The organism is Maridesulfovibrio sp. (assembly GCF_965230075.1).
In the GTDB taxonomy this organism is placed as follows: domain Bacteria; phylum Desulfobacterota; class Desulfovibrionia; order Desulfovibrionales; family Desulfovibrionaceae; genus Maridesulfovibrio.
The window spans coordinates 2986373-3027500 of sequence record NZ_OZ245945.1; the positions used below are offsets into that span (position 1 = coordinate 2986373).

General features: G+C 48.3%; 31 protein-coding genes and 2 rRNA genes (2 of these 33 cut by a window edge). 15 read left to right on the top strand and 18 right to left on the bottom strand.

Annotation, left to right across the window (positions count from 1 at the left end; genetic code table 11):
* From ACO05Z_RS13700 to ACO05Z_RS13735, 8 genes are all read left to right on the top strand, one after another.
* A protein-coding gene (locus ACO05Z_RS13700) for an ABC transporter permease (protein ID WP_421902734.1) crosses the window boundary here: on the top strand, positions 1-298 show its final stretch. 539 nt of this gene lie to the left of the window's left edge; the window shows 298 of its 837 coding nt (coding positions 540-837); its start codon lies off the left edge, out of view; the stop codon is at positions 296-298.
* The gene (locus ACO05Z_RS13705) at positions 299-1060 is read left to right on the top strand and encodes an ABC transporter ATP-binding protein (protein ID WP_421902735.1); all 762 of its coding nucleotides are present in this window, start codon (positions 299-301) and stop codon (positions 1058-1060) included.
* Between the two features lie 81 nt (positions 1061-1141).
* Complete coding sequence (locus ACO05Z_RS13710) at positions 1142-1597, top strand: YaiI/YqxD family protein (RefSeq protein WP_421902736.1); 456 nt, start codon at positions 1142-1144, stop codon at positions 1595-1597.
* A 105-nt stretch (positions 1598-1702) separates the two neighbouring features.
* Positions 1703-2980: a phenylacetate--CoA ligase family protein gene (locus ACO05Z_RS13715; RefSeq protein ID WP_421902737.1), complete on the top strand. Its 1278-nt coding sequence runs from the start codon at positions 1703-1705 to the stop codon at positions 2978-2980.
* A gap of 159 nt (positions 2981-3139) precedes the next feature.
* Entirely contained in the window at positions 3140-3922 is a 783-nt protein-coding gene (locus tag ACO05Z_RS13720) for a 4Fe-4S binding protein (RefSeq protein ID WP_421902738.1), read from the top strand.
* Positions 3923-3976: 54 nt separating this feature from the next.
* Complete coding sequence (locus ACO05Z_RS13725) at positions 3977-4657, top strand: response regulator transcription factor (RefSeq protein WP_421902739.1); 681 nt, start codon at positions 3977-3979, stop codon at positions 4655-4657.
* 88 nt (positions 4658-4745) lie between these two features.
* The gene (locus ACO05Z_RS13730) at positions 4746-6023 is read left to right on the top strand and encodes a sensor histidine kinase (protein WP_421902740.1); all 1278 of its coding nucleotides are present in this window, start codon (positions 4746-4748) and stop codon (positions 6021-6023) included.
* Between the two features lie 84 nt (positions 6024-6107).
* A complete protein-coding gene (locus ACO05Z_RS13735; protein ID WP_421902741.1) occupies positions 6108-6707 on the top strand; it encodes a PepSY domain-containing protein in 600 nt (199 codons plus the stop codon).
* 44 nt (positions 6708-6751) lie between these two features.
* Here ACO05Z_RS13735 and ACO05Z_RS13740 read toward each other — a convergent pair whose 3' ends face one another.
* Both ACO05Z_RS13740 and ACO05Z_RS13745 read right to left on the bottom strand, forming a co-directional pair.
* Positions 6752-7831 carry a protein-tyrosine phosphatase family protein gene (locus tag ACO05Z_RS13740; RefSeq protein ID WP_421902742.1) on the bottom strand — a complete coding sequence of 360 codons (1080 nt, stop codon included), beginning with the start codon at positions 7829-7831 and terminating at the stop codon, positions 6752-6754.
* Complete coding sequence (locus tag ACO05Z_RS13745) at positions 7824-10271, bottom strand: PEP/pyruvate-binding domain-containing protein (RefSeq protein ID WP_421902743.1); 2448 nt, start codon at positions 10269-10271, stop codon at positions 7824-7826. Before ACO05Z_RS13745 ends, ACO05Z_RS13740 begins: the two co-directional genes overlap by 8 nt.
* 263 nt (positions 10272-10534) lie before the next feature.
* On the opposite strand from ACO05Z_RS13745, the gene ACO05Z_RS13750 reads away from it, so the two are divergent.
* A complete protein-coding gene (locus tag ACO05Z_RS13750; RefSeq protein WP_421902744.1) occupies positions 10535-12802 on the top strand; it encodes an ATP-binding protein in 2268 nt (755 codons plus the stop codon).
* A gap of 95 nt (positions 12803-12897) precedes the next feature.
* Positions 12898-14277, top strand: coding sequence for an MBL fold metallo-hydrolase (locus tag ACO05Z_RS13755; RefSeq protein WP_421902745.1), 1380 nt, complete (start codon positions 12898-12900; stop codon positions 14275-14277).
* A 43-nt stretch (positions 14278-14320) separates the two neighbouring features.
* Here the strand turns inward: ACO05Z_RS13755 and ACO05Z_RS13760 are convergent, their stop codons facing one another.
* The 12 genes from ACO05Z_RS13760 to ACO05Z_RS13815 form a co-directional block, all read right to left on the bottom strand.
* Positions 14321-15316, bottom strand: a complete 996-nt coding sequence (locus ACO05Z_RS13760; protein ID WP_421902746.1) for an HDOD domain-containing protein — start codon at positions 15314-15316, stop codon at positions 14321-14323.
* An 86-nt stretch (positions 15317-15402) separates the two neighbouring features.
* Positions 15403-16467 carry an HDOD domain-containing protein gene (locus tag ACO05Z_RS13765; RefSeq protein WP_421902747.1) on the bottom strand — a complete coding sequence of 355 codons (1065 nt, stop codon included), beginning with the start codon at positions 16465-16467 and terminating at the stop codon, positions 15403-15405.
* A gap of 19 nt (positions 16468-16486) precedes the next feature.
* On the bottom strand, positions 16487-17443 hold the full coding sequence (locus ACO05Z_RS13770) for an NAD-dependent epimerase/dehydratase family protein (protein WP_421902748.1): 957 nt from the start codon (positions 17441-17443) through the stop codon (positions 16487-16489).
* Positions 17444-17462: 19 nt separating this feature from the next.
* Positions 17463-18833, bottom strand: a complete 1371-nt coding sequence (gene pelG / locus ACO05Z_RS13775; RefSeq protein WP_421902749.1) for an exopolysaccharide Pel transporter PelG — start codon at positions 18831-18833, stop codon at positions 17463-17465.
* A 3-nt stretch (positions 18834-18836) separates the two neighbouring features.
* Positions 18837-20342, bottom strand: a complete 1506-nt coding sequence (gene pelF, locus ACO05Z_RS13780; RefSeq protein ID WP_421902750.1) for a GT4 family glycosyltransferase PelF — start codon at positions 20340-20342, stop codon at positions 18837-18839.
* Complete coding sequence (locus ACO05Z_RS13785; RefSeq protein ID WP_421902751.1) at positions 20329-21438, bottom strand: HEAT repeat domain-containing protein; 1110 nt, start codon at positions 21436-21438, stop codon at positions 20329-20331. Before ACO05Z_RS13785 ends, pelF begins: the two co-directional genes overlap by 14 nt.
* A complete protein-coding gene (locus ACO05Z_RS13790) occupies positions 21419-22828 on the bottom strand; it encodes a sensor domain-containing diguanylate cyclase (protein ID WP_421902752.1) in 1410 nt (469 codons plus the stop codon). Before ACO05Z_RS13790 ends, ACO05Z_RS13785 begins: the two co-directional genes overlap by 20 nt.
* Before the next feature lie 29 nt (positions 22829-22857).
* The gene (locus ACO05Z_RS13795; protein WP_421902753.1) at positions 22858-24732 is read right to left on the bottom strand and encodes a tetratricopeptide repeat protein; all 1875 of its coding nucleotides are present in this window, start codon (positions 24730-24732) and stop codon (positions 22858-22860) included.
* Between the two features lie 4 nt (positions 24733-24736).
* Positions 24737-27565 (bottom strand): tetratricopeptide repeat protein, encoded by a 2829-nt coding sequence (locus ACO05Z_RS13800; RefSeq protein WP_421902754.1) that lies wholly within the window; start codon positions 27563-27565, stop codon positions 24737-24739.
* Positions 27562-29646, bottom strand: a complete 2085-nt coding sequence (locus ACO05Z_RS13805; RefSeq protein ID WP_421902755.1) for a polysaccharide deacetylase — start codon at positions 29644-29646, stop codon at positions 27562-27564. The genes ACO05Z_RS13800 and ACO05Z_RS13805 overlap by 4 nt, the downstream gene beginning before the upstream one ends.
* A complete protein-coding gene (locus tag ACO05Z_RS13810) occupies positions 29630-30544 on the bottom strand; it encodes an endo alpha-1,4 polygalactosaminidase (protein ID WP_421902756.1) in 915 nt (304 codons plus the stop codon). Before ACO05Z_RS13810 ends, ACO05Z_RS13805 begins: the two co-directional genes overlap by 17 nt.
* The gene (locus ACO05Z_RS13815) at positions 30463-31023 is read right to left on the bottom strand and encodes a GNA1162 family protein (protein ID WP_421902757.1); all 561 of its coding nucleotides are present in this window, start codon (positions 31021-31023) and stop codon (positions 30463-30465) included. Before ACO05Z_RS13815 ends, ACO05Z_RS13810 begins: the two co-directional genes overlap by 82 nt.
* A 292-nt stretch (positions 31024-31315) precedes the next feature.
* On the opposite strand from ACO05Z_RS13815, the gene ACO05Z_RS13820 reads away from it, so the two are divergent.
* Positions 31316-32275, top strand: coding sequence for an MJ1477/TM1410 family putative glycoside hydrolase (locus tag ACO05Z_RS13820; protein WP_421902758.1), 960 nt, complete (start codon positions 31316-31318; stop codon positions 32273-32275).
* Here ACO05Z_RS13820 and ACO05Z_RS13825 read toward each other — a convergent pair.
* A complete protein-coding gene (locus ACO05Z_RS13825; RefSeq protein WP_421902759.1) occupies positions 32265-33569 on the bottom strand; it encodes a nickel/cobalt transporter in 1305 nt (434 codons plus the stop codon). The genes ACO05Z_RS13820 and ACO05Z_RS13825 overlap by 11 nt on opposite strands.
* Positions 33570-33808: 239 nt before the next feature.
* Between ACO05Z_RS13825 and ACO05Z_RS13830 the strand changes: the two genes are divergently transcribed.
* The 4 genes from ACO05Z_RS13830 to ACO05Z_RS13845 all read left to right on the top strand — a co-directional run bounded on the left by ACO05Z_RS13830 (position 33809) and on the right by ACO05Z_RS13845 (position 37396).
* On the top strand, positions 33809-34438 hold the full coding sequence (locus tag ACO05Z_RS13830) for a TetR/AcrR family transcriptional regulator (protein WP_421902760.1): 630 nt from the start codon (positions 33809-33811) through the stop codon (positions 34436-34438).
* Between the two features lie 30 nt (positions 34439-34468).
* The gene (locus ACO05Z_RS13835; RefSeq protein ID WP_421902761.1) at positions 34469-35479 is read left to right on the top strand and encodes a TRAP transporter substrate-binding protein; all 1011 of its coding nucleotides are present in this window, start codon (positions 34469-34471) and stop codon (positions 35477-35479) included.
* Between the two features lie 117 nt (positions 35480-35596).
* Positions 35597-36082 carry a TRAP transporter small permease gene (locus tag ACO05Z_RS13840; RefSeq protein WP_421902762.1) on the top strand — a complete coding sequence of 162 codons (486 nt, stop codon included), beginning with the start codon at positions 35597-35599 and terminating at the stop codon, positions 36080-36082.
* Entirely contained in the window at positions 36083-37396 is a 1314-nt protein-coding gene (locus tag ACO05Z_RS13845) for a TRAP transporter large permease (RefSeq protein ID WP_421902763.1), read from the top strand.
* 85 nt (positions 37397-37481) lie between these two features.
* Here ACO05Z_RS13845 and ACO05Z_RS13850 read toward each other — a convergent pair whose 3' ends face one another.
* From ACO05Z_RS13850 to ACO05Z_RS13860, 3 genes are all read right to left on the bottom strand, one after another.
* Positions 37482-39287, bottom strand: coding sequence for an SLC13 family permease (locus tag ACO05Z_RS13850; RefSeq protein WP_421902764.1), 1806 nt, complete (start codon positions 39285-39287; stop codon positions 37482-37484).
* A 165-nt stretch (positions 39288-39452) separates the two neighbouring features.
* Positions 39453-39567: ribosomal RNA gene (gene rrf / locus ACO05Z_RS13855) — 5S ribosomal RNA — on the bottom strand.
* Positions 39568-39664: 97 nt separating this feature from the next.
* Positions 39665-41128: ribosomal RNA gene (locus ACO05Z_RS13860) — 23S ribosomal RNA — on the bottom strand (it continues 1470 nt past the right edge of the window).

Below are 41128 nucleotides of genomic sequence, written 5' to 3' on the forward strand. Positions count from 1 at the left end.
GCTCGGCGCAAACGAACGGCAGATTTTCCGCAAAGTGCTGCTTCCGGCGGCAATGCCTTCCATCATCACCGGCATGCGTATCGGACTGGGCATTGCTTGGATGTGCCTTGTTTCCGCTGAAATGCTCCCCGGCTCCCTTTCCGGTATCGGCTATATGATCACCCACGCTTTTACACTGGCCTCAACGGATATTGTCATAGCCGGTATGATCTCCATTGGCGCGGTAGGGGCAGCAATGGACGCGGTATTCCGCCACATTGAACATAAACATTTCTCATGGCGCAGGCAGGCGGGCTAGATGAACCAAGAATTAAAACAAGTCATAGAAATCAACAGACTGAGCAAAGAATACACCACTGGAACAGGAAATACTGTTCTTGCTGTTGACGGCATCAGCCTGCAAATTCCCCGCAATTCCTTTACCTGCATTGTCGGGCCTTCGGGGTGTGGTAAATCCACCATTCTGCGTATTGCTGCAGGGCTGGAAGAAAGTTCTGCAGGTACTGTCCATTACAATGGAAATCCGGTCAGCAAACCTTGCGCGGAGATCGGCCTTGTTTTTCAGGAATACTCACTGTTCCCGTGGTTGAGCGTACTCGACAATGTTGCAGCCGGACCTGAATTTGCCAGGGTGACTAAAGAAAAGCGTTATAAAGACGCAAAACATTACATCCGCATGGTCAACATGATTGATTTCAAGGATGCCTATCCCCACGAACTTTCGGGAGGCATGCGCCAAAGGGTTGCCATTGCCCGCGCTCTTGCCAATGAACCGGATGTACTGCTTATGGATGAGCCCTTCGGAGCACTGGATGCCCACACCCGCATCCTGCTGCAAAAGGAACTGCTTAAAGTCTGGGAGATGACCCGCAAAACCATCGTATTGGTGACCCACTCCGTTGATGAAGCTGTTTACCTTGCTGACCGCATAGTGATCATGTCCAGCCGACCGGGCCGTATCCACAAAGTGCTTGATGTGGAGATGGAACGGCCCCGCAGCAGGGCCATGCCCGAATTCGGGGAGCTGACAGATTATATTTTGAAAGAGCTGGAGCATTAAACTTTAATATTGATTTTTATCCCCTGCCCCCATAGTAAGGCCGGAAAGCGAACCAAACTTCTGATCATAGGGATAAACAACATGCAAATCTGGGTTGATGCCGATGCCTGCCCCAAGGCCGTAAAAGAAATTCTGTTCAAGACCGCCATGCGCCGGGAAGTGAAGCTTACCCTCGTGGCCAATCAATACATGAATATTCCCACATCCCCTTTCATTGACATGCTCAAGGTCGGTGCCGGATTCGATGTGGCGGACAATGAAATCGTAAAGCAGTGCAGCCCCGGAGATCTGGTCATCACCGCAGATATTCCGCTGGCGGACAAGGTTGTCGAAAAAGGCGCAACAGGCCTTAACCCGCGCGGAGAGCTGTACACAGAAGACAACATCAAGGGGATTTTAAGCATGCGCAACCTTATAGAAGAACTGCGTAGCGCGGGCACGGTTTCCGGCGGTCCGGCCGCTTTCAGCCCCAAGGACAAACAGAATTTCACCAACCAGCTGGATAAATTCCTGACCCGCAACCTGAACCGTATTTAACAAAGCATAAAAATCTTCCCGTAAATATATACATCTCCTCCCTAAATCTGCTAAGCTTAGTCTGAAAACCATGCTCTGACGATCAAATAAGCACGGGAGGCCAGCATGACAGATCTCCATTTCTCAGACCCGAAGACTGCTGAAAGACACCAACTGGAAAAGCTGAACCAGATTCTGGGCATTGCCGTTCAGGCCCCTTTTTATAAAAGACTATACCAAGGCATTGAACTGCCCCTGAAGAGTCTGGATGAACTCAAGCAAATTCCGATTATCGACAAGCAGACCCTCTGTACTGAAGGGGAAACATGCAAGAAGTCCCTCTATACTCGCACCACAGGTGGGTTCTACAAGTTTTCCACCGGAGGCACTTCCGGCAGGATGAGTTTTGCCCGCTATGGACTGGATGAATTTCAGGAAGTATGCAACGGCGCGGCCTATGGCCTCACAGCCTGCGGGATCACCCCTGAAGACCTTGTAGCCAACTGCATCCGGGCCGGGGCTTTCTGGACCGGTTTTCTAATCAGCTACCGCGCACTTGAAATGATCGGCTGTAACATCTTGCCCATCACTGATAACCAGCCCGTGGAACGGACCCTTGATTATCTGGAAATGATGGGCCCCAACACCCTTTTCGGTATCTCACCCACGCTGGTCCAGATTGCGCAGGCAGCTACACGGCGTGGCCTTAAGCTTGATATAGAAAAAGTGGCCTTTGCCTCGACTCCCCTGACCACGGAACAGGAAAGTTATCTTGCGTCAATCTGGCCCAACGCCACCTTCCACTCTGCCGGATACGGTGCAGCAGAAGTCGGTCCCATCGGCTTCCAATGTGAACACTGTACCGGAACAGAACACCACATCCTGCAACCGCACTGCATTGTGGAACAGGATGATGACGGCGGAATCATCGCCACTTCACTGATCCGTTCCCTGCAACCAGCCATCCGCATGAAGGTGGGCGACAACATTGAATGGATGGACGGCGAATGCCCCTGCGGCAGGACCAGCCCGCGCTTCAGGTTGCTGCAACGATCCGATGAAATCATCGAATTCCAATATGACACTATGTCACTGGAACAGATCAGTTCCTGCCTCGGCAATTTCCGGGAACTGGCCCCGGTATTTCAGATTCGGCTGGACCTCAACGGCGAGGAAACAGACATCATCATCCGGGTGGAAGCAGCGGATGCGGATGCTGTGGACGACTACCAGCTGAGTTCAAAAGTCTATGAATGCCTGACTGACGACATCCCAGCAGTCGGCGTCAACCGCAAGAAAAACAGCATCCGCGCCTTTAAGATTCTGGTTGTCCCCTCCGGCGGCATACAGAGGGTGGAAACCACGGGTAAGATCAGGCGGGTCATTGATAAGCGGTTCATGTAAATTAAAACATAAACCCAAAGCTCCTCTTTGCCGGAAAGGTAAGGAGGGGCTTTGTTTTTGGGAAAATTACACCCGTGTAATTTTCAGGTAATCAGCAGGCAAGAGTACTCACCCACTATTCCCCTCAGATGAACATTTATTTCAAAACAAGGGGAAAACATGAAACTTTATAAAAAAGACACACCATTTACCTTTTCAAGGGACGCCATACGCTTTTTCTTTGCTGCAAACTTTTACTTTCTGGGAAAGCTCATGGGCATCGATTTTGAGCTGGAAAGCGAATACCTCGTACTTGGTTCCATAATTCTTTTCGGACCGTTTTTCTGTAGCTGGGCCTGCCCGTTCGGAAGTGCTTCCTATTTTGTAACCCGCATCGGCAACAAGCTCTTCCCGAAGCTGCAATTCAACATCCCCCAGCCCTATGATAAGTGGCTGCGCATGCTGCGTTACCCGCTGCTGGGATTCTTCCTTTACCTGTTCTTCATCAAAGGGGTCAGCTATTTCGGTGACCATATCGAGATGTACAAATCCACCGCATTTTCGTGGAACTTCATTAAGGTGAAACATTTTGCGGTCCTGCTTATTCCCTTGTTTATTCCTCAGTTTTTCTGCAAATACATGTGCTTTCAGAAAGCTGGTTACAACCTGATCAATAAGGCGATTAAAATCTGCAAAATTAAACGAGACACAGAGACCTGCATCGACTGCAAAAAATGTGACCGGGTCTGCCCCATGCAGGTCAATCCTTCATCCAAAAAGGAAATCTGCGGAGACGACTGCCTGAGCTGCTACAATTGTCTGGATAATGCCTGCCCGCCCAAAGCAAACGCCCTTTCACTGGAATTCCTCGGCCTCAAAGTCAATCCGGGAGTATTCTCAGTTACGATCATGACTGTTTATCTGGCCGCGACCTATCTGGTCTTGTTTGTATATCAATGGTAATAATAGAGCTGTGCGGTCAAACAAGGCCGCACAGCCTTTCAAAGGAGACAGACTTTGCGGATACTGATTGTTGAAGATGATACGACTATTGCCGAATACATTGCAAAAGGACTGCGCGAATCCGGCTTTACCGTAGATCATGCTGCGGACGGAAATGATGGACTGAACTTTGCCCTGAACACTGAATATGACGCAGCCATAATAGATCTCATGCTTCCGGGACGCGACGGATTGAGCATCATTGCCGAGATGCGGAGCCGCACAATCGAAACCCCGGTGCTCATTCTCAGTGCCCGCCAAAGTGTTGATGACAAGGTCTCCGGACTTCAAGCCGGGGGCGATGATTACCTGACCAAACCATTTTCCTTTGCCGAATTGCAAGCCCGTTTGCAGGCCCTTATCCGCAGGTCATCCCGCACCCCGTCAGAATCAAAACTACAGGTCGGCAATCTGGTTCTAGACCGTTTTACCCGTGAAGTGACCCGTGAGGGCACACCAATTATCCTTCACGCAAGGGAGTACGGGCTGCTGGAATACATGATGAACAATGCCGGACGGGTCATCACCAAAACAATGATCCTTGAACATATCTGGGATTACAGCTTCAATCCGCAAACGAATGTGGTGGAAGTGCTCATGCACCGTCTGCGTTCCAAGGTGGACAAGCCTTTTGCGGACAACCTGATTTCCACAATCCGCGGAGTCGGCTATGTGCTCACTGACCAGAAAAATTAAAAAAAATTTTAATTCCTACCGGATTATATCAGCTTACTTCCTACTCTTTGTCACCAGCGCGCTCTGCTTATTCGCGCTGAGCACTTTTATGCTTGATTTCTATCTTACGCAGATGGAACGGGAGCGCATAACCGAAAGGGTGCAAACATATAAAAACATCCATGATGAAAAGGGCTTTGAGTCACTACTGAAAACAATACGAACCCAGCATCAAGCCAACAGATTCAGCAATATTTTTATTTATATTACTGATGCAAACGGAAAAACAGTCTGGCTGACCATACCGCAGGAACTCGATGAGCTGGAATGGACTCCGCTCCAACTGAAAGCCATACCGAAACAGTCAGGGTGGCACCCGCTGGACCTGCCCATACTAAATGATCTGGATATTCTGGTAACCCCGCTTGAGAATGGATACGCCCTGCATACCGGACGCACCACCGAACGACAGGAGTTCATGGTTGAAGGCCTACAAAGCATATTTATGATCGTCCTTGGCGGGATGATCATCCTAGGACTCATCGGCGGGATAATGTTTTCCCGCCATGTTTTGCGCCCGGTTCGGAAACTGGCCGCAACAGCAAAAAAAGTATCTTCCGGCGATATGAAAAGCAGAGTTCCGGTCTTTGAAAAAAGCGGGGAACTGCGCGAACTGGCTGAATTGTTCAACCACATGCTGGAACGGATAGAAATCCTGATCACAGCCATGCGCGACACCCTGGGCAATGTCAGCCACGACCTGAAAACCCCGCTAGCGCGCATGAAAGCCCGTATTGAGCAAACACTGCTATCAGAAGCTTGCGTGGAGGAACAGCGGGAAATACTCATGGATTGCGCAGAGGATGTGGAACGCATCGACAAGCTTATCAATATGCTCATGGATATTACCGAGGCGGAAACCGGACAGGTGCACCTTTCTCCCGAGCCTCTCTCTTGCTCAGAACTGGTCTCTGAAACAATTGACCTCTATGAAATAATTGCTGAAGAACGCAGCATCACCATAGATGACCAAGCCAATAACTTCATGATTTCAGCGGACCGACAACGCACCCTGCAGGTCCTCGGCAACCTGACCGACAACGGGCTGAAATACACCCCTGAAGGTGGTAGGATTGTTTTCAAAACCAAACTTGAAGACAAATTCACGGTGATTTCCATACAGGACACCGGACCGGGAATACCGGAAGAAGAACGGGAACGCATTTTTGAAAAACTATACCGTGAAGATAAAAGCCGCTCTACCAAAGGCGTAGGATTGGGATTAAGCCTTGTACGCGCAGTAATGCAAGCCCATGGCGGAACAGTTACTGTCCGAGAAGCCCCGCAAGGCGGCAGTATTTTTGAAATCCGTTTTCCAAGAAATTAAAATTACGTGGCTGTAATTTTCGAGTAAGCAACGGGCAATCACCATTTTCCATGATGGTCTCAACAAACAAAAAGGAGATCCACCATGGATAAAGCAATCATTAAAGAACTGTTCATAGTTTTCTGTGCCGCCATTACCGTAACCTTCGGGGCAATCTCAGCCATTGCCGATGATTTTTACAGCGATGACTATATCAAAAGCGCTGACTACATCATGAAATCTGCTCAGCACAGCAATTGCACCCTTGCCGCTCTGGTTGGAAAAGCTGAAAAAGCAGCTCAGGGAATTGCTATTGAAGTAGAGATCGAAGATGAAGACGGCCAACAATATGTTGAAGTAGACATCCTCCGTCAAAAGGACATTGTACAGGTTAAATGTTCACTCATGACCGGAAAAATCCTGAACATCAGTGAACCGGAGTTCCTGTCCAGCCTGATTGAAAAATTGTGCAGCCAATACCAATCAACACAGGACAAAAAGTTAAGTATGGAAGAAGCCATCCGTCAGGCTGAAATCAACACCTGCAGCACTGCCTACAGGGCGGAAATAGAAAATATTGACGGCCTGCTCTGCTATCAAATCCACCTTTTCACCCCGCAGAGAACCATCATGGTTATGCTTGACCCTGAAAGCGGAAGAGTCCTCAGCCACCGGGATATTGAACGCCGGGATGACGATCACTAAAAGAAAAAGGGCGGAATGTTTATGACATTCCGCCCTGAAACGATCTATGTTTCATCAAGCCCCTGCGCCATCATCAACTTGAACAGAAGCTCAATAAACTTGCCGGAAACCACGTCCGGCAGAGCAAAAAGCGGCAGCGTCTCATCCTGCATGGTTCCAGTGCAGGCAAACCATATTTCTTTGGAAATTTTATCCAGACCGGGAATAAGCTCCTCGCGCCACAACTGCCCGTTTTCTGACGTATCCAATCCGAAAGCACGGCATTGCAAGGGGCGAAAATCGAAAAGCCGACACTTGCCATCCTCCAGCAATGGACAAATGGAATCAACACCGGAAAGGCAGAACCCGGCTTCGTTATCACTGGATATTTCGCGCATGGCCAGCCGTTCAGCACGAGCTGTAACAACGGCTTTTTCAATAACCGCCAAGCGATCCTCATGGGTCAATTCAAGGTTGATGCAATGACTCAGATGAAGGGCCTCGGCAAGAGTCATCCTTAGCGGAGTCCGGCAACAACGGTCATGGTCCAGACCACATTGTTTGAGATCTTTAAACCTCACGGCCCGCTGTTCAACCTTGCCTGCCAACTCCAGATAGTCATTAAAAAACGGAGATAAATCTACTTTCCGTTTAAATTCCACACAGGGAGTACGCGCGGTTAATTTACCACTTCTGCGACCATACTTGCGAATAGTCCACCACTGGGAGAAATTAGCAGGTTTGGAACGCAAGGACTTCATTTTCCGTCCGGCCAGCTTATGCCCCAGCCCACGCCGCAAAAGATAGGCATTGAGCACAGTCCCGGTCCTGCCGATGCCGTGACGGCAGTGAATAAGAACTTTCTTGCCCAGATAAATGGACTCATCCAGCCACTCAAGCGCATTCTCCAGTTCCACCAGTCCCGGGGCTTCTTCGTCTTCAAGTGGCAGGTAATAGACTTCAAATCCGGCATCCTGCTCAATCTCATGCAGATCGCAGAATTCACCGCAAAGATTGATGATTCCATCAACACCTTGTGCTTTGAGGGAATCCAGCTGAGCATGACTCATGGGAGCGCATCCGACAGCAAGTTGATCGGTCACCCAACTAGGTCTATAGGCATGTCCGCTATTCTGCTCAGACATCAATTCCCTCCGCTGCGGATATAAATTTCGCCAGTTCCGCTTTAACCTGCCCGGAACTTTCCAACCGCATATCCATCATCCGGGTTGCAGCCATTAGATATCCCAGAACAGCAAGCTGATTTGCTGTATCCTTTGAATCAAGACGGGAACTGAAGGCTAGAAGCATATCCCCGCGTATTTCAGTTTCAAATCCATAATGTTCAAGGGCCTTGCCGATAAATTCCAGCCTTAAAACCCGGTTATCAAATCCGGCCCCGCCACCCTTGAAACGGAACTTGATATAATTATGACCGGGCACAGGTCCGCACAGGGAATCAACTTCGGAAAAATGGTAACCAAAGCGGACCAGCAAATGCATATAATCTTCTGCAAGCAACCCGTAACTGGCAAGCAATTTGGAGTCCTTGTTAAAAATTCCCGCAGACATCCGGTCAAACTCTTCCCAATCCACATGGGTCATCTTTTCAGGCCAAGCCACCCGCTTATCGGACAAGCCCTTCCAGAAAACCTGCATGGGAAAGCTCTTGATATCATCAGACTGAACCTCTTTCTTCTGTTCAGCTCCCGACACAAGCCCCCGCTCCAAGTCCATCAGATACACAACCAGCGGCAGGGAGGTTGCCAGCCGCTTTGAACTGCCCATGCCCAGCCCGCGCTTATCTACCAGTGAGAACATTTCTTGTACTGCCATTTCATGACAATAACGAACTAAATCATGCATGGATTCACACCCGGACGGGCTGAAATTTTCAGCGTGCGGATCAACTAAATTCAGATGAACCATCGATGGGACCATACCCTTATATAAGTCAAGTATACGTTGCGAAACCTGAGAATCACTGCAACTACGGGTCAGCACACCTTCTACGCAACCGTCATAAACAGCTCCGGCAGTTCCATCCACAGTAATCAGTTGACCGGGTTCAAATCGATCCAACACATCACCAACCAGCACAGGAATTCCCATCTCCCTTGCAACCGAACCGAAATGACTGGCCCTGCTTCCGGCAGCAGAAAGGACACCATTCATCTTTGCGGAAAAAGTCAGCAGGGAAGGTTTCAAAGCCGGAGTAACAACAATAGCTCCTTCAGGAATACGGGCTATTTCCTCCCCACTGCGTGCAAAATAGACTTTTCCGCACCCAGCTCCCCCGGCAGCCCGCTCCAAACCTTCAATAAGTGGCATGGCTGCTATGGGAGCAATCTCGCCCACCTGACCTGCGACTTCCTGCTGCAAAGGCCGAGTCTGCAAAATATGGTATTGCCCATCATGGTCAACAGCCCACTCCATATCCTGCGGACAACCAAACTGTTCTTCCAGCTTCAAGGCACATTTAGCCAGTTGAATAAGCATTTGTTCATCAGGTAGTGCTGCGCGATCAAAAGCGCACTCGCTGACCAACCGTGGTTCCTTGCCGCGGTATAGCGAACCTTTGACAGGAACAACACTTCCATCCACAAGGGAAGCGCCCAATCCGGAAACGCCATAAACCCCTACACTATCCCGACTGAGGCAATCCGGGTCCAAGGAATAAACAACCCCGGAACTGCACGCATCAATCATAGGAACAATGAGTACAGCCATGGCAGTATCATTATCAGTCAATCCATTGGTAATACGGTAGGAAACAGCACGCGGACAATACTTCCCGGCCAAAACACGCTTGTAAGCCTCAAGGACATCATCGGGATGCACATCAAGCTCGCTGGCATATTGTCCGGCAAATGAAATTTCACTGTCCTCGGCCATGGCACTGGAACGCACCGCGAGCCTGCCGGTACCGTCGAGATAGGTAACAAGACCACGCTCCACCTCCGCAATAACTCCAGGCGGCACCTCTCCAGCCAAAAACAGTTCCTGAAGCTCAAGAGTTAGAGACGAAAGCAAGCGCACATTACCCACTTCCATTCGGCAAAGCCTCTTATTCACAGCTTCACGAAGATTGTTATGGTCCAGATAGGCTTGAAAAGCATTGGCTGTGACCACAAAACCGGGAAGCGCTTCAACATGCCCAAGACTATGCACCCGTCCAAGATTAGCTCCCTTTCCTCCGGCCAAATCAGGACATTCACCCGCAGCAGCCAAAGGAACCGTATACGGCGGCCCGGAATCAACAACAGGCAGGGCAACGGCGTTACGGACTTTTAAATCAATCCGCTTAAATTCTGTCAATAAATCGGTAAACTTGCGAGGGTGCATTTCCTGCAGTTCACCGATCATTCCATAAACAGTCTGCGACATCTGGATTTGCAAACAATTGGCCTGCATGCGGTCTGAAAGATTCCTGCCGTAAAACAATTCTTCAAGGTCAGCCACAAGATCAAGAGCCTGCGAATCGTATTCCAGCAGGATTTTAAATGCTTCATACTTCCGTTGCAGCAAAGCTCGCGGGGCCAGCATAGTCTCAGCCCAATATTTTAAACTTTTTAATGGAAGCATTAACTCTCCGGGACGTAGTGGGGGTACAATAAATTTCTGCCTTACAGACAGGTTATCTTATTACAATGAAAAATCACAGTCCGGAAATTACCTATTAATAACAGACGTTATTCCTTGCTCCGCACATCGGCAACACATCTTTTTTCCACCACATATTGATTTTATCTCCCCGGCAAGCTAAATATGAAACAGTGCCCTTTGCGCATTAGTAATTAAATTCAGGGATAACCACCCGGTAAAGTATTGGGAGAGATTTTCAGACAATGAGCTATTTAAAAAAATGGTGGCTGGCTATCTGCTTCATTTCGCTGACAGTCATCCTGACTGCGATAATTATCATCCCCCACTCCACCACCTCCCGCGAGGCTCTGACCGGACTGGCCCATGATATTATGCTGAACATATCCTCATACACGCTGGATAAATCAGAAAGCTACTTACGTCCGGCGGAAAATGCCGCTGAACTGACCCGTTTTCTCGCAGACAGCAACATTGTAAGCAGTGCTAATCACGAAAAAATGATCCGCTACTTCAGCGAACAGCTTTCTCTCTACAGGCAGCTTTCCGGTATCTATTACGGAACCACCAAGGGAGAATTCTTCATGGTTGCCCGCTCCGATAACAAAATAAAAAATGGTTTACTCTCTAAAACGATCCTCTTTGAAAACGGGGAACGCAAAACAACGATGACCTGGACCACTGCTGAAAATAAGGTGCTGCAAAGTGATCTGGTGCCGCTGGACAAATATGATCCCCGGAAACGCCCATGGTTTATCGATGCACTGATGGCTAACGATGTGATCTGGACCGAACCTTACATCTTTTTTACCAGCCAAAAACCGGGGATAACCACTGCCAGCCCAGTCTACGATGATAGCGGTAAGCTGCAAGGAGTTGTCGGCGTAGACATAACAATCGCTGAACTTTCCACCTTTTTGAGCACACTGACCATTGGTCAAAACGGTAAAGCCTTTATCGTGGACACAAATGGAAATGTTGTTGCATTCCCGGATCTTGAAGCTCTTAAACAAACCTCGCAGAACAACAAAGTACGCTTAAGCAAAATCAACGAATTGTCAGATGCAGTCTGTCGAAAGGCCTATAAATCCTTAAGTGTTCACCCCGAACAGCTCCCCCAAGAACCTGTATTTACGACATTTGAACATCATGGCGCACGCTATAATGCAGTATTTACACCTTTTAAAAACACTCACTGGCCTTGGATTATCGGGCTCTATATCCCCGAGAACGATTATCTGGGCGAAATCAAAGAAGACTACAAATTCAGTCTTATCACGGCCGCTCTGGCTGTCCTTCTCTCCGGCCTGATCGGTTGGGCTGTGGCCCGGAAACTCAATGCAGTCAAAGAAGATGCAATTGCGGCAAACCACGCCAAGAGCCAGTTTCTGGCGGTCATGAGCCATGAAATCAGGACCCCCATGAATGTAATTCTCGGCACAACCGACCTGCTTAAGGATTCCAAACCGCGTGATGACCAGAAAAAATATATTAAACTACTTGATAATGCCGGTGAAGGTCTGCTTTCCCTGATAAACGACATACTCGACATGTCCAAAGTAGAAGCAGGCTTATTGGACCTTGAAAGCATAGATTTCAATCCCTCGAAGATTATGCGCCAGAGTTGCAATGTCTTTGAGCACTCTGCCGCCCAGAAGGGAATTGAGTTGGCCTGCCGCATTGACGGTAAACTGCCCGATCTTGTCAAAGGCGATCCGGTCCGGGTCAAGCAGATTCTGCTAAATCTCATCGGTAACGCGGTAAAATTTACTGACACAGGCGGAGTTTATGTTCAGGCCGGATACAAACCGCTTAGTAGTGGCAACGTTGAATTGAAATTTGAAATTCAGGACACAGGGCCGGGTATCCCTAAAAACAGGCAACATGCTATTTTTGAACACTTTACTCAGGCCGACAGTTCCATCACACGCGAATATCAGGGAACAGGACTGGGGCTTTCGATCAGCAAAAAACTGTGTGAAATGATGAATGGAAAAATATCAGTATCCAGTTCACCGGGTAGCGGGAGCACATTTACCTTCACCATCACCATGAAAGAAGTGAAAGATTCCAGTGCTGAAGGAGACAGTCACAAAAATCTGCCTGAGAACCGCACCCTTCCCCGCAAGGTGCTGCTCATCGAAGACAATAAAAGCAACCGTCTTCTTTTCAAACACTTCATTTCCGATTCACCGCACGTAATGAAATGTGCCTCAAACGGTGAAGAAGGGATCGAAATATACAAAGAATTCCAGCCTGATATTATTTTCATGGATATCGAAATGCCGGTCATGGACGGTTACAAGGCAACAGAAGAAATCCGCGACTGGGAAAGAATCATAGGCCTGTCCCCAGTTCCGATCATTGCCCTATCCGCACATGCCATTAAGGGAACCGCCGAGTCAGCACGGGAAGCAGGATGTTCAAGTTACATGACCAAGCCTATAACCAAACTGCAATTCCTTGAACGCATTGAGCGGGACAGTCAAACAAATAACAGGAACCATTATTGACTATAAGAATATATAGGCATAGATTACTTAAAGCCAACAGCGAGCTCTATCTCTCATGCTCTGAAACTGAATCCAGTAAAAAGGAGAACGCATAAATGTATTTCAAACAACTTACCACTGAAGGACTGGGCTGCTATTCTTATGTTATCGGCTGTCCGGCCGCCGGTGAAATGGTTATTGTGGACCCGCGCAGGGATGTTCAGGAATATCTGGATATTTCCCGCGAGGAAGGCATGAAAATCACTAAAGTCATCAACACCCATGTACATGCCGACCATGTGGGTGGCGAACAGGAGCTTAAATCCATCGTCGGTGCAGAACTGTTTATCCACGAAAATGCTGAAGTAGGCTACGAACACACTCCCATCAAGGAAGGAGACACCTTCACTGTGGGAGCGGCAAAACTCGATTTTCTATTCACTCCCGGACACACCCCCAACGCCATATCCATTCTGGTTACCGATATCATGCGCGGTAATGAGCCGTGGATGATCCTTACCGGGGACCTGTTGTTTGTAGGAGACATCGGACGCCCGGATCTTCCCGGTGATGAAATCCTCGATGAGCAGGTGACCAACCTCTATGACAGCCTGTATATAAAGCTTGGCAAGCTCCCGGACTATCTGGAAGTCTACCCGGCCCACGGTCAGGGTTCCCTCTGCGGCAAGGGCATGAGCGCCAAACCTAGCAGTACCCTTGGCTATGAAAGGCGCTACAACCCCATGCTTCAGTTTGAAACATTTGAAGACTTCAAGGCAAAGGTTCTTGAATCTTTCCCCAGCCGCCCGAAATCTTTCACCCACATCATCAATACCAACTTTGATGGCGCTCCACTGCTTGAACGCTGCCCCCTTGACCGGGCTATGAACCCGGAAAAATTCAAACAGATGATCGATCAAGGCTGTACGGTGATTGATGCTCGCGATGCAGCCGGATTCGGTGGTTTCCATATTCCGGGAAGCATCAACATCGGCCTTGAAAAACAACTCGCCAACTGGGTGGGTATGGCTATTGAGCCGGACTCCGATCTGCTGCTGGTTGTCAATTCCAAGGAAGATTATGACCGTATGTGCACTGAACTGCACCGCATCGGTTACGACAGGATTTTCGGCTACCTGCACGGCGGAATTGCCGCTTGGCTCATGGCTGGATATCCGGTTGAAAATCTGGCCCAGAAATCAACTAAGCAACTGCATGATGCCATGGCTGAAGGCAAAGAGTTCACCCTCCTCGACGTACGCACCCCTGCGGAGCTTGCCGGGGGCCGTATTAAAGGTTCTATCCACAAACCCTTTGCCAAGGTTCTTGATGAGGGAGTCGACGTGGACAAGGACAGTCCGGTCATCGTTATGTGCGGATCGGGGTATCGGTCAAATATTGTCGGCAGCTACCTGCAAAGCAACGGCTTCACACAGGTCTGCTCACTTGCAGGCGGCGCAATAGCCTGGACACGTTCAGGATATGAACTGGAATAAACAATAATAAAAACCCCGGAGTGCCACATTCCGGGGTTTTTAATTACTTTTCTAAAATCAAAAAAACATCATCAATTAATCTTCTTATATCAGGCAGTAATTCTATAACCTGTTCAGCCGTGATACCAATCTTTTCCCACGCAGTACGGTCAATAAATCCGATCACCGGAGAAATTCCAAGCTCATATCCAAGAGCCTGAGCAATAAAATCCGCCACATGAATGACCATTGCATCAGGATCAGTTTTGACCTTCCGCGGGTTATGGTGTCCCCATGCCGCAGCAATCAACTGCCGGGGGAATTTCCATTCCTTAAGGAGAAAACCACCAAGGGATGCATGGTTAAAACCAAGCATTTCCTGCTCTGCTTTATAAAGACTGTATCCATCACTGCGGGCCAACTTATAAAGCTCTACAGCCATGCTGTAATCACTTTCAAATATTACGTGCAGACCGACATCATGTATCAATCCACCGGCAAAAAAACGCTCCGGATCACCAAGCCCGGCTGTTACAGCGATTTCCTGCGCCACAACCCCGCAGGCAATTGAATGTTTCCAAAATTTTTCCAGATCAAGAACAGCCTCATCACTGCGTTTAAATAAACTCAAAGACGCAGTGCCTAGGGCAAGTCCCCCGGCCTTCTCAAAACCGAGCAGTTCCACAGCCTTAGAAGGTGTTTCAATTTTTCCTTTAACTTTGTAGAGGCCGCTATTTGCAAGCCTCAGTACGGCAGTCGCCAGTTTAGGTTCCCTGCTGATTATCTCTGCAAGATCATTGATGGTGCTTTCAGGATTATCTATGATTTCCTGCAACTGGGTCTGCACCTGCGGCAAAGAAGGCAGCACAAGCGACTCGGCAAGGAAATCTCCGGGACCTTTAGGCTTCTCACCGCTCCACGGCTCAATATCCGAAGGAAATGTCAGGGGCAAAAAAGAATCTGGAGCAGCAAGCATCTCTTTATAAACACGCTTGAATGACTCTTTTTTGAGCAACTTGACCAGATCAGAATTCCCGGCTTGCGCAAAAAGGTTATGCACATAGCGAGCCGCCGCCTCCTTGAGGTCAGGCCTTAACTTATATGCCTTCCCGGTTTTAACCACTATTTATCCCTACTGAAACAATCTTATGCAGGATTTAATATCTCGAAAATTTCTTCAATCAACACCTGAACTTCAGGAATCATATCAACAAACATTTCTCCACTGACTCCGAAGCTTTCGTAAATCTCCTGATCCAGCACACCAAGCACAGGAGACAAGCCAAGGTGGTAGCCCAAGGCTCTGGAAATAAAATCGGCCACATGAATGATTCCTGCATCGGGATCTTTCTTGGCTTTCTTCGGGTTATGATGAGCCGCAGCTGAGACCACCAAGGATTTAGGAAAACTCCAGTCCTTTAGAATAACCCCGCCTAAAGCAGCATGGCTGAAACCAAGCAACTCCATCTCGGCATCATACAGGCAGTTCCCATTCTTACGGGCTAACTCAGACAGCTCAAGTCCAAGGCTCTTATTACTTTCAAAAATAACATACAGGCCAATATCGTGGAGCATTCCGGCAACAAAAAAACGCTCCGAATCCTGAATTCCAGCCAGCTTTGCTATTTCCTGCGCTATTACCCCGCAAGCTATGGCATGTTTCCAGAACTTCTCCACCTGTAGAACCTGTACGCCATCACTTCGTTTAAACAGGCTAAGTGAAACGGTTCCAAGGGCAAGAGAACTGGCTTGCTTAAAACCCAACAGAGCCACCGCTCTGGAGGTAGTATCCACCTCTGTACGAAAACTGAACATTGCGCTGTTAGCCAGCCGCAGAATAGCAGCCACCAACTTGGGGTCTTTGTTGATCACCTCAGCAAGGTCATCTGCAGAACTGTCCGGATCATTAATGACCTTCTGAATTTCCAACAAAACCTGCGGCAAAGAAGGCAGTACTACCTTTGATTTAAGAAAATCCTTCGGGCTTTCAGGCTTAGGACCCTCCCATGGTCCGACATCGGCTGGACGGGGCTGAGGCAAAAACTCGTCCGGGTCCACGATCATCTTCTTATAAACATTCTTAAATGCTTCCTTTTTTAGAAGACGGATAAAATCTGAATCATCAGCCTGACTAAAAAGATGTTTTACATATTTTACCGCCGCATCTTTAACCTGCGGATTAAGCGTAGTAGTTTGTTCAACTTCCTGCATATCTACCCTTTATAAAAAATTAGGACTGAGATTTTTCGGCCCACTCAACAGTATGCGCCAAGCCGTCCTCAAAAGAAACTTCGGCTTTAAAGCCTTCAGCTGAAATTTTACTCACATCTGCACGGGAATGCTTGATGTCCCCGGCACGCTCAGGTTTAAAATCAATATCTTCCGGCGCAGAAGTCAAGCCCGCAATAACCGTGGCAAGCTCACGCACCGACCTACCGCTTCCGGTTCCGACATTATAAATCCCGGTCAACGGGCCACGTCCCAGCTCATCAAGCCCGGCGGCAATTAAATATGAAGTGACCACATCGGAAACATAAAGAAAATCCCTAGTCTGCTCCCCGTCTCCAAAAATGACCATATTTTTCCCAGCCAACCCGAAATCAACAAATCGAGAAATAACTCCGCTGTACTGGCTGGTCGGGTCCTGACGCGGACCGAAGATATTAAAAAAGCGCAGGGAGCAGCCGTAACCGGACTTTTCGATATAAACAGAAGACTTGTATTTAGCTACGCCGTAAGGACTCAGCTGTTCAGCCTCTTCGGCATACTCTTCTTTCACCGGAAGCCGGTCTTCATTTCCGTACTCTGCTGCAGAACCGGCAAATACAAAGCGAGAAATCCCCATTTCCCTTGCAGCATCAAGCATATCCCGGTTGGCTTCAAAGTTGACCTGCATGGTCAGTTCAGGATGCTCCACTGAATACGGAACACTGACTACAGCCGCCAATTGAAAAATTACATCCAGTTCGGGATGAGACTGCTTCAGTTCCGTCAGTAAACCTTCTTCAGCTATAGATCTTTCGTAAAAAGTAAAACCTGCATGGTCATTGAAATTTTCCATATTATGGGCATATCCACTGGCAAAATTATCCACTCCCACAACAAAATTACCTGCGTCCAGCAAGCTCTGCGTCAAATGGCTCCCTATGAATCCGGCACATCCGGTAACAAGACAGGTCTTTGTCATCTACCCTCCCAGCATTGCATTAGAACAACGGCTGACTTGAAAAAGTTATATACTCCAGATCACGAACACTTTTTGAGACAAGGTAATAAGAGAACATCAAGGCGATGAAGCATGAATAGCAATAGCCATAACCATAAAAAGTGAAACCAAGCTGCATGCTCAGCCATGTCAGCCCCACATTGCTCAGCAGAAAAACAATGGTCACAGCCAGCACTTCTTTACGCAGATCAAAATAAAACAGGATGATTACGGCCACAGAAAGCATGACCTGCAACAGGGAGCCAACTAAGGCTATCTGTAAAAGAGGTTGCTGCAATGGAGAAAGACCTACCAGATCTACAAACTCAGGAGCCATGAAAATGCACAGCATGGTCAATGCCCCCTGCACAATCAGAATCTCACGCAAGCTTTCCTTAAGCATTCTGATCATGCCTTTCTTTTCCTGCAAAATACTGGAAAGGTCTTCCTTGGATATTATTTTCGCGAAATAGTCATGATAATGCTCATAGAACTTGGTTTCAATTTTAACCAAGAATATGGCCAATGTTGGAACAATAGTCAGATAAGCGAAGAAAATCGGCCCTTCATACATGTCATGGGTACGCAGGTAGGGCACCACCATTCTGGAATCCGGAGCAAACCAGAACATGATTTTATCCACCCAGATAGCGAGGTTGAAGAACATGCCGATCAGTGCCAGCTCCCAGTATTTGAGAAAATATGAAAACATCTCTGAATCCCAGACCCTGCCCGGGGGAAACTCCGCAAGCAAGCGGGCCAAGAGCCAGAAAAAAATAACCGCCTGCCCACAGGTGTATCCCAGCAAATACCCCTCAAGACCAGCCAGAGGGTAAAGCAGAAATGCCCCGCCGACACTGCACGAAGTACCAACTGCGAAAGCCTGCACAATGGAACGGAAGTCTTTTACTGCGGAAAGAAAAATCATGGTCAGCCAGATCATGGCCACAATAAGGAAAAGAATCACCGCAATGATCTTATAGGTGAAGGTCAACTCAAAGAACCAGATTCCGCCAACACCTATGATCCCCCCGGCAACCAGCACAATAACCGCACTGGTAAAAAAAGCAGTCAGGGTTATCTTCTCGTCCCCCAAATAAAAACGGTCCGCCAGATAGCGGGTCACCACCAGTTGGATATAGCCCACGTAAATAAGGGTGAAGGCATAGACGTAAACAATGGTGGTCCGGAAAATATCCTGATCCATGCGGGAAAAACCGGAATAGGAATAAAGCCCCAGCACAGCAAGGCAGAGCACACTCATCAACCACGGACCGGATGAAACCATTGCCGCGTAAAGGTAAGCTGAGACATCAGAAAGGAAGCTGTCCCCACGCAGCATTTTTCTCAGTTCAAATCCTATTCCAGCCATACTCTACTCCAGATCATCCATTGCCATGTAATCTTTGTAAATATTCAAATAAGTCTCATTAAGATCCGACTCTTTGTAAAAAGTCTTCACCCGCTCAATTCCCGCTTTAGACATCTTACTGCGCAGGATCGGACTGGTCAGAATTTTCAGGATAGCCTCCCCGGTGCTGACCGGGTCCGCAACCTTGGTCACAATTCCGGACGGACCAAGAGCCTGATCCGCCACAGTACGACCTTCCAGAAGTTCCCGGCAGGACCCGACATCCGAAGCTACCGCGGGAACCCCGGCACAGTTTGCCTCCATAATGACCAAAGGCTGAGCCTCGCTGATACTGGTCAGCACAATAACATCAAGCTTGGGCAGGTAATCCGTAACCCGGACCTTTCCGGTAAATTCCACCACATCCTCAAGATGCAGAAGCCGCACAAGGTTTACGCACTCTTCGTAATACTCCTCATCCTCTTCCGTAGGCCCCATGATGTAGACCTTGAGCTTATCGACCTTGATAGACACAATCTTGATGGCCCGCAGAAAAGTCTTCACATCCTTGATAGGCACCACGCGACCCACAAAACCTACTGCAAATTCAGTCTGATTCATGTAGTCATGGTCTTCAGGTTTAAGTCCCAGAAAATTATCAAGACTGATGCCGTTGGGAATAATCCTGATCTTGTCCGGATCAGCCCCTTCCTGAATCTCAAGCTGGCGGTTCCCTTCGTAAAGGGTGTAGATCGCTGAAGAATAATCATAGCACAACCGGGCCAGCTGCTCGAACATCCTGATCCAGAAAGTCTGGAACGCACCAAGCTTGCTCTCAATACGCATTCGCTCATCTTCCTTGCGGTAAACCCACTCGGCCTGCGAAATCTCGATTTTGCGTTCCTTAACATAAATGCCGTGCTCTGTGAGCAGCAGCGGGCGCCCGGTCATCACCCGGGCCACAACTCCAAGTAACCCCGCATAACCGGTAGAAATAGTATGATAAACCCGAGCCTTAGGCAGATCAATTGGGAGCATTTTAAAAATAGGCAGATGGGTAAAACGAAAAGTCCAGAAATAATCGATAAATGACTCTTCATTACCCTCGGGCTTATAGCGCTCCACCAGCAAGTCCCAAGGCCTCTTGCCGTGCATAAGCTCAGAAATGGGGAACTTACCATCGCGGAACAGCTCAACCATCTCCCTCATCATACTGATATCATTACGATCCATACGGTAATGAAATCTCCTGAGCTTCTCCATATCCTTTGCGGAAATCCTCTTGAAGATGCTCCGGGACATTTCAATCGGGTCATGAAGGTAAACAATCTTAGGATCAACAAAATTTTCCGGTACTTCGTAACGGTATTCAGCCTTTTCCTTGGAAGAAGCCAGAATGCAGACCGCTGTAAAAGTCAACTCCGGCATACCTTTGATCAGGTTATGAATCCATGTGGAAACACCTCCGGCCACAAAGGGATAGGTACCTTCAAGAAGCAGGCAGACATCATATTGCTTATCCAAACTCATGGCCCACCTCACTGAAATCCGCTTCTTTCCCTTCTTCGCCGGACAAGTTTTTTTCCTTCCAGAAATTGTAGATCAAAGACTTAAAAGGATCGGAAGACTGCAAGTCCGGACGTGCCCGCAACTGCTCAACTTCTTGAAACAATGCTATAAAATTACCCATTTCAAAAAAAGTCCTACAAATCCCGAGACGTGATTCCATTTCAAGCTCCGGATCCTTCATTGTCTCACGGTAAATATGCAGCGCTTCACTGAAGCTTTTGCTCTCAACGTATGATTCTGCAAGCCGCATCAGGTAATCCTTATTCTCCTGATCCTTTTCAACCGCTTTTCGCCAATGCTCACAGGAAAAGCCCATGGAACGTTCCTGCATATTAACTTCCGGCAATCCGCTGCGGGCATAGTTGCGATAGACGGAGGCAAGTTCAGCATGAGACTGTGCACTGTCATATTTGTCCGCACGGAAGCGGGCCTTTTCCACAGCGTCCGCATAATCCTCTTCAAGCCTGGTCAAAGCTGTATGGGCATAAAAGCGAACCTCAGCACTTTCATCGGAAAGGCTTTTGCGCAGCAACTTTACGGCCTCAGCAGAGCCGATACGGCGCAACAAATTAACCGCCCCCCGCTTCATCTCCATATCATCCCCGGTCAAAATATCCGCAATGGGATGTACATCTACTTCATCATATAAAAATTCAGTAATATCAGTGGGCAGGTCCACATCAACCCCGACGCCCTCGTAAGCCTTTTCTTTATAATCCTCGGCCAGCCCGAAACTTTTCATGAAAACACGGGACATAAGCAAAGTCAGAGTTATCCCCAGCAAACCGATCAAGGGCATGAAAATGCTAAAGAGGGCCGCCACACGCGGATAATAAAAAGCCATTCCGGGCAGGGCACGCGGTTTGGGTGTGGTAAGAACAATAAAGGACAAGCCGGAGAAAATATGAGCAGCAATTGCAGCGTAGACGTACCAGGAGACGGCTTCCCTGTTCAGGTAAAACCAGACAGCTCCACCTTCAAACATATAGGAAACAGCAAAGGCTCCCAGCAGACGCAATCGCGCCAGTTTGATTACTTTACTCCGCAAAAAGTACACTAACCATGTCCTCTTTTACATTCTTGACCAGTTCCTCAGGGTCTTCCATGCCCAGAGTATATCCGGCCACCCCGGCACGAAGTTCAACAAGGTTCTGGTCTGTTTCAAAAGCCATGACGCTGAGTGCCTTGAAAGAACTCAACAGGTTATTAACTACTACCCGCGCTCCTGCTGCAGGTGTAGTCGGGAGAATTAAGTAAAAAGACCCCGGTTCATCACTTATAAACAGGATATCAATTTCACGAATCTGATTTTTAAGGATCATACTGAAAGCCATAAGAACTTCATCACGGCCTTCGTCTGAAGCATTGGAAAGGCCCGGAAATTCGAGCATGATCAACGACAGGTCCAGCTCATATCGACGTGCTCTTACAAACTCTTCGCGCAGCCTGCGCAAAAAATAATCAAAAGTGTAAGCATCAGTAATTTCATCAGCGATAAGCTTATCTTTGGTTTCCGCAAAAACAGTGGCATTCTCAACACTGCTACCGCACCAGTCTGCAACCAGTCCGGCTACACGCACGGAATCGCTGGTGAATTTAAGGAAAGGCATCTTCTCAACATTTAAGACCCCGACCACATGCTGGTGGTTATCAGCCATAATGGGGGCGGAGATGACAATACCGCTGGGCATGCTCTCGGTGCTGGCAATATCCCTGATGGAAACAGCTTTCTTCTGAGCAGCAGCAATGCTCATCAGGCTTTCGCCCCAAGGGACCACTTCGGGCAGATAACTCTTGCCCTGCCGCAAAGCGGTATCAAGCCTGAACTCAGTTCCGTCCAGCAAATAAATGGAACATTCCTCCACATCCATAAACTCGCGCAAAATTTCCAGTACTGCCGGATAAATGCTGTCCATGCTCAAAGTACGCAGTCCCTGCGCGGCTTCATAAAGAGTACCCAAGGTACTTTCCTGCGAAAGAATCTTGCTGTCCAATTCCTGCTTGGCTTCGCTCAGGATGTCATACTTGACTTTGATCTTGTCAAAAGCATCGTGAAAGGCGTCCCTTTCTTCGCAGACACCATTGTATTCCTTAATATGCAGCTGACGAGTCTCGCCGAGCACAATCCCCACCAGAAAAAAAAGGATGGGTTTACCCCACATGGCAAGACTCCTGAAATCAATCAGTTCAATATCAGGAATGGACAGGCTTTTGAAAACTACGAAAAAGATTGCAGCCATAATTCCGGAAAAAAGCCCTCCGGCAAATCCATAGCGGGAAGCTGTCAGCAACACCACGATCCAGTATGGATGTGGTGAAACAGAAATGAATCCCGGATCCTGCCGAAAAAAAATAAGGTTGGCCGCAGTTATAGCGATCAATCCGAGCATGACTTCATAATACTTTGAAAGCTTATATTTCTTGGCTGCTGCTTTGACTTTAAACATATTCACCGGCCTGAATATTTTCAATTGCATTAGAAAACATAACCGATCCCCCCGCTGAACAACTGGGTTTCCCCGCCTCCGGCAAGGCCGGAATCACTGCTGTATTCATAACTGAGATCCAATTCGATCCTACCCAGCCTGATAGCCAGTGAAGGACTGCCAAAATAGCTCGGACTGTTCTTGAATTCATCAAGCCTGATCCCACCCGCAGCCTGAAAGACAATAGTGTCACAAATTGACTTACTGAAACTTGCACTCAAGGTGTGGATGCTCTCATCTTCAACAACAACGAAGGGCTGATAATTTTCATCATCATACTTGAACAGGGAACGATAAAATGAATACGAGATGAACAGATCAGGGTCGGCAAGAAGCCTGCGAGTGAGGATAATATTGTAAATTCCCTTGTTTCCGAAATCTCGGTCACCAAGCTGATACTGACGCAATTGACCGTTGAGGAACAATCCCCAAGTATCATCGTAAAAACCATCATAGGTCAGGGAAAGCTGATTGTAGTGCCCTTCGTAGTTGGCAGCGGAAGGCTCATCAAGCCACGGATTGTTGTAATCAATCATGGCAGAAAATGTTCCGGGATCATGAATCCGCCAATCAAAGCCAAGAGCACCGGAGACTCCCGAAGCAGTTCCCTCAAAAGCACCCACCCCCACAATACCGGTGAAGGTACGGGTAAAATCGCGCTTCAGCAGAAGTGCAGCCTGATTCACATTCTTATCGATCTTCTCAATTCCATCCCCTTCAGGTCGATAGATGCGAGTGTTGGCGTAATAAATTTCCCCTCTGGTCTGATCAGTAATCTGCATAGAGAAAAGACCACCCAGAGTGGTCGTTATAGATTCATCTGATTGCAGGTAAACACTGGGGGTAAGCACCAGACGCGGTCTGCGTTGCATAAGGAGATTGGAAAGAGCCTGCCGTGCTTCGTAATTGTACGGCTCAGCATCGATAAGCTGGGAAAAGCTCTCAATGGCTCCCAACCAATCCCCACCCTGCTGGGTGCTGTAAGCCTTGGCAGATATAGAGTCCGTATCACCGGGCCGCAGCCGCAACAGATAATCAAGGGTATCAATCTGTACAGAATAATCCCCGGCCAGCAAGCGCAGTCTTGCTTCCTGCCTTAAAGCACGTGGGGACTGAGGATCAAGGTAAAGCCAGCGACGCAGCAAGGCCTCGGCCTTTTCCGTCTCATTATTATCGATAAGTGCGCCGATATACTCTTCGCGCAGCTCCAGATCATCAGGGTAAATCTTAAGCAGCTTGGCATAAAGCCTGATTCCGTCTTCCACATAACCGCGGCGGATCATGATCCGGGCAAGAATTACATTCTGCTGCCTATGGCCTGTGGCACGCAGCACATCGCGCTGGCCCAGTTCATAAAAAAGTGATTCCGGAGCACCAAGCAACTTGGCCTTGGGTGTCAGGGTCTCCTCTGCATCTGCTGTAGTCGGCTCAGCAACCTTTCCTGCCAGATCTGTGGGCCGTGGCGGCAGCGGAGTTCTGCGGGAATCCAAAGTCCGCTCTTCCAACATAGCCAAAGGCATGGAACGGATCATATAATCAAGTTTGACTTTCTTCTTGAAAAGACGTCCGGCAACCCGGGCCTGACTCCGGGTGGGGTAATCACCTATCTGGACCACCCTCCAGCCCTTACCCTGACCATCGTAAAGATAAACCATGACCGGGGAATAGCCTTCGCTTTTCAGGTAAGACATGAAATTCCATGCTGCATCAGCTTCCTGAAAAGAACTGACCCTGACCGTCCAGATAAGTTCATTCTTCTCTTCAACAGGCACAGCAGTAGTGTCCTCCGCCCGGAGCGGAGTTCCATGCATGACCGGTAGCAGTACCGTCATCAAAAGAAAAAACAAAACAACTGTCTTCTTCAAATCATTACCTGTTGATCTTCTTTAAATCTTTATTTTCAACATTTTTCCGGCCTTCCCTGCGGATAACACGAGCCGCGCGCTTGAATTCACGGGCAGCATCATTTTCCCGGCCCATAAGCTGGTATATTTCACCCAGCTGGTAACGTCCTTCAGCATCATTGGGAACTAACCTTAAGTATTTTCGCAACTTCGCTGCTGCACGTTTGTATTGTTCCCGTTCCCCAAGAATAATACCAAGTCCCTTAAGAGAGGTATGATTTTCAGGGTTAATCTTGAGGGCGGCCTGAAAAAGGTCATAGGCATCGGTCTGGAAATTATTAAACAAGGCTTCCGCACCCAGCCGAGCCAAAAAGACTTCGTCTTTATTGTACTCTTTTTTCAACCTTTTATAAACATCGGAAGCCTCAGTTCCACGCCCGGCCATCTGCAATGCAGAAGTAAGTAAAAACCCTTCAAAACGGGGCATTTTTTCCAAACGTTCATAGGGTTCCAAAATCCGCAGGGCAGCTTCCGGTTCACGCGCATCAAGATATGCCCGGGCCAGCTCTACCCGCTCAGCTTCAGGCAGCTTTCCAGCAGCCTGCAATTCTTTAAAAATCCTGATCTGTTCAGCAGAATTTCCCGCAAATCCGTAAACCTTTGCGAGGTCCAGTTTCAGCTCATAATCACGGGGCTTAAGACTAATGGCCCGTTCATAGTAGTCCGCTGATTTTTGATACTCCCCGGCATCAGACCAAGCCTTGCCCGCCCGTTTAGCAAAATCAAAATTGCCCGGTGATTCATCAGAAATTTCTGCATAAAGCTTTGCGGCCACAGCAGGACGCGCGGTCCACTCAGCCAGTCTTGCGAGAGTTTCCCGGATTTCCTTGCGCTTGTAATCACGCGAATACAGTTCATCGTAAATACGGTAAGCTTCTTCGCTGAGCCCGGCCTGATCAGCGAAATCCGCCCACTTATACAAAATATCAAGATTCTTCGCGCTCTGACCTGCAAATTGGGCTATGAGCAACTCAGCTTTTACACTGTCCCCGGCAGCAGCCCAGACCGCCGCAGCCAACAAGGCAACCTGTTCATCATCCGGACGCAGCCTGATGGCAGTCTCAGCAGCATCACGAAAAATAGTTTTATCTCCGGTGTAGGATGCAATCTGGATAAGATTCATGACATATTCACGATTGCCCCCGGTCATGATCGCAGCCTTTTTGTAATAAGGATAACCGTCTTTGGGTGAATTCAGCCAAAGCATGATTTCCCCGGCCTGAGCGATGACCAGCACATCCTTTGGAGCGATCTTTTCCGCATACTTTGCAGCCTGCTTCGCCAGCTTCAAATCCTGAGTTTCCGAAGCAGCCAGCAACATATCAAGAATATCCTGCTGCTCCTGCTCACGTTTCAGCAACTGGCGATAAATGCGGTAAGCTTTGTAAGGCTGATTAACATTTCGATACGCAGCCCCGGCAGTTCGCATGATGTTTATATCATTAGGAAAGACCTTAAGGGCGAGCCCCACGGTCTCAGCCAGTAACTTGTTATCTGCTGTGGTTGCGGCAGCATCAATAAGCCGCTGATAGTCATCCAGAGTAGCATCGGGACTATCTACCACCCTGCGTAAGGCATCATAGGCTTCGCGCGGACGTTCAAGGGTCAGCAGTAATGCCCCGCGGGTACGCAGGTAATCAGGCTCGGAAAGATCAACATCCTTGGTATCTTCAACAACCTCGGCCATAAGTGCCCGGTCTTCACTAAACAAGGCCGCCCGAAGCATATCATGGGCATAAACAAGCCAATTGCCGACCCGCTCCGCCAGCCTGCGGAACAGATTTACAGCTTTGCGATGATTTCCGGTTTCCATATAAACTGCGCCCAAAGCCTGCTGGTGGGCTTGGTTGTCCGGTTCAACTTCAACCAGTTTTTCCAGAACCAATTGCGCAAGGTCCTGCCTATCAGCAGCTCGGGCCATCCAAGCGGTTTCAGTCAGTAAAGCAATATTTTCCGGACTTTCTTTCAGCAATCTTTCAGCAATACTCAGAGCCTTATCATAATTACCTGACCAGCCCAGTACTTTGACCAACTGCACCCTGCTGTCCACATCCAACCCGGCTTTGCTGTCCATGCGCTCAGCATACTCATACCCTTCTTCAACCCGGTTTACAGCAGTGAAATATTCGAGGACATAAAGCACATACTGCAGCACATCGGCTTCATCACCATCTGAAACTGCCACTTTGAAACGCTCGCCAACTATGAAGATACGCTGGATCAGAAAATTGAGATACGGATCATCCATATTTTGAGCATGCTCACGACCCAACCGCTCGATTTCATCATTAAGCACTGACATGAAGTCACCGATGAACGGCCTTTTACTCTGCTGTTTATTAAGCTTAATTACGGCATCCACTTCCTGCGGAATCATATTGAAATAGCGGTAATACATTACCATTTGCTCCAGAGGCTTCATCTTCTCCGGTTCAAGCATCGAAAGTTTCTCCCAAGTATGCAGGGCTTCACGGGGCATGACATTCCACTCGTAGACCTGTACCAGCTTCCGCAATTCAGGAATGCGATTCGGTTTCTGCTTTAAAATTTCCTCAAGACTGGCAATGGCCTTATCCGGCATCCCCCTCTTAAGATAAACATCCGCCGCGATGTCTAATAATCTTAAATCATAAGGGTCTTCTTCAAGAAGCTCACTAAGCAGGTCCGCAGCTTTGGATATTTCACCGCTCCGCAAGTACAACGGGACCATATCCCTCGGAAAGGGATAGATAAGTACGGTCGTCCCGATTATGATGAGTACGAAAACGAGTACCCGCCAGAGCTTTATGTTCAAATCAGATCAATCTCCACGGGACCGGAAACAACTTCCTTGATCAGTAAAATTCCCTCCCCATTAGTGACGAATTCCTGCGGCGGTGCATCCTTACGGATGAACTTGTATTTCCTGTTCGGAATCAGACCTGCCAGTTCAAACTTACCTTTACTGAAACATTCAAAATCAAAACGCATCCCCTTGGCTGTTCGCTCGAAATTACGCACCCAGCCGGAACCTTTTTTAAGATGCGGCAAGCTATCGTTAACTGCTTTATCTAGAGTCAAAACCAACTCTGCCCGCGCAGTTCCGGGCCGGAGATGCACAAAAATTCCTTCGGGTTGGGTATCGTAACCAAGTATATTTTTGCATTTTGCCAGATCAGGAATCTTTTCCATACCGTCCAGCCGCACGGAAAGGCAGTCGGCATAATTGCTGAAGACAAAGTGATCCAGGGATATCTTCTCCATTTTCGCAGCAAGGCAGCCGTTAACCATTTTGATGTAAGCTGAAGCATAGACCCGTGCTGCATCCTGACTGAGAGCCCATTCGTAAACATCTTCAAGAGCCTTAAGGGATGCAAATTTTTCACCGCTATAGAAATGGTAGTAAATATCGATGGGCATGATCCGGCGCGGGGAACCGGTCCGTTTCATGGTGTCCACAATATTGCGGAACCCGAAGTAAGGCCCGGTCCAAAGATTGGTCAGGATATTCTCGTTAGCCTGCCCGGTATAAATCTGGTTGTACCTGCCCAAAGCGCGATAAAGCGGGGAAACCCCGAAATATGAATTACGGCTGGCGTCAAAAACAGTATCCCCGCCGTTCATGTTCAGAATTCCAGCCTTATCGGCAATGGCAACCTGCTCTTCAGTGGGATCACACATACCGGACCAGAAAAGAACTTTACACGGCTTTTCAATGGGAGACAGATTTTCACTGATATAGTCACACGAACCTACGATTTCATATTGAGCATTGAACTTATAGCCCGCAATTTCGTACTGTCCGATGACAAAATCTTCAGCATACTCCTTAGATTCACGAAGTTCTGCATTCCATGCGTAAGGGTGAGTATAGGAATGGGAGGAGGTTTCCACATTCTCCATCTCAAAAAGAGTTTTTGCCAACTCAACATTTTCTATACTGCCCTTAACGTCAGGATTAATCTCACCGGCAATAACAGAAGCGGAGTTAGGGAAGTCATAGCGCTCAAAAATACGCTCCATGACGATTTCCCCGCAGACCTTTCGCTTATCTACTTCTGTGAATCCGGCAAAACCGTCACCATCAATATGAGCAAAAGCCACACGCTTCCCATTCAAAGTTGTGGGAGTCAGTGCCGGAATTCCTTCAAGACCAAGGTTTATTCGCAAAAATTCAAAAGGATCAAGATACCATTGTTTCTGAAAATTAAGCGGGTCCTGCCAGCGCATAAAACCATTCAAAGCAAAGCCGCCCTGAGGTCCCAAGCCCACAGTAGTGGCAACAGAACCAGGTTTTCCTTTGACTGCCACACTAACCCAGGTCTTGGCCTTCGCACTCTGCGGGGTTATCTGGATATATCTTTCCGGAAACAACGGGAGCTTACGCTCAAAATTCATATTTTTCGGATCAACATACTCATATTTAAGACGATATTGATCGTTCGTAGCGTTGCCCTGATAGGAAAATCCGAGATTCGAGAAAACTTTCTTAATCAAACCGGAATCGGCCGGCTCCTTATCCACTCCTGTATAAGCCCCCAAAGATCCTGCAATGAGGACCTTTTTCCCCATCTTCTGCTGATTGATCAACCAGGAAAGGTACTCATTCGGCTTGTCCATTAGGTCTTCAGAAAATGTTGTAAAAACGGCCCCATATTCATTCATTTCCTTACCAGAAGGTAAAGGACGCTGTGCAACGTCACGAACCCTGTACAAAAAACCGAGATAGTTCAAAGGTGCGGCAAACCCCTCCATAAAACTATTACCTCTGGCGGAACGGCCTTCGGCACTATTATAGAGCACCAAAACTTTGCGCTTGACCGACTCAGCATAAGCGCAAGGCAAAGCAAAAAGAACAATCAGAAATGCGACAACAAACCTATTCACCAGACGCATGAATAAATACCTCATTTAATGCCGGAGTGCTGACATAAGGAACAAAACCCAGCTTACGGGAGAAAGCGTAAGCTTTCTCAATCTCCTGCTTATCTTCGACAGGTACGTAATCAAGACTAAGGACCACCAGCTTGGGATTGGCCTTTAAAGCTGCTTCCGCCTTAGCGATGAGAAAATTGCGATCCGCTTCCGATACGTCAGTACGGGTAGAAGTGGCCAAATCCATGGAACTGCTCAGCCCCTCAATCAGCAAATAATTAAGATAGGGAGCCGTGCGCCGTACTATCTCAAATCCCCTGTTCTGGCAGAGCAACTTCTTGGGATATTTTTCCCTGATAGCCCGAACCAAATCTACACAGGCCCGCTCGATCCCTTTGTAGGTATCCGGGTCCCTGCGCTGCATATCAATGGGAGAATCCAGCGTATCAAAAAAAAGCCCGTCATATCCGGTCGAAAGGGCATCGGGGATAATCCGGGTAAAGAGCAACTCACTCCACTCTGGACGGCGCACATCCACCACCCATGAATCCCAATTCTCATTGTGACGCACAAGCAGGCCAAGACGCTTGGCCTCCTCATAATACTGACCATTCCCGGCCACCTCGCCAAGACTTACGTAAGCCAGCACCTTCACCCCTTTTGCGCGCAAAGGATCCGGGTCCTGCCCTCCGGGGGCAGAGACCAACAGGTCAAAACCGGACAGTCGCTCCGTCCGGTCCTCATGTCCGTAATAGCAAGCCCACGATTCGACTTTATGACTTCCACCAAAGGCAAAAGTCCTGCCGAACAAGGAAAAGGTAACCACAAGCAGTGCGACTATTGCACAGAGACGGAAGACATCGCTGCTACCATTTCCGCAAGGGTTTCCTGTGCTACGCTGTTCAGGGATTCCGTACATCCGAAAAAGCACCCCCCGCTCTTGGAAGAAGATGAAGCCCAAAGCACATTACCGGAAGAAACATCAATCATACGCAGATTGATACCCACAGTGGGACTCTGGTTGACCCCGCGCTTGTACTGGTACTCGGTCACAGAACCGTAGATGACGGTATCAACACCGAGCTTGCTGCCCAGCCTCTGGGCCACAACGTCTTCCATGACAAATTCAAGGTCATCCTCATCACCCTTGATACGCTTAAGCATTTCAGTGGATTCCATGAGGTCGAACTTGGTGGAAGCATAGAGTTCGGTAGTCAGCAGATCACCGACCATGCGTCCGGCATTGGGGGTGTTGGTAAGATTCACCAATGGCAAAACAGCCGCATGACGGGCTTCACTGGCAATCCCGTTGGGCTGGACATAATCTTTCATGTAGGTACCGGAGCAACCGGCAAGAAAGAGAATAAAAATCAAAGTAGTGAAAAAGCTTTTTTTCACAGCACCCTCCTTATTTTATCGAAAAATTTAAGTTTTAACCCATCTTTAAGAATACGTGTAGAAGCGTAAAATCATCCCTCCCCAAAGAGTACGATTTTTACTGTGCAGCTAAAATATCCATTAATTTAGAACACTATAATCCTATTCCCTACCCATGCAAAGTATTATTTATTTATAACATTTAACAATCACATTATTTTTTGCACTGCAACCATAGCCGGTACTCTTTAATTTTCTCTTCCACCATGCTATTCATCCAAAATACAAAATATTAATCGGGGAAATTACAGTTATGAGAATACACAGCATAATAATTCTGACCTTCTTATCCCTTGTTGCCGCCTGCGCATCAACAACAGCCACCTCTCCCGCAAACAAAATATCAGAGCAACCGCAACAGGAGACACGAATGACTCCGCAGCATAAGAAAATAAACAGCTGGGCTTACCTACTGCAAGGCCCGAAAGTGGCAACACTGGCTGAATCTCCCTACGATCTACTGGTCGTTGACTATTCAAAAGACGGTTCAGACAAGAACAGATTTTCCGCCAAGGAAATCTCTGTGCTCCACAGATTCAATAAAACCGTGCTCTGCTATTTTTCCATCGGCGAGGCAGAAGAATACCGCTTTTACTGGCAGAAAGAATGGAAGGAAAATCCACCTCGTTTTCTGGGCCCGGAAAACCCTGACTGGGCCAAAAACTACAAAGTAAAATACTGGCGTGAAGACTGGTGGGAAACTGGACTGCGCCCCTATCTGGACCGTATTCTGGAAGCAGGTTTTGACGGCGTATATCTGGATATTGTCGATGCATACTGGTTCTGGCACCAACAGGACATGGACGTGCAGAACACTGCCGATGACATGGTCAAACTAATCAAAAGAATAGCCGACTACACCCGCAGGAAAGCCGGGAAAAACTTCATCATCTGCCCCCAGAACGGCATGGGCGTATTTAATGACTGCTCCCCCGAATACAAGGGAGTCTACTTCAAGACAATTGATATGGTCGGTCTTGAAAGCCTGCTTTTCAATATATACAGCGAGAATGATCGCAACTATCGCTTAAAGCTGGCAAAAGAGCTTGCCGATGCAGGCAAGACCATCCTCGACGTGGAATACATTGATGAGTCGCAATACACCGATTACCTAAAGCAGGTAAAAGCACTCGACTTCAAACTTATCCCCTACGGTTCTACTCCGGACGCCGAACTGGATAGAATTACTAATTTCTGGAAATTTAGAAAGTAAATTTCAATATCCCTCCGGCATGCAAGGCATTGAGTGCGATAGCGATCCCGGCCAGCATGACCAGTCCGGCACTCAGCACGGGCAGGTTCTCAATCCACTTGCGTGAACCGGAGAACCTTTCGGTAAGTTTCGAGGCCCGCACGGTCAGAATACCAATAATGATCAGCACTGCGGCAAGTCCGAGACTAAAAGCGAGGATAAGCAATAAACCAAAAACAATCCGCCCGAAAGCCACAGAAGCCAGCAGGACAACCAAGGCTGTAGGACAAGGCACCATTCCCCCTGCTATACCGAGACTGAGCATGGACCACCACGAAACAGGTTCGGATTCATGGTCATGGTCATGAGAATGATCGTGGGAATGTCCGTGGTTATGGTGATGCGAATGCCCATGGCTATGCACAGCCCTGCGAGCCAACATCATGTAGCCCACCATAAAGACCAGGGCACCGGAAAACGCACCCAGCCACGGGTATAGATCACCGGGCAGGAAGTAGCGTGAAAGCAGCAAAGCTGCGATACCAAGAACGATTACGCTGGCAACATGCGTAATGGTCACAATAGTGCCGAGAGTGAAAGCATCGCTGATTCGCCCGCTGCGGCCTATAAGATACGCAGCCACCATAGCCTTGCCGTGGCCGGGACTGAGCGCATGCCCCATACCGAGAAAAAAGGCCAAACCGAGGGCGAACAGAATCGTTCCCGGACCAAGATTTTCCTGTGCAAGGTAATCCTTAAGTGCAGCCTGACTGGAATCTTCCTGTGGGCTCGGCTTAAGACCGCTGCCGTCTACGGTCGGAGTCTGAGTTGGGAAAGACGTACTTTCGCCATCAACTTTCTTGGCAAAAAATTGGTAGTTCAATTCCCGAGAATCAGGTGAAGTCTTAACAACGCTGAATTGCGGGTCAGCCTGAACCTTCCACTTCAGCCACTTCAGTTCCCCGGTTTGGAAATTATTGTCCGAAAATTTCAGGTAATGTTTGCCGAAATCTTCCTCCGGCAAAGGAATGGCGTAGACCAGATTTGAACGCAGACCGTTATTATACCCACCCGGAGCAGGAGCAACGGAATCATAATAAAGCTCCAGAGTTACGGGCTTATCATCTAAATATACTTCAAGATTCGGCAACAAAAGAGCGTTGATATCCCGCGAAAGCTTCCTCTCCTCTACCCCTGAGACCGTACCGTCATAGTCGGCATCAGGAATGAGCGTGGCAGTGATGGATGGGCCTATGGAAGTATCATAAACGATGAGCAACCGCGCCCCTTCGTTCATGACTGTGGTTTCCTGCACCACTTCCCCTAAAGGATGAGCATAAACAGCAGCCCCATTCAAGCAACAGATCAGAACAATAATTATAGGTAACAGCTTGCGCACTTCGGATAGTTCCTTTTGATAATAATGAATTTGTTGATCCCAAATTGTCATAGATAGAAGTTGACAGCAATAGTGCTCAAAGCTATACACCATAAAAAGTGACCAGCGGTCACTTTATGACCGCAGGTCGCAAAAACAGCTAACCAGAAGACCAAATGGCTAGAAAACAACAGGAAAAATCGCTCCAGACCAAGAAAGAGCTCATGGAAGCAGCCAACGAACTTTTCGGCAAAAAAGGTTTTGTAGAAACCACAGTGGCTGAAATCACCAAGTATGCCGGATATGCCAAAGGCAGCTTTTACCGCCACTGGGTGAGCAAGGACAAACTTTTTCTGGAAATCGTGGAAGAAAAGCTAACCGAGTACCGCAATTCCCGCGATGACAGGCTGGATAAAGCCCAGTCACTTGAAGAAGTCATGAACATCATCTGGGATTTTCTGGAAAACATCGTCCGCGACCAGAACTGGGCCAAGGTATTTCTGGAGTTTACCATCTACGCCTCACGGGTACCGGAACTGCGCGAAGACCTAAGTCTCAGCCAGTACCGCCTTTCCGAAGAAGTCTTTGCCGACCTTGTCCGCAATTTTGTGGAGACTGACTATCCACCTGAAAAGATCGGAGCCTTCAACACCGTACTCTTTGAAGGATATATGGTAAGAAGTTCCATTGAAACCGGATTCATGATTCAAGGCAGCAACGGGGCCGGACTGATTGGATTTGAAGATGTCCGCGAGGCAGCGGTCACTTTGGCTTTAACAAATGGACTCAAGAAAAGTGAACAATAAGTCACTTTACATAAATAAACCGGAGGGAACATGAAAAAACTTTTGATTACAGTAGTGGCCACAGCCATGTGCATGTGCACCCTGCCGCTTACAGCAGGAGCAAAATCCATTAACCTGAGCTACTCCAACTTCTTCCCGCCCACTCATATCCAGTCCAAACTGGCCGAGCAGTGGAGCGATGAAGTCACCAAACGCACCGAAGGCCGTGTAAACATCGCCTATTTCCCCGGCGGTACCCTGACCAAGGCCAAGCAGTGCTATGACGGAGTGGTGGAAGGAATTTCCGATATCGGCATGTCCGCACTGGCCTATTCACGTGGCCGTTTCCCGACCATGGCCGCCGTTGACCTGCCGCTCGGCTACAAATCCGGCGTTGCCGCTACCAAGGTTGCCAATGCAGTTTACGATAAGTTCCAGCCTAAAGAACTGCGCGATGTAAAAGTACTTTTCTTCCATGCCCACGGTCCTGGCCTGCTCTTCACCGCTAAAAAGCCGGTTAAGACCCTTGAAGACCTCAAAGGCATGAAACTTCGCGGAACCGGGAACTCCGCCCAGCTGCTCAAGGCTCTCGACGCAGCTCCGGTGGCCATGTCCATGCCTGACACCTATCAGGCCATCCGCAAAGGGGTTGTGGACGGAGGTGTCTACCCCATGGAAACCAACAAGGGTTGGAAAATGGGCGAAGTTGTTGATTACTGCACCCTCGATTACCCTGTTGGCTACACCACCACTTTCTTCGCAGTCATGAACAAGGACAAGTGGGATATGATTTCCGAACAGGACCAGAAAACCATCACGGAAATAAGCAAAGAATTTGCCACCAAGCACGGTCAGGCATGGGATGAAAGCGACAAGGAAGGCCGCGATTTCCTGACCAAGAAAGGCGGACAGTTCATCGAACTGAGCGAAGCCGAAGGCAAGCGCTGGAAAGAAAAAGCCGCTCCCATGATGGACGATTACATAAAAAAAGCAGGTAAGAAAAAACTCGACGGCAAAGCAATTCTCGACTTCACCGTAGAAACTTTGAATAAATTACAGTAACCCAAATGCCTCCGGCGGCCCTGCCGGGGGCATTAAACCCTTTTGCAAAAGGGTTTAAGAATCCCAAAACCTTTTATTTAGGCTTCGCCGATAGTTATTTGATCTTGGAGTAGTAAATTGGGTAATCAGATTATCGGCCTCATCAACAAATTTGAGGCATTGTTAAAAAACATCGCTGCCATCTGTTTAATTGGCATGGCCCTTTTGACCGGGGCGGATATTATTTCACGCGGCGTGCTTGATACCCCCATTTTCGGGGTTGAAGATATTGTGGCCGTGCTGGCAGTACTGACCACCGGGCTGGCCCTTGGCTATGCTGAAAGCCAGAAGGCCAACATCGGCGTGGAATTTCTGTACAGCAAAATGAACGGACGCACCCGTCGCATTGTTAAGATCGTAACCACTTCCATGAGCGTTGCCTTATTCGGGCTGGTTACTTGGAGGCTCTACCTTTACGGATGTTCCATGCGTGAAGCCGAGGAAGTCTCCATGACCCTTGAATTACCCACAGATATAGTCATTTTCGCACTCACTTTCGGTTTCGGCTGCTTTACCCTGACCCTGCTGAAAGAACTCATCATGCTTTTCAAAGGGGAAAAATAAATGGAACCGACCACCCTTGGTATTATCGGCATATTTGTAATGCTGGCCTTACTCATGACCCGCATGCCCGTGGCCTACGTCATGACCCTCGTGGGGTTCGGCGGGTTCTCCATGCTCATTTCCGTAAAAGGCGGCATGAACCTGCTTTCACGCAGCTTTTACGATACTTTTTCATCCTACAGCCTCTCCACCATTCCGCTGTTCATCCTCATGGGGCAGTTGGCCTTCAACAGTGGAATCAGCCGCAGGCTCTACTCCACAGCCTACCATTTCTTAGGCCACATTCAGGGAGGCCTAGCCATGGCTACTGTTGCTGCCTGCACCGCCTTCGGTTCTGTCTGCGGTTCCAGCCCGGCTACCGCAGCCACCATGGCGACTGTGGGTATCCCGGAAATGAAACGCTACGGCTACTCCAACTCCCTTGCAGCGGGCTCTGTAGCATCCGGTGGTGGACTGGGCATGATCATGCCACCCAGTATCGTACTCATTGTCTATGGCATCCTAACCGAGCAATCCATTGGTGAACTTTTCATGGCAGGAATCCTGCCCTCAGTGGTGCTGACCATCCTGTTCATCATCGCTATTGCCATAGTCTGCCATCGCGATCCCAGCTTAGGCCCAAAAGGTGAAACCTTCCCCATGAGCGCCAAACTTAAATCACTCATGGGACTGATCGACACCATCGCCGTATTCGCCCTTGTCATCGGCGGTATGTTTTTCGGATTCTTCACCCCTAACGAATCCGCGGCCGTGGGTGTACTGGGAATTCTCGCACTGGGTATCATCAAACGTCAGCTGACATGGCAGGCATTTGTTAATTCACTTTATGAAACCCTGCGTACTTCAGTGATGGTGCTCTTTCTCGTTGCCGGGGCGCTGATTTTCGGTAAATTCCTCGCAGTAACCCGCATCCCCTTTAATGTAGCCGCATGGACTGCATCATTCGACCTGCATCCGCTGATCATCGTTTCCATGATCCTCATAGTCTACTTCATCGGCGGTTGCATCATGGATGCACTGGCCCTGATTATGCTGACCATCCCGGTCTTCTACCCGGTAATCACCACACTGGGCTTTGATCCCATCTGGTTCGGGGTCATCATCGTGCTGGTCACCCAGATCGGAGTCATAACGCCTCCTGTCGGGATCAATGTCTACGTGGTTTACGGCATGGCTCAAAAATTTGCTCCGGATATTACGCTCGAGGATATCTTCAAGGGAACCATGCCCTTCCTGCTGGCAATTCTGGTGGGTATCATGCTCTTCGCCATCTTCCCGCAGATCATTTTATATCTGCCACAGGCGATGTATTAAAAGATACGGTTCATAAAAAAAGCGAAAGCCGCAGCACCATTTGGTACTGCGGCTTTTTTAATATCATATAAAATCAATATCCTACTCAAAAAAACACCCGCATTCCCGCCACCAGCACGACCAAAAAGAGGATAGTCATCCCGGCACCAGCGCGGAGATAATCAACAGCCTTTAAACCAGCCGGACGCATAACCAGAGCATTTACCTGATGCGTGGGCAGTATGAAGGTATTGGAAGCAGCCAAGGCAACTGTCATGGCTGCTACACGCGGGTCAGCTCCGCATGAAAGAGCCAGGTTCATTGAGAGTGGAACCAGTAGAACCGTGGCACCTACATTGGATGTGAAGAGAGTGAAAAACGAAGTTAACAATCCGATACAGATAAGCAGCACCGTTGGCGATGGCACTCCCACTGCGTTCATGAGCATATCGGCGATCATCTTTGCTGCCCCGGTGTTCTCGAAGGCAAGCCCAAGCGGAATCAATCCGGCCAGCAAAAAGACAGTCATCCAATCCACAGAACGGTAGGCTTCGTCAATGGTCAGCACACGCCCTAGGATCATTGCCATAGCACCGAAAAGCAACGAAATGGAAAGCTGGATATCCAGCACCAGAATCATAAACATGGTCACAGCCAGACAGCCCAATGCAAATGGAGCCTTATCCTCGCGCAGCAGCTCCCCTTTAATGGGTTCAGTAAAAATCAGATCGTTCTGATCCTTAAACAGATGAAAAGCACTCCACTTACCATGCAGCAACAGGGCATTTCCTTCACTGATCACCAGATTAGAAAGATCGCTGATTATCATTTCATGCCCCACATAAACAGCCAAGGGCACTACACCAAATTTTTTTCGCAGCTGAACATCACCAACAGTCATTCCGACCATCTGCGATCTAGGTGAAACAATCCCTTCCATGATCCCGGAATTTGTAGGAGCAAGATCATCAGCAAAAACTTTCAATTCACGAGAGTATGACCAACCAAAATCTGCTGCCAGCTTTTCAATGAAAATGGCCTCACCGATTACAGCAATGGTATCTCCGGGACAAAGAGTATCTTCTGGCCGAGGAGCAACATTTCTTTTATGGGTTACGGCATTGTATGAGGCCAATACTGAGCAGGCATAGTTTGAGCGAATCTGCAGCTCCGAAAGGCACTGCTCATTGAAGCCATTGGCTGGAATTTTCATCTCATAAATTTCACCTACATCATGGTAAGTTTTATCCAGCAACGGGGAAAGAGGGCCACTGACTTTGCTTGCCTTACTATACGGCAGAATCCATTTCCCAAATAAGCTGAAATAGAACAATGCTGAGATGACCAGCATGATCCCGATGGGGGTCATACTGAACATACCAAAGTGATCATAGCTCACTCCACGCACTGTCAGCAGATCATTCAACAAAATCAAAGGGCTTGAACCAACCAGAGTTAAGGTTCCGCCTATAATGGCGCAGAAAGCCATTGGTAACAATATATGTGAGGCCGGAACCCCGGTCTGGGTAGAAATACGCCTTGCTGCAGGCATAAACAGTGCAGCAGCTCCGATGTTCTGCATGAACCCGGATATACCGGCGACAGTTGCCGCAACCATGGAAGTAATCTTCTTTTCATCCTTCCCGGCAAATTTTAGAATTAATTGGGCCAGTTTGTTCATGACCCCGGTCTTATCAAGACCTGCACCAATAATGATAACAGCAATGATGGAAACCACGGCGTTACTACTCAAACCGCTTATAGCCTGCTGCGGAGTAACCAAACCGAGCAGCGGCAAGCAAACCATGACCATGATACCGACCATGTCTACGCGTACCCATTCGAAAACAAAGAACAGTACGACTAAAAAAAGAACAGCAAGGACAAGAATAATATCTGGAGTGATAGGCATAACGAATTTAAATTTCCTTTAAATAATGAATTTACATCTTCTAAAAATGCCTTAGTTCTAGCCGCAATACAAGAGTGTGTCGAAGGATATATTGTAAAGAATATTTCAAATCCCCCCAAACGCAATAAAGCCCCCTTGAATTAACAAGGGGGCTTTGAAATAAAAAGCTTGCGGCGACCTACTTTCCCACTGGCTACCCAGCAGTATCATCGGCGATGGAGAGCTTAACTTCCGAGTTCGGAATGGGGTCGGGTGTGACCTCTCCTCAATGGCCGCAAGCAAATTTGCTTGCTCTTTTTGAGCAAAATATATTGTTTAATAGAGAAGAATTTACCCCTTACTTTAACTAGTAGAAGTTAAAGTTAAGGGAAGAGAAGAAAAATAAGTCGCACGATTTATTAGTACTGGTCAGCTGAATGCATCGCTGCACTTACACCTCCAGCCTATCAACCAGGTGGTCTACCTGGAATCTTTAGATGCTAAAGCATAGGGATAACTAATCTTGAGGCAGGCTTCCCGCTTAGATGCTTTCAGCGGTTATCCCTTCCGAACTTAGCTACCCTGCAATGCCGCTGGCGCGACAACAGGAACACCATAGGTTCGTCCACCCCGGTCCTCTCGTACTAGGGGCAGACCCTCTTCAATTATCCTACGCCCACGGTAGATAGGGACCAAACTGTCTCACGACGTTTTAAACCCAGCTCGCGTACCACTTTAATCGGCGAACAGCCGAACCCTTGGGACCTGCTTCAGCCCCAGGATGTGATGAGCCGACATCGAGGTGCCAAACCGCGCCGTCGATGTGAACTCTTGGGCGCGATCAGCCTGTTATCCCCGGCGTACCTTTTATCCTATGAGCGATGGCCCTTCCATGCGGAACCACCGGATCACTAAGACCAACTTTCGTTCCTGCTCGACATGTCTGTCTTACAGTCAAGCTCCCTTATGCCTTTGCACTCGACGGCTGGTTTCCAATCAGCCTGAGGGAACCTTTGCAAGCCTCCGTTACTTTTTGGGAGGCGACCGCCCCAGTCAAACTACCCACCAGACACTGTCTCTAGGCCGGATAACGGCACTAGATTAGAATTCAAGACTATCAAGGGTGGTATTTCAAGGTTGGCTCCACCGACACTAGCGTGCCGACTTCAAAGCCTCCCACCTATCCTACACATGATAGCCCTAAACCCAATGTCAAGCTATAGTAAAGGTGCACAGGGTCTTTCCGTCTTACCGCGGGTAACCGGCATTTTCACCGGTAATTCAATTTCACTGAGTCTCTGGTTGAGACAGTGGGGAGATCGTTACGCCATTCGTGCAGGTCGGAACTTACCCGACAAGGAATTTCGCTACCTTAGGACCGTTATAGTTACGGCCGCCGTTTACTGGGGCTTCAATTCGGAGCTTCGCCGAAGCTAACACCTCCTTTTAACCTTCCAGCACCGGGCAGGCGTCAGTCCATATACATCGTCTTACGACTTAGCATAGACCTATGTTTTTAGTAAACAGTCGCCCCCCCCGATTCTCTGCGGCTCCAAACAGCTCATTAAGTGAATCAAGTCACCGTCTGGAGCATCCCTTCTCGCTAACTTACGGGATCATTTTGCCGAGTTCCTTAACCAGAGTTCTCTCAAGCGCCTTGGTCTACTCGACCCGACTACCTGTGTTGGTTTGCGGTACGGTCAACAAATGCTAAACTTAGAAGATTTTCTAGGCAGTCTGGAATTACTCACTTCAAACGTAAAGTTACGGCATCGTGTCTCGGCCTTAAAGGAAAACGGATTTGCCTATTTTCCAAGCCTACGCACTTACACCGGCATATCCAACAGCCGGCTGAGCTATCC

Coding starts and splice junctions, on each gene's coding strand:
- ACO05Z_RS13820 (WP_421902758.1), top strand. CDS start 31,316: ATGAGAATACACAGCATAATAATTCTGACCTTCTTATCCCTTGTTGCC.
- ACO05Z_RS13790 (WP_421902752.1), bottom strand. CDS start 22,828: ATGTTTAAAGTCAAAGCAGCAGCCAAGAAATATAAGCTTTCAAAGTAT.
- pelG (WP_421902749.1), bottom strand. CDS start 18,833: ATGGCTGGAATAGGATTTGAACTGAGAAAAATGCTGCGTGGGGACAGC.
- ACO05Z_RS13755 (WP_421902745.1), top strand. CDS start 12,898: ATGTATTTCAAACAACTTACCACTGAAGGACTGGGCTGCTATTCTTAT.
- ACO05Z_RS13765 (WP_421902747.1), bottom strand. CDS start 16,467: ATGCAGGAAGTTGAACAAACTACTACGCTTAATCCGCAGGTTAAAGAT.
- ACO05Z_RS13715 (WP_421902737.1), top strand. CDS start 1,703: ATGACAGATCTCCATTTCTCAGACCCGAAGACTGCTGAAAGACACCAA.
- ACO05Z_RS13745 (WP_421902743.1), bottom strand. CDS start 10,271: ATGCTTCCATTAAAAAGTTTAAAATATTGGGCTGAGACTATGCTGGCC.
- ACO05Z_RS13845 (WP_421902763.1), top strand. CDS start 36,083: ATGGAACCGACCACCCTTGGTATTATCGGCATATTTGTAATGCTGGCC.
- ACO05Z_RS13810 (WP_421902756.1), bottom strand. CDS start 30,544: ATGTACGGAATCCCTGAACAGCGTAGCACAGGAAACCCTTGCGGAAAT.
- ACO05Z_RS13720 (WP_421902738.1), top strand. CDS start 3,140: ATGAAACTTTATAAAAAAGACACACCATTTACCTTTTCAAGGGACGCC.
- ACO05Z_RS13750 (WP_421902744.1), top strand. CDS start 10,535: ATGAGCTATTTAAAAAAATGGTGGCTGGCTATCTGCTTCATTTCGCTG.
- ACO05Z_RS13740 (WP_421902742.1), bottom strand. CDS start 7,831: ATGTCTGAGCAGAATAGCGGACATGCCTATAGACCTAGTTGGGTGACC.
- ACO05Z_RS13830 (WP_421902760.1), top strand. CDS start 33,809: ATGGCTAGAAAACAACAGGAAAAATCGCTCCAGACCAAGAAAGAGCTC.
- ACO05Z_RS13770 (WP_421902748.1), bottom strand. CDS start 17,443: ATGACAAAGACCTGTCTTGTTACCGGATGTGCCGGATTCATAGGGAGC.
- ACO05Z_RS13730 (WP_421902740.1), top strand. CDS start 4,746: ATGCTTGATTTCTATCTTACGCAGATGGAACGGGAGCGCATAACCGAA.
- ACO05Z_RS13835 (WP_421902761.1), top strand. CDS start 34,469: ATGAAAAAACTTTTGATTACAGTAGTGGCCACAGCCATGTGCATGTGC.
- ACO05Z_RS13805 (WP_421902755.1), bottom strand. CDS start 29,646: ATGCGTCTGGTGAATAGGTTTGTTGTCGCATTTCTGATTGTTCTTTTT.
- ACO05Z_RS13735 (WP_421902741.1), top strand. CDS start 6,108: ATGGATAAAGCAATCATTAAAGAACTGTTCATAGTTTTCTGTGCCGCC.
- ACO05Z_RS13850 (WP_421902764.1), bottom strand. CDS start 39,287: ATGCCTATCACTCCAGATATTATTCTTGTCCTTGCTGTTCTTTTTTTA.
- ACO05Z_RS13710 (WP_421902736.1), top strand. CDS start 1,142: ATGCAAATCTGGGTTGATGCCGATGCCTGCCCCAAGGCCGTAAAAGAA.
- ACO05Z_RS13705 (WP_421902735.1), top strand. CDS start 299: ATGAACCAAGAATTAAAACAAGTCATAGAAATCAACAGACTGAGCAAA.
- pelF (WP_421902750.1), bottom strand. CDS start 20,342: ATGAGTTTGGATAAGCAATATGATGTCTGCCTGCTTCTTGAAGGTACC.